This is a genomic window from Olleya sp. HaHaR_3_96, from assembly GCF_019278545.1.
In the GTDB taxonomy this organism is placed as follows: domain Bacteria; phylum Bacteroidota; class Bacteroidia; order Flavobacteriales; family Flavobacteriaceae; genus Olleya.
Map to the genome: position 1 here is coordinate 1742644 of NZ_CP058987.1, position 57671 is coordinate 1800314.

The 57671-nt window shown below is 32.5% G+C and carries 50 protein-coding genes (1 of these 50 running past the window's edge); 22 read left to right on the forward strand and 28 right to left on the reverse strand.

The features are described 5' to 3' along the window. Positions 1-21: 21 nt before the first annotated feature. From H0I26_RS07480 to H0I26_RS07495, 4 genes are all read right to left on the reverse strand, one after another. On the reverse strand, positions 22-1329 hold the full coding sequence (locus H0I26_RS07480; protein WP_218701663.1) for a DUF819 domain-containing protein: 1308 nt from the start codon (positions 1327-1329) through the stop codon (positions 22-24). 816 nt (positions 1330-2145) lie between these two features. Further along, a complete protein-coding gene (locus tag H0I26_RS07485) occupies positions 2146-3072 on the reverse strand; it encodes an alpha/beta hydrolase (RefSeq protein WP_218701664.1) in 927 nt (308 codons plus the stop codon). 389 nt (positions 3073-3461) lie between these two features. Continuing rightward, positions 3462-4055, reverse strand: a complete 594-nt coding sequence (locus H0I26_RS07490; RefSeq protein ID WP_218701665.1) for an alpha-ketoglutarate-dependent dioxygenase AlkB family protein — start codon at positions 4053-4055, stop codon at positions 3462-3464. Positions 4056-4058: 3 nt separating this feature from the next. Continuing rightward, entirely contained in the window at positions 4059-4418 is a 360-nt protein-coding gene (locus H0I26_RS07495) for a hypothetical protein (protein WP_218701666.1), read from the reverse strand. Positions 4419-4462: 44 nt separating this feature from the next. On the opposite strand from H0I26_RS07495, the gene H0I26_RS07500 reads away from it, so the two are divergent. Then, positions 4463-5128 carry a M15 family metallopeptidase gene (locus tag H0I26_RS07500; protein WP_218701667.1) on the forward strand — a complete coding sequence of 222 codons (666 nt, stop codon included), beginning with the start codon at positions 4463-4465 and terminating at the stop codon, positions 5126-5128. A 95-nt stretch (positions 5129-5223) separates the two neighbouring features. Here the strand turns inward: H0I26_RS07500 and H0I26_RS07505 are convergent, their stop codons facing one another. Beyond that, a complete protein-coding gene (locus H0I26_RS07505) occupies positions 5224-5736 on the reverse strand; it encodes a VOC family protein (RefSeq protein ID WP_218701668.1) in 513 nt (170 codons plus the stop codon). Positions 5737-5856: 120 nt separating this feature from the next. Here H0I26_RS07505 and H0I26_RS07510 point away from each other — a divergent pair, with 120 nt between their 5' ends. Further along, a complete protein-coding gene (locus H0I26_RS07510; RefSeq protein WP_218701669.1) occupies positions 5857-6168 on the forward strand; it encodes a winged helix-turn-helix transcriptional regulator in 312 nt (103 codons plus the stop codon). Between the two features lie 73 nt (positions 6169-6241). Here the strand turns inward: H0I26_RS07510 and H0I26_RS07515 are convergent, their stop codons facing one another. After that, positions 6242-6889, reverse strand: a complete 648-nt coding sequence (locus H0I26_RS07515; RefSeq protein WP_218701670.1) for a YceI family protein — start codon at positions 6887-6889, stop codon at positions 6242-6244. Positions 6890-7056: 167 nt separating this feature from the next. Here H0I26_RS07515 and H0I26_RS07520 point away from each other — a divergent pair, with 167 nt between their 5' ends. From H0I26_RS07520 to H0I26_RS07550, 7 genes are all read left to right on the forward strand, one after another. Beyond that, positions 7057-7614 carry a nucleotide exchange factor GrpE gene (locus tag H0I26_RS07520; protein ID WP_101017512.1) on the forward strand — a complete coding sequence of 186 codons (558 nt, stop codon included), beginning with the start codon at positions 7057-7059 and terminating at the stop codon, positions 7612-7614. Between the two features lie 7 nt (positions 7615-7621). Further along, a complete protein-coding gene (gene dnaJ, locus H0I26_RS07525) occupies positions 7622-8752 on the forward strand; it encodes a molecular chaperone DnaJ (protein WP_218701671.1) in 1131 nt (376 codons plus the stop codon). 524 nt (positions 8753-9276) lie between these two features. Beyond that, positions 9277-10200, forward strand: a complete 924-nt coding sequence (locus H0I26_RS07530) for an ABC transporter ATP-binding protein (protein WP_218701672.1) — start codon at positions 9277-9279, stop codon at positions 10198-10200. A gap of 2 nt (positions 10201-10202) precedes the next feature. Then, the gene (locus H0I26_RS07535) at positions 10203-11516 is read left to right on the forward strand and encodes an ABC transporter permease (protein WP_218701673.1); all 1314 of its coding nucleotides are present in this window, start codon (positions 10203-10205) and stop codon (positions 11514-11516) included. Positions 11517-11528: 12 nt separating this feature from the next. Next, positions 11529-12479, forward strand: a complete 951-nt coding sequence (locus H0I26_RS07540; RefSeq protein ID WP_218701674.1) for a mechanosensitive ion channel family protein — start codon at positions 11529-11531, stop codon at positions 12477-12479. Between the two features lie 12 nt (positions 12480-12491). Next, complete coding sequence (locus H0I26_RS07545; protein ID WP_218701675.1) at positions 12492-13376, forward strand: DUF6268 family outer membrane beta-barrel protein; 885 nt, start codon at positions 12492-12494, stop codon at positions 13374-13376. Continuing rightward, positions 13376-14539 (forward strand): sigma-54-dependent transcriptional regulator, encoded by a 1164-nt coding sequence (locus H0I26_RS07550; protein WP_218701676.1) that lies wholly within the window; start codon positions 13376-13378, stop codon positions 14537-14539. Before H0I26_RS07545 ends, H0I26_RS07550 begins: the two co-directional genes overlap by 1 nt. A gap of 74 nt (positions 14540-14613) precedes the next feature. Here H0I26_RS07550 and H0I26_RS07555 read toward each other — a convergent pair whose 3' ends face one another. Then, positions 14614-15369 carry a hypothetical protein gene (locus H0I26_RS07555; protein WP_218701677.1) on the reverse strand — a complete coding sequence of 252 codons (756 nt, stop codon included), beginning with the start codon at positions 15367-15369 and terminating at the stop codon, positions 14614-14616. Positions 15370-15556: 187 nt separating this feature from the next. On the opposite strand from H0I26_RS07555, the gene H0I26_RS07560 reads away from it, so the two are divergent. The 5 genes from H0I26_RS07560 (at position 15557) to H0I26_RS07580 (ending at position 19581) form a co-directional block, all read left to right on the forward strand. Beyond that, positions 15557-16435, forward strand: coding sequence for a PPK2 family polyphosphate kinase (locus H0I26_RS07560; protein ID WP_218701678.1), 879 nt, complete (start codon positions 15557-15559; stop codon positions 16433-16435). Between the two features lie 116 nt (positions 16436-16551). Beyond that, positions 16552-17949: a M20/M25/M40 family metallo-hydrolase gene (locus tag H0I26_RS07565; protein ID WP_218701679.1), complete on the forward strand. Its 1398-nt coding sequence runs from the start codon at positions 16552-16554 to the stop codon at positions 17947-17949. Positions 17950-17952: 3 nt separating this feature from the next. Continuing rightward, complete coding sequence (locus H0I26_RS07570; RefSeq protein ID WP_218701680.1) at positions 17953-18411, forward strand: type II secretion system protein GspG; 459 nt, start codon at positions 17953-17955, stop codon at positions 18409-18411. A gap of 25 nt (positions 18412-18436) precedes the next feature. After that, positions 18437-19009, forward strand: a complete 573-nt coding sequence (locus H0I26_RS07575; protein WP_256935293.1) for a murein hydrolase activator EnvC family protein — start codon at positions 18437-18439, stop codon at positions 19007-19009. Positions 19010-19011: 2 nt separating this feature from the next. Beyond that, positions 19012-19581 (forward strand): hypothetical protein, encoded by a 570-nt coding sequence (locus H0I26_RS07580; RefSeq protein ID WP_218701681.1) that lies wholly within the window; start codon positions 19012-19014, stop codon positions 19579-19581. Between the two features lie 102 nt (positions 19582-19683). On the opposite strand, the gene H0I26_RS07585 is transcribed toward H0I26_RS07580, so the two are convergent. The 3 genes from H0I26_RS07585 to lysA form a co-directional block, all read right to left on the reverse strand. Then, complete coding sequence (locus tag H0I26_RS07585; RefSeq protein ID WP_218701682.1) at positions 19684-20082, reverse strand: response regulator; 399 nt, start codon at positions 20080-20082, stop codon at positions 19684-19686. After that, a complete protein-coding gene (locus H0I26_RS07590) occupies positions 20075-21574 on the reverse strand; it encodes a sensor histidine kinase (protein ID WP_218701683.1) in 1500 nt (499 codons plus the stop codon). Before H0I26_RS07590 ends, H0I26_RS07585 begins: the two co-directional genes overlap by 8 nt. 277 nt (positions 21575-21851) lie before the next feature. Beyond that, a complete protein-coding gene (lysA, locus tag H0I26_RS07595) occupies positions 21852-23057 on the reverse strand; it encodes a diaminopimelate decarboxylase (RefSeq protein ID WP_218701684.1) in 1206 nt (401 codons plus the stop codon). A gap of 199 nt (positions 23058-23256) precedes the next feature. Between lysA and sucC the strand changes: the two genes are divergently transcribed. After that, the gene (gene sucC, locus H0I26_RS07600; protein WP_218701685.1) at positions 23257-24447 is read left to right on the forward strand and encodes an ADP-forming succinate--CoA ligase subunit beta; all 1191 of its coding nucleotides are present in this window, start codon (positions 23257-23259) and stop codon (positions 24445-24447) included. A 36-nt stretch (positions 24448-24483) separates the two neighbouring features. Here the strand turns inward: sucC and H0I26_RS07605 are convergent, their stop codons facing one another. The 8 genes from H0I26_RS07605 to H0I26_RS07640 form a co-directional block, all read right to left on the reverse strand. Then, entirely contained in the window at positions 24484-24804 is a 321-nt protein-coding gene (locus tag H0I26_RS07605; RefSeq protein WP_101017550.1) for a DUF1456 family protein, read from the reverse strand. Between the two features lie 146 nt (positions 24805-24950). Next, the gene (gene uvrB, locus H0I26_RS07610) at positions 24951-26954 is read right to left on the reverse strand and encodes an excinuclease ABC subunit UvrB (RefSeq protein ID WP_101017552.1); all 2004 of its coding nucleotides are present in this window, start codon (positions 26952-26954) and stop codon (positions 24951-24953) included. A gap of 105 nt (positions 26955-27059) precedes the next feature. Next, complete coding sequence (locus tag H0I26_RS07615; protein WP_256935294.1) at positions 27060-31877, reverse strand: T9SS type B sorting domain-containing protein; 4818 nt, start codon at positions 31875-31877, stop codon at positions 27060-27062. Positions 31878-32001: 124 nt separating this feature from the next. Then, positions 32002-33840 (reverse strand): gliding motility-associated C-terminal domain-containing protein, encoded by a 1839-nt coding sequence (locus tag H0I26_RS07620; RefSeq protein WP_218701686.1) that lies wholly within the window; start codon positions 33838-33840, stop codon positions 32002-32004. 32 nt (positions 33841-33872) lie between these two features. Continuing rightward, positions 33873-36326 carry a T9SS type B sorting domain-containing protein gene (locus H0I26_RS07625; protein ID WP_218701687.1) on the reverse strand — a complete coding sequence of 818 codons (2454 nt, stop codon included), beginning with the start codon at positions 36324-36326 and terminating at the stop codon, positions 33873-33875. A gap of 1 nt (position 36327) precedes the next feature. Beyond that, positions 36328-39672, reverse strand: a complete 3345-nt coding sequence (locus H0I26_RS07630) for a T9SS type B sorting domain-containing protein (RefSeq protein WP_218701688.1) — start codon at positions 39670-39672, stop codon at positions 36328-36330. 74 nt (positions 39673-39746) lie between these two features. Beyond that, a complete protein-coding gene (locus tag H0I26_RS07635) occupies positions 39747-40571 on the reverse strand; it encodes an ABC transporter permease (RefSeq protein ID WP_218701689.1) in 825 nt (274 codons plus the stop codon). Between the two features lie 24 nt (positions 40572-40595). After that, positions 40596-41504 carry an ABC transporter ATP-binding protein gene (locus H0I26_RS07640; protein WP_218701690.1) on the reverse strand — a complete coding sequence of 303 codons (909 nt, stop codon included), beginning with the start codon at positions 41502-41504 and terminating at the stop codon, positions 40596-40598. Between the two features lie 98 nt (positions 41505-41602). Here H0I26_RS07640 and H0I26_RS07645 point away from each other — a divergent pair, with 98 nt between their 5' ends. Beyond that, positions 41603-42661 (forward strand): hypothetical protein, encoded by a 1059-nt coding sequence (locus H0I26_RS07645; RefSeq protein WP_218702055.1) that lies wholly within the window; start codon positions 41603-41605, stop codon positions 42659-42661. Here H0I26_RS07645 and H0I26_RS07650 read toward each other — a convergent pair. Genes H0I26_RS07650 through H0I26_RS07675 form a run of 6 tightly spaced genes read right to left on the reverse strand, consistent with a single transcriptional unit; the run spans position 42658 to position 47528 of the window. Then, positions 42658-43176, reverse strand: coding sequence for a plasmid pRiA4b ORF-3 family protein (locus H0I26_RS07650; protein WP_136582112.1), 519 nt, complete (start codon positions 43174-43176; stop codon positions 42658-42660). The two genes, H0I26_RS07645 and H0I26_RS07650, sit on opposite strands and share 4 nt — an antisense overlap. A 39-nt stretch (positions 43177-43215) precedes the next feature. Then, positions 43216-44232, reverse strand: coding sequence for a COX15/CtaA family protein (locus tag H0I26_RS07655; protein ID WP_101017569.1), 1017 nt, complete (start codon positions 44230-44232; stop codon positions 43216-43218). A gap of 17 nt (positions 44233-44249) precedes the next feature. Then, the gene (locus H0I26_RS07660; RefSeq protein ID WP_218701691.1) at positions 44250-44699 is read right to left on the reverse strand and encodes a GNAT family N-acetyltransferase; all 450 of its coding nucleotides are present in this window, start codon (positions 44697-44699) and stop codon (positions 44250-44252) included. Positions 44700-44701: 2 nt separating this feature from the next. After that, a complete protein-coding gene (locus H0I26_RS07665; RefSeq protein WP_218701692.1) occupies positions 44702-46120 on the reverse strand; it encodes a CCA tRNA nucleotidyltransferase in 1419 nt (472 codons plus the stop codon). Between the two features lie 8 nt (positions 46121-46128). Beyond that, positions 46129-46689 carry an L-threonylcarbamoyladenylate synthase gene (locus H0I26_RS07670; protein WP_218701693.1) on the reverse strand — a complete coding sequence of 187 codons (561 nt, stop codon included), beginning with the start codon at positions 46687-46689 and terminating at the stop codon, positions 46129-46131. A gap of 17 nt (positions 46690-46706) precedes the next feature. Further along, positions 46707-47528 (reverse strand): DUF6492 family protein, encoded by an 822-nt coding sequence (locus tag H0I26_RS07675; RefSeq protein WP_218701694.1) that lies wholly within the window; start codon positions 47526-47528, stop codon positions 46707-46709. Between the two features lie 214 nt (positions 47529-47742). Here H0I26_RS07675 and H0I26_RS07680 point away from each other — a divergent pair, with 214 nt between their 5' ends. The 3 genes from H0I26_RS07680 to H0I26_RS07690 are packed head-to-tail and all read left to right on the forward strand — an operon-like array spanning position 47743 to position 51356. Beyond that, positions 47743-48987 carry a glycosyltransferase gene (locus H0I26_RS07680; protein ID WP_218701695.1) on the forward strand — a complete coding sequence of 415 codons (1245 nt, stop codon included), beginning with the start codon at positions 47743-47745 and terminating at the stop codon, positions 48985-48987. Beyond that, positions 48988-50136: a glycosyltransferase gene (locus H0I26_RS07685; protein ID WP_218701696.1), complete on the forward strand. Its 1149-nt coding sequence runs from the start codon at positions 48988-48990 to the stop codon at positions 50134-50136. It begins immediately after the preceding gene. After that, positions 50133-51356, forward strand: coding sequence for a glycosyltransferase (locus H0I26_RS07690; RefSeq protein WP_218701697.1), 1224 nt, complete (start codon positions 50133-50135; stop codon positions 51354-51356). Before H0I26_RS07685 ends, H0I26_RS07690 begins: the two co-directional genes overlap by 4 nt. On the opposite strand, the gene H0I26_RS07695 is transcribed toward H0I26_RS07690, so the two are convergent. After that, positions 51346-52236, reverse strand: a complete 891-nt coding sequence (locus H0I26_RS07695; protein WP_218701698.1) for a glycosyltransferase family 2 protein — start codon at positions 52234-52236, stop codon at positions 51346-51348. The genes H0I26_RS07690 and H0I26_RS07695 overlap by 11 nt on opposite strands. Before the next feature lie 92 nt (positions 52237-52328). Between H0I26_RS07695 and H0I26_RS07700 the strand changes: the two genes are divergently transcribed. From H0I26_RS07700 to H0I26_RS07710, 3 genes are read left to right on the forward strand one after another with little or no spacing between them, the layout of a single operon-like run. Beyond that, entirely contained in the window at positions 52329-53240 is a 912-nt protein-coding gene (locus tag H0I26_RS07700) for a hypothetical protein (protein WP_218701699.1), read from the forward strand. Next, entirely contained in the window at positions 53233-54030 is a 798-nt protein-coding gene (locus H0I26_RS07705) for a glycosyltransferase family 2 protein (protein ID WP_218701700.1), read from the forward strand. The genes H0I26_RS07700 and H0I26_RS07705 overlap by 8 nt, the downstream gene beginning before the upstream one ends. Then, the gene (locus H0I26_RS07710; RefSeq protein WP_218701701.1) at positions 54017-54781 is read left to right on the forward strand and encodes a lipopolysaccharide kinase InaA family protein; all 765 of its coding nucleotides are present in this window, start codon (positions 54017-54019) and stop codon (positions 54779-54781) included. Before H0I26_RS07705 ends, H0I26_RS07710 begins: the two co-directional genes overlap by 14 nt. On the opposite strand, the gene H0I26_RS07715 is transcribed toward H0I26_RS07710, so the two are convergent. The 3 genes in view from H0I26_RS07715 to H0I26_RS07725 are tightly spaced (at most 25 nt apart) and all read right to left on the reverse strand, a layout consistent with a single transcriptional unit that may run on beyond the window. Next, a complete protein-coding gene (locus tag H0I26_RS07715) occupies positions 54778-55527 on the reverse strand; it encodes a glycosyltransferase family 2 protein (protein ID WP_218701702.1) in 750 nt (249 codons plus the stop codon). The genes H0I26_RS07710 and H0I26_RS07715 overlap by 4 nt on opposite strands. A 25-nt stretch (positions 55528-55552) precedes the next feature. After that, positions 55553-56626 carry a CDP-glycerol glycerophosphotransferase family protein gene (locus tag H0I26_RS07720; protein WP_218701703.1) on the reverse strand — a complete coding sequence of 358 codons (1074 nt, stop codon included), beginning with the start codon at positions 56624-56626 and terminating at the stop codon, positions 55553-55555. 2 nt (positions 56627-56628) lie between these two features. Continuing rightward, positions 56629-57671: the 3' portion of a glycosyltransferase family 9 protein gene (locus tag H0I26_RS07725; RefSeq protein ID WP_218701704.1), read on the reverse strand. The gene runs 10 nt beyond the window's last position; only the last 1043 of its 1053 coding nucleotides appear in the window; its start codon lies beyond the right edge, outside the window — the gene reads right to left on this strand; its stop codon occupies positions 56629-56631.

Genomic DNA, 57671 nt, shown 5'->3' on the forward strand with positions numbered 1-57671 from the left:
CAATTAAAATAAACAATAATACTAACCACCAGCAGCTAATTGCATTAAAATAGTGCAACCAATGGCAGCTAAAGTACCTACAGCATATCCAAATACGGCTAATAATACACCTACTGTTGCTAAAGAAGGATGAAAAGCAGAAGCTACAATAGGGGCAGAGGCTGCACCACCAACATTAGCTTGACTACCTACCGCCAAGAAGAAATAGGGCGCTCTTATTAATTTAGCAACAATTATTAGTAGTATAGCATGAATGGTCATCCATATAAAGCCTATACCAATAAGACCAACGTTGTCAAATATTGAGGCAATATCAATTTTCATTCCTATCGTTGCGACCAGAATGTAAATAAAAACACTTCCAAATTTACTCGCGCCTGCACCTTCAAAGTTTTTTGCTTTTGTAAACGATAGTATAATTGCTATTATGGTGGCAATACTGATCATCCAGAAAAAGGTACTATCTAAAAATGTAAAGGTGTTTTTTAATGTTTGAGATTCTATACCTGACACAACTTTACCAAAGTAAGGTGCCAAATGGTCTGCTAGGTAATGCGCGGCACTTACAGATCCAAAGGCTATCGCAGCTAGTAACATTAAATCTGTCACCGTAGGATTGCGTTTAACACTTTCGGTAAAAGATGACACTTTCTCTTTTAAAGCTTCTATGGAAGATGTATCTGCTTTGAGCCATTTATTTATTTTAGCTCGTTTTCCAATACCAATTAATAAAATAGCCATCCATACATTTGCTACTACAATATCAACAAAGACCATTTTACCATACTCAGCTTGGTTATAGCCATAAATTTCTAACATTGCGGTTTGGTTGGCACCGCCACCAATCCAGCTTCCTGCAAGTGTAGATAAGCCTCTCCAAACAGCATCCGGTCCTGCTCCTCCAACAGTTTCTGGAGAAATTGCCGAGATTATTAAAATAGCAATGGGACCGCCAATAACAATACCTATGGTTCCAGTAAAAAACATAATTAATGCTTTCCAACCTAAATTAAATACTGCTTTTAGATCTATGCTTAATGTCATTAATACTAAAGCTGCTGGTAAAAGGTAGCGACTAGCGACAAAGTATAAATTAGTTTTATGGGTTATAACATCTCCAGTGTCATTTGCGGAAGTCCACTCTGGAGCTATTAATCCTATGGTAGTCAATATAGCAGGTAACATATAAGCCATAAATAGTCCTGGTACGATTTTATAAAATTTTTCCCAAAAACCGCCTTTTAAGGATTCTGTATAAAAAATTAATCCTAATGCAAGCATTAGTACACCAAAGACGACGGTGTCATTTGTAAATAGTGGTTCACTCATAGTATTCGTTTATAGATAATGCAAAATAATCAAATAATATGGTTATTTAATGGTTTGAAAATAAAGTTTGGCACAGCATTTGTAATATATGTTGTGTAATTAAATATGAAGACTTTCTAATACTAGGTGTGGTTACCTAAACAGAGACGAGTAATAATTACTTTGGTTGGTTAGTATGAAAAAGCACTCTTTTTAGAGTGCTTTTTCTATTTAATCATTTTAATAAACATTTAACAAGGCTTAGTGTTAGTAACTAGGATTTGGCACGACAATTGTTGTATTAGTACTGTAATTAAGTATGAAGACTTTCTAATACTAGGTGTGGTTACCTAAACAGAAACGAGTATTAATTACATTGGTTGGTTAGTATGAAAAAGCACCCTTTATAGGGTGCTTTTTCTATTTAACAGGTTTTAGTAAATTATTAACAATTGTTGATGAAAGTAAAATGATATTGGCACGACAATTGCTATCTATATAAAGTAATTAAATATGAAGACTTTCTAATACTAGGTGTGGTTACCTAAACAGAAACGAGTAATAATTACATTGGTTGGTTAGTATGAAAAAGCACTCTTTTAGAGTGCTTTTTCTATTTAATAGTTTTAATATATGATTAACAGTACTAATCGTTATAAAAATGAAACTGGCACGACAATTGTAAATATTTAGTTAGTAGTTATTTACATAGACTTTTGCTTTAGGTGTGGTTACCTAAACAAAACGAGTAGTGACTATCATATTTTTGGTTGGTTATTATGAAAAAGCATCCCTTTTAGGATGCTTTTTCTATTTATCACAAGTGATGTAACACTCTTATTTTTTTATAAAAGAAATGATGTTTTCTAATAGGCCTTTGGCTAGAGGTCTTCGGGACTCGTTATAAGACTTCGAGTTTTCCAAATCGTCACCTTCAATTGTGACTAGGACATGATTCATGTCCTTTATAATTTTTAATTCAGCTTGGGCTGATGCTTCTTTTAACAGTTTAGCTTCGGCTTCGCTAACTTGTAAATCTTTAGTCCCATTAATAATGAGAATAGGCATTTCCAGAGTGCCTAAAATAGCAGTTGGACTATATTGCATCCAATTTATTATAAATCGCTGTGTCTCAATGTTAAAAATAGATGATAACGCTACGGGATAATCAGTGGTTGTTTTTCCAGTTTTTAAAATTTTAAAAATACGTTTGGTGTCTGGAGAAAATTGAGGAGCCGTTTTTTCAACTTGTTCTAAAATAACATTGTCAATACTTAAAGCAGATCCAGCAAGCGATATAAAACCAGTAATTTTGTCTTTAGCTGCTAACATACCTATTAAGCTGCCTTGATCATGACCGATAACGTATATGTTTTTGTATTTGTTTTGTTTTTTAAAATAATCTATGACAGTACTGGCATCAGACACAAAGTCATCAAATATAATAGCATTGTTAACATTATTCTCTCGTATTTGCTTCACGATACGCTTATCAAATCTGAAGGTTGTAATATTACTATTAGTTAAGCCTACAGCTAATTTTTTGATATTATTGGTTTTTTGAAAATTTTGGTTACCATCCTTATCTGTAGGACCTGATCCTCCAATGATTATAGCTAAACTTGAGACGTCATCCACATTAGGGATTAACAATGTCCCATTAATATACCTGTTTATTACAAGGTCTTGACTAGAATAGTTTAGGTCCTGGCCTGTGACATTAGCAGATAGAAAAGCAAGTAAGAGTAAGGGATATAATTTCATAATTAGATGTTTTGACCATTGAGACAAATAAAATGCCAAAACGGAATTTAATTACTCAAATTTACATTTAATTTGTGATTTTTAGAACCGAATGGTATTCTATTTGTAAATGTTATTAATCGTTTTTATATCACCTTTATCGGTTAATGTTAAAATTTATAGTATTTCATCGATTTATTTTGTTTTTTAACCTGAATCATTGGAATAAGTTTTATGTTTGCAGCGTACTAGAAATTACATACTTTTTAGTTCAATGGATTAATTAATTAATATTTGCATTATTTAAGTTTTTAAAACCTAATGTAAAAATGACAAATAGCAAAAAGCCAAGGTTGAGGGACCTTGGCTTTTCTGTTTCAAAAAAGAAAATATAAATTTTCGATATAATATTATTTAATAATCCTGAAAGTCAAATTTATTCTTGGCTTGACCTCTTGTCTTGTTTTAGCAATTTGATGTAACCAATGATGCTGCGTCGTACCTTTCATTAATAGTAGACTACCGTGTTCCAACAATAGTTTGTGTTTTAAGTCTTTGTTATCTTTATGTTTTAAATTAAAGTATCGTGGACCTCCAAAGGTTATAGAGGCTATAATGGGATTGGTGCCTAACGTTTTTTCATTGTCTGCATGCCATCCATTACTATCTTGACCATCTCGATATAAGTTAGCGAGGCATGTTGTAAATATAGTCTCTGCTTGCTCGTCTATTTTCTTTTTTATGTCGCTTAAAGCGGAAGTAAAGCCGCGCGGATGCATGATAATATTTGAATAACTATAAGGTTTATCGCTATGTCCAAATAGTGCCGTAAGTCTTGGTTGTGCATAGGTTTTCCCGAATACTGTAATGTCATCTTGCTGCCAAGGAATGTCATTTAGAAGTAACTCGAAGTACGTATTAGCTTCTTCTAGATTGAAAAATTTAGGGAAATAACTAATCTCAGCATCTGGTAAGTTCAGTTTAATTTCTTCAGAGAATAACATGTCTTATAATTTTAAATAATAATATGCCCAATACACTAATATAAATTGTAATGGAATACGAAGTAGTAAAATCCACATTGGTAAGCCGAGGGAGGCTTTTTTGCTAGATAGCATGTGATAATGAACCAATAAAAACACGATAAGCATGACTATTATAGAATAAATGGCAACGTTTTTTAATATAGGGATACACAGCGAAATACCCAAGGTAACTTCCGTAATACCACTTAATAGCACTAAAAGTTTATGGTTGGGTAAATACAAAGGCATGACACGTAAATAAATCTTAGGTTGTATAAAATGAATCATTCCAGAAAACACGTATAGGGCTGACATAATATAAAGATGCCAAGGATAAGTCATAGTTCGTTTTTTATTTTATAAATTTAGCCCATAATTTAGATCTTATGAAGTTTAGCTTAGCGTTTTTACTAACATTTATTACCACCACTTGTCTTGCGCAATTACGTGATGGCTTTGTATATGCACAAGATATTATTGATGATTTAGCAGTCGAGCTAAGGTACTGTAATGATAATAATTTTGTTGGAGAGCAAATAGATGGCTATAATAAAGAGGTTGTTATTATGACTGATTTGGCAGCAAAAGCATTAAAGAAAATACAGGACACACTTAAAAAACAAGGCTTAGGTGTTAAAATTTACGATGCTTATAGACCGCAACGTGCTGTAAATCATTTTGTACGTTGGGCAAAGCAAATTAATGACACGTTACAGAAACAACAGTTTTATCCAAACGTTAAAAAACGGAATCTGTTTAAACAAGGGTATATCGCATCAAAATCTAGGCATAGTAGTGGGAGTACTTTAGATCTAACAATCATTAATTTAGAAACAGGAATAGCGCTGGATATGGGGAGTCCATACGACTTTTTTGGCCCAGAATCTTGGGTAGACAATAAAAAACTGACTAAAAAGCAGCAATCTAATAGACAATTATTACAACATGTCATGTTGGCTAATGGATTTAGAAACTATGCGCAAGAGTGGTGGCATTTTACTTTAAGAGGAGAGCCCTATAGAAATCAATATTTTGATTTTCCTATAGAGTAGTAAAGGCATCGTGTTTATTAGTTTTAGTCTGATAAAATTCAATACAAAAAAAAGCCATAGCTGATGCTGTGGCTTTTTTTTTATATATATAGTCTTTATTTTGTGTAGGCACCAGAGGAATAGGTTAACTCATAACTATGAGTGTATATTTCGAAAACAATTCCAAAGGGATCTTCTACATAGCACATTTTAAAAGGTTTGTCTTTTGGGTAATACTCCCTAATAGGCATTCTCTGTTTACCACCATAAGAGACAATTTTATCAATAAGGTCTTCAATATTGGGATCTTGCACGCAAAAGTGAAACAGTCCGGTATTAAAAGGATTAAATTCTGGGGCTGCTTTTACGCCATTTGGAAAAGAAAATAACTCAATACCTATTCCGTCGGAAGTTGCTAAGTGTGCTATTTCAAACGTGTTCCAATCTTCGCCAAAGACATCAATGCACATCTGGCCTATAGCAGTTTCTTTTTCTTTTTTAACTTTAGAAGGCTCCATAATAATATACCATCCCATTACTTCAGAATAGAATTGAACAGCTTTGTTTATATCAGGGACCGTAATCCCAATATGAGAAAAAGATTTTGGATAATTTTTTTTAGTGGTCATATTATTTTTTTTAGAGTACAAAGATATTTTATATTTGCAGTATTGGCAATAACTTACTAAAAAGTAATATACTATACTAAAAGAGTTAAATGCTTATTATCAAATGTTTATACACGTAAAATGATCAAAAATAATTACTGTCCGCTTAATTATACCATGAATTTGATTGGGACTAAATGGAAGCCTCTTATTTTATTTCACTTATTGAATGGTGCCTTGCGTTCAGGACTACTACAGAAGCATATTACAGGAATTTCAAATAAAATGTTTACACAATCGGTTAGAGAGCTAGAAAAAGATGGTCTTATTACTAGAAAAATTTATCCTGTAGTTCCGCCAAAAGTAGAGTACAAACTGAGTGCTAGAGGACGCTCTTTGGAGCCTATTTTAAGAAGTTTAGATCAATGGGGAGTTGATGATAATTTAAAGTAGTATTTCTAATTTTATAACAACAAAAAAAAGCCACAATATAAGTTGTGGCTTTTTTTTAATTAATAAGATTATTTTAAGCCTTTTTAGCTTTAACCATTATTTTTATTTCTACATTATCTTTTATTACCTTGTCTCCTAATGCAGCAGCATCAAAAGCTTTTCCAGAATTATACATAATATTCCATTCTGTTCTGTCAATAGAAAAAGTATCACTTGATAATGTTACGTCATCACCAGTAACAACAACAGTTGCAGGAAAAGTTATATTCTTTTTAATACCTTTCATTGTTAAGTTACCACTTACATTTTTACCATCTACCTTAGTTATTTCAAAAGCAGCAGTAGCAAATTGTTCTGCATCAAAAAAGTCAGCGCCTTTTAAATGTCCAATTAATTTTCCGTTAGCTTCATCGTCAGCAGGAATATCTGTACACTTGATAGTGTTGATATCAAACATAAAACTTCCACCGACTAGTTTGTCGCCTTCAAATTTAACAACACCATTAGATACGTTTATGGTTCCTTCATGTCCACCAACAATTTTGTTAGCTTTCCAGATAATCATAGAGTTTGCTGGGTCTGCTTTATATTTAGCAGCCTCATTGTTTTCAATAACAGTTTCAACAGCTCCAGTTTTTGCTTCTTTAACATCGCTTTTGCAACCAACAAGAGTTACTCCTACTATGGCTACAGCAAAAAGATTTAATACAATTTTTTTCATGATATACGTTTTTTAGTCTTTAGTGATTTATTGTGCAAATATATAAATAATCTTCCATGGAAACTAATTAAATAATTGTTAAAATAAATAATGACATTTTGGCACTATTTATAGTAATGGCAATACTTTTGCCATCTCTATTACAGTATTTTAAATTAAGTACAACAATGAGCAAGAAAAGTAAAAAAGAAACAGACATAGAAGAGGGAGTAAATGCAACTTCAACTCAAGTAGATACAGATACAACGCAAGAAGAAGTTGTAGAACAATTATCTCCAGAAGAGCAATTAAAATCAGACTTACAGCAAGAAAAGGATAAGTTTTTACGCCTTTTTGCAGAGTTTGAAAACTACAAAAAACGTACATCAAAAGAACGTGTTGAGTTGTTTCAGACAGCTAGTAAGGATGTAATGGTTTCAATGTTACCTATTTTAGATGATTTTGAACGCGCCTTATTGCATATCGATGATGACAAAGAAGCAGAGGAGTTACGTAAAGGAGTCTTGTTAATTTATAACAAACTATTAAATGCTTTACAACAAAAAGGATTGGCAACAATAGAGGTTAGAAAAGGAGATGTGTTTAATGCAGATCACCATGAGGCAATAACGCAAATCCCAGCACCTACTGATGATCTAAAAGGTAAAATTATTGACGTTATAGAAAAAGGATATAAACTAGGTGAGACAGTTATACGTTTTCCTAAAGTAATTATAGGACAATAATATAAGCATGGCTAAAAGAGATTTCTACGAAATATTAGGTATAAGTAAGTCGGCAACTCAAGTCGAAATTAAAAAAGGATACCGTAAAAAGGCAATCGAGTTTCATCCAGATAAAAATCCGGATGATAAGGATGCTGAATCTAAATTTAAGGAGGCAGCAGAAGCTTATGAGATATTAAGCGACGAAAATAAAAAAGCACGTTACGACCAATATGGACACCAAGCATTTGAAGGTGGCGGCGGTGGCGGTGGCTTCAATGGTGGCGGCATGAATATGGATGACATATTTAGTCAGTTTGGAGATATCTTTGGAGGCGGAGGCTTCGGAGGAGGAGGAGGATTCTCTGGCTTTGGAGGACAACAACAACGTCGTGTTAAAGGGAGTAACCTTCGTGTTCGTTTAAAGTTAACATTGGAGGAGATTGCTAATGGTGTTGAAAAGAAAATTAAAGTAAAACGTAAAGTTCAAGCGCCTGGTACAACTTACAAAACTTGTAGCACTTGTAATGGTGCTGGTCAAGTTACTAGAGTGACCAATACTATTTTGGGACGTATGCAAACAGCATCACCTTGTCCAACGTGTAGTGGTGCTGGACAAACTATAGATAAAAAACCAAGCGAAGCAGATGCGCAAGGGATGATTGCTAAGGAGGAAACGATTCCTGTAAATATTCCGGCAGGTGTAGTAGATGGTATGCAACTTAAAGTATCTGGAAAAGGTAATGAGGCACCAGGAAATGGTGTTTCTGGAGATTTATTAGTTGCAATAGAAGAAGAAGCACACGAGTCTTTACAACGTGAAGGTGATAATTTACATTACGATTTATACGTTAGCTTGCCAGATGCTATTTTAGGTAACTCTAAAGAAATAGATACGGTAACTGGAAAAGTGCGTATTAAAATTGAAGCAGGAATGCAGTCAGGAAAAATATTACGCTTACGCGGAAAAGGGATTCCTAGTATAAACGGTTACGGAAAAGGAGATTTATTAGTACATGTTAATGTTTGGACACCAAAAACGTTAAACAAAAAGCAAAAAGATTTCTTTGAAAGTATGCGAGAAGATGAACATTTTGTTCCTAAGCCAGAACGTAGTGATAAGTCCTTTTTCGAAAAAGTAAAAGACATGTTTTCTTAATTGAAACAAATCTATAAAGTGTTTATTTAGTAAGAAAATCCGTTATAATTAACGGATTTTCTTGTTTTTTGTTTAACTATTTAAATCATTTAACATCTTAGTTTAAGAAAAAATATTATATTTGGTTTATCGCTAGCTTAGCTAGTGGTAATTTTTCTTTTTCATAGCAATTTTTTCCCATCCTTTATTTATTTAAAGGGTGGGTTTTGTTTTTAATGAGATTTTTATTTATGTAGTGCATTGCGCCAACAAAAGAGAACTCGTCGAATTAATCCCAACGCAGGTTGCAGTGTAAGATGATAACGGATTGACCTTTAATTTTCTATTAAATATTTTCTCTAATTTTCGGATGCTAGTTATAGACAAGGTAATATCCCTGATATAGTCCTCTCAAAGCGTAAAGCGTAATAATAAAATTGATCACACCTAGTTAAAAATAAGTAAATCTATTACGTTACTCTTTTAACATTTTCTATATTTACAACGCGTGCTATAAGTAGCTATGCTAATCAATTATAAAATCTATGAGCAACCTTTTAGAGGTGCATCAAGTATCTAAAAATTTTGGAAACTTTACTGCACTTAATAATGTGTCTATAACTGTACCTAAAGGCAGTATTTTTGGTTTATTAGGACCAAATGGAGCAGGGAAAACAACCTTAATTAGAGTGATTAACCAAATAACAATGCCAGATACTGGTCATGTGCTATTGGACGGAGAGCCTCTTAAAAATCATCATATAAGAGATATTGGATACTTACCAGAAGAGCGTGGATTGTATAAATCTATGAAAGTGGGAGAGCAAGCACTATATTTGGCACAATTAAAAGGGATGGATAAAGCAGAGGCTAAAAAACGACTTAAAATGTGGTTTGAGCGTCTTGAAATTGGAGATTGGTGGAATAAAAAAATACAAGAACTATCTAAAGGGATGGCTCAGAAGATACAATTTGTAGTGACTGTCTTACATGAACCTAAATTGTTGATTTTTGATGAGCCTTTTTCGGGTTTTGACCCTATTAATGCTAACTTAATCAAAGATGAGATATTAAGATTACGTGACGAGGGAGCAACCGTTATATTTTCTACACATCGCATGGAGTCTGTGGAAGAATTGTGTGATCATATTGCCTTAATCCATAAATCTAATAAAGTCTTAGATGGTAATTTAATGGATATTAAACGCCAATATAAAACCAATACCTTTCAGATTGGTATTAATCCAAATAATAGTAATTTGGAACAGGAATTAACTAATAAATTTAGCGTAACACCTGCAGAGTTTAAAACACTTGGAGACGATTTAAAACTGAATGTAAAGTTGTCAGAAAATGAAACCGCTAACGATTTATTAAACTATCTTACTAGTCAAGGACAAGTCTCTCATTTTGTAGAAGTCATTCCTAGTGCAAACGATATTTTTATTCAAACAGTAAAGAATAACTAATTATGAATCATCTTTCACTTATCATACAACGCGAGTATTTAACAAAAGTTAGAAACAAATCATTTTTAATAATGACTATTCTTAGTCCATTAATAATGATTGCGCTAATTACAGTTGTGATGTATTTGTCACAAATGAATAATAATAAGAAACGTACTATTTCTGTTTTGGATGAGTCTGGTTATTTAACAGAAGCATTTACGGATACAGAAAATACAAAATATAATGTATTGACAGGGGGAACACTTGATAATGCAAAAATAATAGTTGAAGAGCAAGGCGATTATGGGCTGCTTCATGTTAATAAAATAGAACATTTTGATGATGTATCTAATAGCATCCAATTTTATTCTGAAGAATCACCATCAATATCTGTAATTTCTTCTTTAGAAGATAAAATTGAAAAAGAGTTGACCAATCGTAACATGGCTCAAAAGGGAATTGATATTGACATTATTGAAGCGTCTAAGATTACAATAGATATTGCTCAAGAAAATTTTTCAGGGGTAAAATCATCTAAGATTGATAGTGTTGTTAAATTGGCGTTTGGTGGTGCTGCCGGTTACTTGTTATTCATGTTTATTATTATTTATGGTAATATGATTATGCGTAGTGTTATTGAAGAAAAAACGAGCCGGATTATTGAGGTTATCATATCTTCAGTTAAACCAATACAATTAATGTTAGGTAAAATTATAGGAACATCTTTAGCGGGTATTACGCAATTTGTAATATGGATTATTCTTGGTGGCGTATTATTGACAGTGGTTTCTGCTGTTTTTGGTATCGACTTCGCACAAGCGCAAACACCACAACAGGAATTAATGATGCAAGCATTGGATAACCCGGACGCAGGTATGAAGATGCAAGGGTTATTTACAGCCTTTTATAATTTACCTTTAGCTAATTTGGTTATTGCTTTTTTACTATTTTTTATTAGTGGATACTTATTATACAGTTCATTATATGCTGCAATTGGAGCTGCTGTAGATAATGAAACGGATACGCAGCAATTTATGTTGCCAATATTAATGCCATTAATATTGGCAGTTTATGTAGGAATGTTTACTGTTATTGAAGATCCGCATGGGACAGTAAGTACTATATTTTCGTTTATACCGTTTACATCTCCTGTCGTTATGTTAATGAGGATTCCGTTTGGTGTGCCAATTTGGCAACAAGTTGTGTCATTATTGATTTTAGTTGCTACATTTATGGGAACCGTTTGGTTTGCAGCAAAAATATATAGAGTTGGTATTTTAATGTATGGTAAAAAACCGACTTATAAGGAGTTGTTAAAATGGATTAGATACTAATAATGAAATAAAATGCAAGACGGTAAGGTTTCTAGTAAAATAGGAGAGAGTGTTGAGAAAGTAAGTGATGCTATTGTTGATAGTTCCATGTGGGAAAAACTCGTGGAATTTTTAAATTTTAAGATCTATACGTTTACAAATGCTCAGGAAAATATTACGGGTGTTTTAAAAGTAAAAAATCTATTACTTGTCATTTTAGTTCTTATGTTAACAACATATATACTACGTTGGGTAAGAAATCTAGTCACTCATAAATTATCCGATGATGATAAAGCTAAGTTTGTAACCGTTTTTTCATTCGCACGTTGGATTATTTATGCCATCGTTTTTATGGTTGTAATAGATTCTTTAGGGATTGATATTACAGCTGTTTTTGCAGCTTCCGCAGCTTTATTAATTGGTGTTGGTTTAGCTTTGCAAACTTTATTTCAAGATATTATCTCAGGTGTTTTTATACTAATAGATCAATCAGTACATGTGGGGGATATTATTGAGATCGATGGTAAAGTTGGTCGTGTGGAAGAAATTAAACTACGAACGACAAGAGCAGTAACAATTGATAATAAAGTATTGGTGATACCTAATCATTTGTATTTAACTAATAGTTTATATAATTGGACTCAAAATGGTTCTACAACTAGAGAAAGTGTAGATGTAGGTGTAGCTTATGGTAGTGATGTTAACTTGGTTAAAAAGCTATTGCTTGAAGCTGCTAGGTCTTGTAAACTTGTATTTAAACAACCAGCACCCGCTGTTTTATTTACAGACTTTGGAGACAGTTCTTTAAACTTTAGAGTCGCTTTTACCATAGAAGATAGTTTTAATTCAAGAATACCTAAAAGTGAAATTAGGTTTGCAATAGACAAACTATTCAGAGAAAATAATATTTCAATCCCTTTTCCACAAAGAGATATACATATTATTCAAGACTCGACTCAAAAAGAAAAAATTACAATCAGATAATTAATAACGTTTATGCAGAAACATTTTAAATTAGTCCTACTTGTCATACTACTATTTAGTGGGGTGTATAGTGCTAACGCGCAGCTAACAGATTTAGCGCGTTTAGAATATTCTTACATACCAAAAAACAATTCGGAAGACAGTTTTGATCGTTTTCGTTTTGCATTAAATTATCCAATCAAAATTAAAGAAGATAGTTATTTGCTTATTGGGGGCGATTATAGTCGAATTACACTAAATTTAGAAGATCGTTACCCTTTTCCAACGTCTAATTTAAGACGTTTACATATTTTGGATTTTAATTTAGGCTATACTTTTAAAGTGTCTGAAAATTGGCGATTAGGAGCTAAAATAACGCCAAGATTAGCGTCTACATTAAGACATAAGATTAGCGGAGACGATTTGTTTTTAAACGGAGGGGTTTATGCTATACATGATAAAACGAAGGATAAGAGTATAAAAAAACCTTATCGTTTAATTTTAGGACTAACCTATAATAGTACGACGGGTATCCCACTGCCATTGCCGTTTGTGAGTTATTATCGTCGTGTAAATGAAAAGTGGTCCTATAATTTAGGTGTGCCTAAAACGAACTTGAAGTATTTTATAAACGAACAAAATATTATTCAAACCTTTGTTGGTATTGATGGGTATTTTGCTAACACACAGGAACGTTTTTCTATTGATGGAAAAGAGGCAGATAGCGTATCGTTATCTATAATATTGGCAGGTGTTGGGTATGAGTATTGTTTTACAGACCATTTAGTCTGGTATGCTTACACAGGCTATAGTTTAAGTATGAATAATAGATTGAGAGACGAGAATCGAGAAGACGTATTTAAGTTGGATAATGTCAATACGTTTTATTTAAGAACAGGAATTAAATTTAAAATATAATGCCAAAAATATTAGTAATAGAAGACGAAGCAGCGATTAGAAGAGTATTAATAAAAATTCTATCGGAAGAAAACGATACGTATCAAGTCGAAGAAGCAGAAGACGGACTAGTTGGTTTAAATAAAGTAAGAAAAGAAGATTACGATTTAATTTTGTGCGATATTAAAATGCCAAAAATGGATGGTGTTGAGGTTTTGGAAGCAGTCAAAAAAATAAAACCAGAAATACCAATGGTGATGATCTCTGGTCATGGGGATTTAGATACAGCTGTAAACACGATGCGTTTAGGGGCTTTTGATTATATCTCAAAGCCGCCAGATTTAAACCGTTTATTAAATACAGTACGTAATGCTTTAGATCGAAAAGAATTAGTTGTAGAAAATAAAATTCTTAAAAAGAAGGTTAGCAAAAAATACGAAATGATTGGAGATAGCGATGCTATTGCTCAAATTAAGGGTATTATAGATAAAGTGGCACCTACCGACGCTAGAGTTTTAATTACGGGACCAAATGGGACAGGAAAGGAATTAGTGGCGCATTGGTTGCACGAAAAAAGTACAAGATCAAAAGGACCGATGATAGAAGTTAATTGTGCGGCTATACCATCAGAGTTAATCGAAAGTGAATTGTTTGGGCACGTCAAAGGGGCTTTTACAAGTGCAGCTAAAGATAGAGCAGGTAAGTTTGAAGCAGCCAATGGAGGAACCATTTTCCTAGACGAAATTGGGGATATGAGTCTATCAGCACAAGCAAAAGTATTACGAGCGTTACAAGAAAGTCGTATACAACGTGTGGGTAGTGATAAGGATATAAAAGTAGACGTGCGTATTGTTGCAGCAACTAATAAAAACTTAAAAAAGGAAATTGCGGAAGGTAATTTCCGAGAGGATTTATACCACAGGTTAGCTGTTATATTGGTTAAAGTACCAGCATTAAATGATAGACGTGACGATATTCCGTTACTAATAAATCATTTTTCTGCAAAAATAGCAGAAGAGCAAGGGACAATACACAAAGTGTTTTCAGCTAAAGCCATAAAATTATTGCAAGATTATGACTGGACAGGTAATATTAGAGAGCTTCGTAATGTTGTAGAACGATTAATCATTTTAGGAGCAGCGGAAGTTAGCGAGCAAGACGTTAAATTATTTGCGAGTAAATAATTGTAAAACGTAAAATACATTTATAGTAATAAAAAAGCCTCAATATTTATTGAGGCTTTTTTATTTTGTTACTATTATTTACAACTGTGTAGTAGTTGAAGATAATTTTCTGTTGTGCGTATTATTTTATCTAAATAATAGGACTTTAATTCTTCTATGGATTTAGATGTTAATGTTGTTTTGTCTTCAGAAGTGGTACTGACGGTGGCGTTACAATTGCAGTTTTTCAATAAATCGTTATACCCTTTTATATTCGCAGCTATTGTTTTGTCTTGCTGTGTCATAAAAACCTCTTTTTCTAAAATCGATTCTTTGACCTTTTGCTCTTCAAGTTTTCTTTTTAAGTCATTAGCCTTTTGTTCTAATTCTGCTTGTTGTCTCTTTAAGTCTGCTTGTTGTTGTTCTAATTGCGATAATTCATTGTTACTCCCAGAAGAAGTTTCACTAACGTCGTCTTGTACAGTCGTGCAAACTTCATATTCATAAAAGGTTTTGTCTATTAATTCTTCAGCCATATATAAATAAGATCGTCCAGCCGCCAAATCATCACCTAATAGTGCAGTGTCTAGATAGGTAGAGATGCTTTGTGATAAGTCATAAGTAGCAGTGCAATCTGTAGATTCTAATAGACTCTTAGTTGTTTCAATAGATTTTTTTGCTAATCTAGCATGATACTTTAATCCTTCAAAATTATAAGACTTAATACCTTCTGTTATATTTTTACTAACTATTCTAAGGTTTGTATGTACATCACCTTCTTGATATACAGCAGCATGACTAGTGTTTAAAAAGATGATAGATAAAACAAGGAGTAAATGTTTTTTTTTCATAAGTAGAATATTTTTAATTTGGGTTTGCGAAAATAACATAATCTTGCAATTAAACGATATAAAACATCTTTTAATCGGTGATATGCATGTTTTGAACTCCTGTTCTCTATGTGATTTCAATATTTTGAAACTGATTAAAGCGAGGAGTAAAAATAATTGCATTATATTTATTAAATAAATTTGAACAATGAAAGACATCAATGCTATTGACCATAAAGTCACTTCAAAAATTAAATTAAGTGACTTGCCAAGTAAACATGATTTAGGAGCAGATAAGGATACTACGGAAGAAGAACTGAAACGAGTAAGACGTAAGTTGGGAGATCTTCAAGATACCATGTATGCACATGGTAAATATTCTGTTTTAGTATGTTTACAAGGTATGGACACGTCTGGAAAAGATAGTTTAATACGCGAGGTTTTTAAAGATTTTAATGCAAGAGGTGTTGAGGTTATGAGTTTTAAGGTGCCTACCGAGCTAGAGTTAAAGCATGATTACCTTTGGCGTCACTACATTAAGTTACCAGCAAGAGGTAAATTTGGAGTGCACAATCGTACACATTATGAGAACGTATTAGTGACGCGCGTACATCCTGAATATATTTTGGGAGAAAAGTTGTCTTTTGTGCATAGTATTGACGATGTCAACGAGAGCTTTTGGGATAAGCGTTTTGAGCAAATCAATAATTTTGAGAAGCACTTAACTGATAATGGGACTTTAGTTTTTAAATTTTTTATGAACTTATCAAAAGACGAACAACGTAACCGTTTACTACGTCGTTTGGATAAAAAAGAAAAAAATTGGAAATTTTCTGCAGGCGATCTAAAAGAGCGCAAGCTATGGGATCAATATATGGATTGTTATGAAGATGCTATAAATAGAACAAGCACAGAAAATGCACCTTGGTATAATATTCCAGCAGACGATAAGCACACAGCACGATTAATCGTAGCACAAATTTTATATGATACATTAAAAGAGTATAAAGACATAAAAGAGCCAGAGTTGGATGATAAAACTAAAGCCAATCTACATTTGTATAAAGACCAATTAAACAACGAGTAATATTAATTTGGACGTTACCTTTATCCTGAATGTAGTTCAGGATAAAGGTCGCGCTTTCACTACTCGCTCTCTGCGAGGAGCTCAGACAAACCGTTCAATCACTAACGCAACCTATCATGAAACAACTAGCATTATTTATAACCTTTTTGCTATCATTAAACGTCACAGCTCAATCAGATCAAGACGCATTAAAAACCATTTACAGTCAATCTTTAACTAATGGAAAAGCTTATCAATGGTTAGATCATTTGTCAAATCAAATAGGTGGTCGTTTATCAGGGTCTGTAAGTGCAGAAAAAGCAGTGCAATACACAAAATCAGAACTAGAAAAATTAGGCTTAGATAAGGTGTGGTTGCAAGAAGTGATGGTTCCAAAATGGGAGCGTGGCGATAAAGAGGTCGCACATTTTACAACTAATACTAGTCGGTTTGATGTCAATATTTGTGCTTTAGGAGGTTCTATTGCAACAGCAAATTCAGGATTAGAAGCAGCAGTTATAGAAGTTAAGAGCTTTGAGGAATTGGCAGAACTTGGAACAAAGGTTAAAGGTAAAATAGTGTTTTTTAATGGTGCAATGAATCCGGAGTTAATACACACTTTTGAAGCTTACGGTGGCTGTTCTAAACAGCGGTACGCAGGTGCCTATGAAGCTAGTAAATTGGGAGCTGTTGGAGTTATAGTAAGATCTTTAAACTTGCGTCAAGATGATTTGCCGCATACAGGAAGCATGGGGTATATGGATTTATCAAACGACCAACGCATACCATCCGCAGCAATTAGTACAAATGATGCTAATAAGCTGTCTGAAGCATTACAAAAAGACACGAATTTAAAATTCTATTTTAAACAAAACTGTCAGCAGTTTGAAGACGTATTGTCCTATAATGTTATTGGTGAAATTACAGGAAGCGAATTTCCAGATGAGTTTATGGTTGTTGGGGGACATTTAGATTCTTGGGATTTAGGAGATGGCTCTCATGATGACGGAGCAGGAGTAGTGCAATCTATGGATGTGATCAGATTATTAAAAGAAAGTGGAATCAAACCTAAACGTACCATCAGAGTTGTGCTATTTATGAATGAAGAAAACGGGTTACGTGGCGGAAAAAAATATGCTGAAGAGGCTAAACGTAAAAATGAAAATCATGTCTTTGCTTTAGAGAGTGATTCAGGAGGGTTTTCGCCGCGTGGATTTAGTTTTGATTGTAGTGAAGCTGTATTAAATAAAGTGTTAGGTTGGGAGTCTTTATTCAAACCATACCTCATTCATTATTTTGAAAAAGGATACAGTGGTGCGGATATTGGACCATTAAAAAATGAAACGATTGTAATGGCTGGTCTACGTCCAGATTCTCAGCGGTATTTTGATCATCATCATGCCGCAAACGATACGTTTGATGCGGTAAATAAACGTGAGTTGGAGCTTGGTACAGCAACAATGACAAGCTTAGTGTATTTGTTTGATAAGTACGGAACAAGTGATATGTCACAGGTTAAGGAATTTAAAGATTAAATTTTGGAGTTATTATCTGAATTTTTAATTGATATTTATTTCTTTTTTATAGATTTCAAATTCTGGAAAAAGAAAAAAGCACAACGTAAATACGAAAAGGAGCAGGGGTTGCCAAAACAGCTTATGGTTTATCCCTCAAGCAAAATTTATTTAAGAGTATTGTTTTTACTTGTTGTGCTTACTTTTCCAGTTTGTTTTCTACTTTTTATAAATAAAGACCAAAATGTTATGAATAAACAGATGACGCAAATTCATGAATTACTTAAAGCTGAAAAAAAACAATTCAGTACATATCCAAAACAGTTAAACACGATTATTAGAAATAACCCTTTGCACAGAAATTTGACTCTTGATGCTTGGGGGAATGCCTTTTCTTATAGTGTTACAAAAGATGGGACAGATTACAACTTAGTTTCAAAAGGTGCGGATGGGATTTTAAATACAGATGACGATGTGGAATAATTATAAAGTTATGTTTTTATGTTGTTTGCTTTTTTTTCAATGTAAAAAAGAAGGACAATTAGCTATCGATGCTACAAAACAAGATGCAAAGGAAGACGTGGTTAAACTTAAAAAGAAAGTGCTAGATACTTTTAAAGTCACTAATGGGTATGATTTTCCTGTTGGTAAACCAGATGCAAAGCTCTATTATAATGCACAAGGATTTCAAGAGAACTACCATTTAGGAGATGACTGGAATGGTGTTGGGGGGGGTAATACGGATTTAGGAGATCCAATTTATGCTATCGCAAATGGTTATGTGTCTTTTGCAGAGGATATAGAAGGAGGTTGGGGTAAGGTGATTAGAATGGTGCATCACAATCCTGATAAATCTAAAACAGAATCACTGTATGCGCATTGTAGTTCTATCCTAGTGTCTGAAGGGCAATACATAATAAAAGGGGCTATTATTGGAACCATTGGTACAGCTGATGGTGCTTATTTAGCGCATTTGCATTTGGAGATAAGGGATGTGTTAAACCTGCCAATTGGTCCTGGATATTCTGAGGAAACTGAAGGATACTTGAATCCAACTGATTATATTAATAACAATAGATGATAATGAAAACACAATTTTTTTTTCTTACTTTAATCATAACAACTACAATGCTTTCTCAAAATAAAGACTTACCATATTACGAATTACCGGAACCATCAGAAAAATTTACAGCAGGTACAGTTGCTGCAAGACAAATAGATGCTTTAGGGTTTCGGTTTTATCATGCAACAGATGGTTTAACGGAAGAAGATCTTCTTTACAAACCAAGTGATTCGGTGAGAACATCAGGTGAGACAGTGGATCATATTTATAGTTTGTCAAAAATAATTTTGAATTCAACAGTAAAAAAAGAGAATGTAAAAGAGCAAAACGATTTTACTTTTGAACAAAAGCGTGTTGCTACTTTGAATAATTTAAAACAAGCCTCCGATATTTTAAGTCAATCTGAAGATATCTCTCAATTTAAAATCATTTTTGGTGATAAACAAATTCCGTTTTGGAATAATATTAATGGACCAATATCAGATTCTGTTTGGCACTGCGGACAAATAGCATCGTTTAGACGTATTACAGGTAATCCGATGAATTCAAAAGTAAATCACTTTTCTGGGAAAATAGAAAAGGATAAATAAGTCATTTTGATAATCCTAGAAAACACAGCTTGACAAACTAAAAACTGTGCGCTTTTTACGTTGTATTCAAAATGAATTAACGTTTTATCAAGCGTGTTATAATTAAAGACACTTGCTTTTAATTAGAGTCAAGCTGTCTAAATTGAGTGGTTTATTGACGTAACCTCTAACTAGGTCATTCGTTTTTGCTTTACTAACATCTAAGTTGTCTACAGAGGAACTGGTGATAAAAATGGGGGTTTTTTTGTGTAGGTCTGTGTTTTTATAAGCCTCTAAAAATTGCCATCCATCCATTATTGGCATATTGATGTCTAATAAAATCAAGTCTGGTAAAGCGTCGTGTCTATTATGGATATTATTTAACCCATCTAAAGCCTCTTGTCCATTTTTAAAAACAACACATTTATTAGAAAAGTTATTCATCTTAAAAAGTTTTTGTACCGCAAAAGCATAGATCGGGTCATCGTCAATAATGCAAATTAAGTTTATGGGATCAGTCATGATTAAAATGTATTATAAATTTAGTGCCTTTTCCAACAACGCTTTCAACGTTTATTTTGCCACCAATAGCTTCTATTTGGTTTTTTACAATAAATAACCCAAGGCCTCTGGCATCTTTGTGTTTATGAAACACGTTATACATACCAAATAATTTGTTTCCATGTTTCTCTAAATCAATACCTTGACCATTATCCGTAATGGTTAGGAGTGTGCGATTGTCTTTTTTTAAGGCTTCTATTTTTATTATGGGATTAACAGTGGGTCTTTTGTACTTAATAGCGTTGGTTAAAAAATTTATAATAATACTATCTAAATAGGCTGGTATAGCTTTAATCGTAGTTTCTTGATCTATGGCGATATCAATTTGAACAGAATTAGCTATTGTCAACCCTTTAATTGTTTTTAAAGCATTTGAAGTATAGTGTAACAGGTTTAAAGATTCTAGTTTGTTGTTATCTAAAGTGTGATATAGCGCAACATCATTTAGGTTTTGAATAGTTTCATTTAAATTATCGACTGCTTTTTCGATAAGCGGAAAGTATTCGTTAGTAATAGATTCTGGATATTCTTCTTTTTTTAATTTTAAAAGCATGTCTAAATTGCCGCCATGAGATCTTAAATTGTGAGAGACGATGTGAGCAAAATTAATCAGCCTGTCATTCTGTTTAGAGGTTACCTTTAGTAGGTCTGTTATTTTTTTTTGCCCATTTTTTATTTCAGACACATCATTAATATTAGCTATAAAATGTTTAGGATCTCCATTAACATCTCTAACAATTATTAAGGATAAAATACAATGGATACTAGATCCGTTTTTATGTAAATATCTTTTTTCTATTTGATGATTATCTAATTGTCCCGAGAGCATAAGTTTTAGCTCTTTTTCACCTATTTCTTTATCTTCTAGATGGGTTTGTTTTAAAAAGTTAGATTCTAAGAACTCTTTTTCAGTATAGCCAAGAATTTTACAAATACCGTGATTTACTTTAAGCCAATTACCTTCTAGACTTAAAAGTGCCATGCCTGTTAGTGAGTAGTTAAAAAGAGATCTAAATTGTTTTTCTTTTAAAATCGTTTTTTTGTTTTCAATTGTTTTTGTTGTAATATCTTGAAAAACTCCTCGTACGGCTGTGCATTTACCGTTTACGCATTTGGGGTGACCAATAGATCGTATCCATTTTTCGTTGCCTTTAGCGGTAATAATTATAAATTCGTCATCAAAGTTTTTTCCGTTTTCTAAGGCATTGTTGAATAGTTTTGTAATCTTTTCTCTATGTATTCCTTCTTTATAAAAATTAATAGCATGTTCTACATCAGGAATATAATCTGTATTAACTTCATGTATTTTTTTAGTAAAAGAGCTCCATTTTAAGGTGTTAGTTATAACATCAAGTTCCCAAGAACCTATAGCGAGTGAATTTTCAATGGTTGTCAAAAAGTCTTTGTCATGAATTTCGTCAGACAATATGGTTTGGTTGGAATCAGTTAACATATTTAAGGGAATTTGTTAGAAAATATTATAAAAAGATAGAATTATTTGTTGTTATCCTTCTTTTTGAATCGAAAATAATATTTTTTTTAGATTAAATGCGTTTTTTGGGGTTAAAACGCAAAACTCAAATTGCTAGTGTATTATTTAGCTCCGTGAAAAGCGCTTTTTAACGTTAAGAGGTTTTTCTGGTAAGGGGTGTATTCTTTTAGTTTTTGGTATTAAAAAAGCCACCTCTATATTAGAAATGGCTTTTTAAAATAGTAACAAGAGTGCCTTGTTATATATCAATTTCAATTTGATTGTTTAAAATGTCATCAAATGTTTCTCTTTTTCTGATTAAATGAGCGTCTCCGTTATAAACTAGTACTTCTGCAGGTCTGTAACGCGAGTTATAGTTACTAGCCATAGAGTAGCAATACGCGCCGGCATTACTAAAAGCTAAAATGTCACCTTCATTAATTTCAGAAATACGTCTGTTGGTTGCAAAAGTATCCGTTTCGCAGATGTAACCAACAACACTATAAAAACGCTGGCGGCCTTCCGGGTTAGAAATATTTCTAATACTATGTTGTGAGCCGTACAGCATTGGTCTAATTAAGTGATTAAAACCACTATCTACTTGTGCAAAAACTGTTGAGGTTGTTTGTTTAACCACGTTTACATTCACCAAAAATTGTCCAGCTTCGCTAACTAAAAATTTCCCTGGTTCAAAAGCTAAAGTTAATGGTCTACCATATTCAGCACAAAATGCATTAAATCGGGTTGTTAGTTTTTCTCCAAACTCTTCGATATTGGTTTCTATATCTCCAGTGTTGTAAGGGACTTTAAAACCAGATCCAAAATCTATAAAATCTAAATGTCTAAAGTTTTTAGCAGTTTCAAATAAAATTTCACTAGCATATAAAAAGACATCAATATCTAAAATATCACTTCCAGTATGCATGTGGATTCCGTTGATATTCATTTTTGTGTTTTCAACAATTCTTAAGATATGCGGAATCTGATGTATGGAGATTCCAAATTTACTATCTATATGTCCAACAGATATATTAGTGTTTCCACCAGCCATGACATGTGGATTAATTCTTATACAAACAGGTGTTTTAGGGTGTTTAGTTCCAAATTGTTCTAATATAGAAAGGTTATCAATATTAATTTGACACCCTAATGCCGCAACAGTTTCTATTTCTTGTAGCGAGACGCCGTTTGGGGTGAAAATGATGTTTTCGGCAGCAAATCCAGCAGCTAATCCTAATTGTACTTCTTGCAAAGACACTGTGTCTAGTCCAGCACCGAGCTGTTTCATTAATTTTAAAACCGAGATATTGGATAACGCTTTAACAGCGTAATTTATTTTTAATTGATCTACAGTTTTAAAAGCAGAGGTTAAACGATTGTATTGCGCAGCTATAATATCTGCATCATAAATGTATACAGGACTCCCAAAGTCCTCTGCTATCTTAAGTAATTGACTGTTTTGCATCTTTTAATTTTTGATCAAAGATATTTTTTTAGTGGTATTAAAAAATTTAATTATAATAATATTACATATTTAAAACAAATTGTTAATTATTTAACAATTTATAAATTCTTCATTTTGTTAACTTTTTTCATAATTAAATATTAGGGTAAGTAAATGTGATTATTTACTTTTGTTATTCTAAAATTTTACTCTAAACAAGATGAATTTACACGAATATCAAGGAAAAGAATTATTAAGCAGCTTTGGCGTACGTATCCAACGTGGTATTGTAGCACAAAATGCTGAAGAAGCGGTTGCTGCAGCTAAAAAATTAACTGAAGATACTGGAACAGGATGGCACGTTGTTAAAGCGCAAGTTCATGCTGGTGGACGTGGTAAAGGTGGTGGAGTTAAGTTGGCTAAAAACTTAGACGCAGTTAAAACTATCGCTGGAGAAATTATAGGAATGGATTTGGTAACACCTCAAACTTCAGCAGAAGGTAAGCGTGTGCACCAAGTATTAATATGTGAAGACGTATACTATCCTGGAGATTCTGAGCCAGAAGAATATTATATGTCTGTATTATTAAATAGAGGTAATGGACGTAACATGATTATGTATTCTACAGAAGGTGGAATGGATATTGAAACTGTTGCTGAAGAAACACCACATTTAATCTTTACAGAAGAAATCGATCCTGCAACAGGAATCTTACCTTTTCAAGCACGTAAAATTGCTTTTAACTTAGGATTATCAGGAGCAGCTTTTAAAGACATGACTAAATTTGTAACAGCATTATATACTGCTTATGACAAGTCAGACTCTTCATTATTTGAAATCAACCCAGTTTTAAAAACTAGTGATGACAAAATAATGGCAGTTGATGCTAAAGTAACGATTGACGATAACGCCTTATTTAGACATAAAGATTTAGCAGCAATGCGCGATTTACGTGAAGAAAATGCTATTGAAGTAGAAGCAGGAGAGCAAGGACTTAACTATGTAGACCTTGACGGAAACGTGGGTTGTATGGTAAATGGTGCTGGTTTAGCGATGGCAACTATGGATTTAATTAAGCAAGCAGGTGGAGAGCCAGCTAACTTTTTAGATGTTGGTGGTACTGCAGATGCAGCAAGAGTAGAAATTGCTTTCGAACTTATTTTAAGAGATCCAGCTGTTAAAGCAATTTTAATTAACATTTTTGGTGGTATCGTTCGTTGTGATCGTGTTGCTCAAGGTGTAATTGATGCTTATAAAAACATGGGTAACATTACTGTACCAATTATTGTACGTTTACAAGGTACTAATGCAGATATCGCTAAAAAATTAATTGACGATTCTGGATTAGATGTAATGAGTGCTACAGAATTCCAAGAAGCAGCAGATAAAGTACAAGCAGTATTAGCTTAATACTTTAATGTATATAATAAAAAAAAGAGCAACTATTTAGTTGCTCTTTTTTTGTGACTTATTGTACGTTTTGTTTAAGTCTATTTTTTTAGGTTTCGCTTTCGCGGAATCGTCGCCAGATGGTTTCTCTCCTTTTTTAGGCATTGGTCCTCTTAAGTGGATTACTAAACCATTTAAAAAGTTACGTAAAATCTGATCACCACACTCTACATAGTTAGGATGGTCTTCACGTCTAAAAAGAGCATTTAGTTCTGATTTAGTAACTCTAAAGTCTACCAAAGCTAAGATATCCACAATATCTGTATCACGCAATTGATGCGCTACTCTCAGCTTTTTTAAAATATCGTTGTTTGTCATCATAGTCTTATTATTTATAAGTGCAAAAGTACAAACTTGTAAAGTTGATACGTTATTGTTTACACGTTATTTTACTAACAGGCTTTTATTAGATGGTTTAAGGTGCGCATCTTATTTTTTTGAATCACTATTATTTAAATAGTGTACTAAACTTTTAGTTCTTCTAATTTCCCTTGATACATTTTAATTTCATCACGTAATTTGGCCGCAATAATAAAGTCTAAAGCTTTAGCTGCACCTTCCATCATTTTACGTTTTTCTCTAATTTTCTTTTCTAATTCCCCTTTAGATAAATACTCACTTTCAGGCTCTGCAGCACGAGCAGCTTCTAATTCGTAACTATAAGTACTTACAGAATTTTTTCCTAAAGCACTATCTAAACTTTTGTTTAAAGCTTTTGGAACTTGGTTATTGGAGGTGTTGTACGCAATCTGTTTTTCTCGCCTGTATTCTGTTTCGTCCATTGTTTTTTGCATGCTTTTAGTGATCTTATCTGCATACATAATTGCTTTTCCGTTAAGGTTACGTGCAGCACGACCAACCGTTTGGGTTAAAGATCTAGCAGAACGTAAAAAACCTTCTTTATCGGCATCTAAAATAGCAACTAAAGAGACTTCGGGTAAATCTAAGCCTTCACGCAGTAAGTTAACACCAACCAATACATCGTAGATACCTTTACGTAAATCTTGCATGATTTGAACACGCTCTAAAGTATCCACATCACTGTGTATGTAATTTACACGTACATTAATTCTGCTTAAGTATTTCGTTAATTCTTCAGCCATACGTTTGGTTAAAGTCGTTACCAAAGTACGTTCGTCCTTTTCAACACGAAGTTGAATCTCTTCAATTAAATCATCTATTTGGTTAAGACTAGGTCTAACCTCAATAATAGGATCCAATAAACCTGTGGGACGTATGATTTGCTCTACGTAGAGACCATCTGTTTTTTGTAGTTCGTAATCGGCAGGCGTTGCACTAACATAAATGACTTGGTTTTGAAGGGCTTCAAACTCTTCAAATTTTAAAGGCCTGTTGTCCATGGCAGCAGGTAATCTAAAACCATAATCTACTAAGTTTTCTTTTCGGCTTCGGTCACCACCATACATGGCGTGTACTTGGGATATGGTGACATGACTCTCGTCCACTACCATTAAATAATCGTCCGGAAAATAATCTAGTAAACAGAAAGGACGTGTGCCTGGATCACGACCATCAAGGTAACGCGAGTAATTCTCGATACCAGAACAATATCCTAATTCTCTTATCATTTCTAAGTCAAACTCGGTGCGTTCTTTTAGACGTTTTGCTTCTAGGTGTTTCCCTATTTCTTTAAAATAATCGTATTGTTTTACTAAATCGTCTTGTATCGATTTTATGGCATTTTGTAATACATCGGGTGATGTTACAAACATGTTTGCTGGGTAAATGGTAAGTTGTTCATATTTTTCCACTACTTCATTCGTTTGAATATTGAAGGATTCAATGTCTTCAATTTCATCTCCAAAAAAGTGAATACGAAAGGCATCATCTGCATAACTAGGGAAAATATCTACAGTATCTCCTTTTATTCTGAAATTTCCATGCTTAAAATCGGCTTCTGTACGTGAATACAAACTTTGTACTAATTGATGTAATAATTTTGTACGCGATATTTGTTGATCAATTTCAATCGTAATTACGTTTTTTTGAAATTCGACAGGGTTACCTATACCATATAAACAAGACACTGATGCGATAACTATAACATCACGACGCCCAGATAATAGGGAAGAGGTGGTGCTTAGTCGCATTTTTTCTATTTCCTCGTTAATAGATAAATCTTTTTCTATGTAGACACCAGATGTTGGAATATAAGCTTCCGGTTGGTAGTAATCGTAGTAGGATACAAAATACTCGACAGCATTATCAGGAAAAAACTGTTTAAACTCAGAGTATAACTGCGCTGCTAAAGTCTTGTTATGGGCTAAAACTAAGGTTGGTCGTTGCGTTTCTTCTATGACGTTAGCAACCGTAAAAGTTTTACCAGAACCAGTAACACCTAATAAAGTTTGATACTTGTCTTGGCTATCCAAACCAGCTACTAATTGCTTAATAGCACTAGGTTGGTCTCCTGTTGGTTTAAACTCTGATTGTATTTTGAATTTCATAAAACAAAATTACAGAATATAACGGAGTTATTTATTTAAAGTAAGGTTAAAGGTTTATTAGATTGATGAATAGCCGAATGTAAAATGTTTGTATGTAACCCTATTTTAAAGCCTAAGTGCAAAATGACCTTTTACTTGAAATTCAATAGCTCCTTTTTTAACGTCTGCAACAAACCAATAGTCATTGGCGGGCATTAAATTACCATTATATTGTCCATTCCAGCCTTGAGAGTTGTGAGTTAATGTTTTTAGTAATTTACCGTAGCGATCGTAAATAGTTACAATAGTACCTTCAAGTTGATTAACGCCAGTAATATGCCACGTATCAAAGTACCCATCTCCATTTGGTGTTACAAATTTTGGAACGTCAATAATAACAATGTCTTTGGATGTAGAATTACACCCGTTTAGATCGATAACCGTTATGGTGTGAGGACCAATGGGTGTATTACTAAAAACGTTAGATTCTTGTGGTTCGTTATCATCAAACTGATAAAGGTAATTTCCGATTCCTGAAATTTCTACAGTGACATTATTAGGGTCTGAAAAATCGACGGTTTCAGTAAATTCTATGGTTGCTGCTTCAGATTCTGAGACTGTAAAATTTGTTGAGGTTGTACATCCAAATTGTGTGGTTACAGTTACGGAGTAAGTGCCTATTTCAGTAACTTCTATATAGCTATTGGTATTATTTGTAGACCAAGAATAAGTGTCTGTTGGGACATTAGTTTCTGCAGAAACCAGTAGTGGTAAGTCATCTACACAAAGGACTTGATCTGGAATATCTAATTCCGGTTTTCTATTTACTATTGTTTTAAAGCTAGAGGTATTAAAACAACCAGTCATGTTATTTTCTATTCTTACAAAATAGCTTGTGTTATTTTCAGAATCGACACTCAAATCACTTATAACATTGGTGTTGTTTATAGCGTCATTTTGAGAGGTAAAGTAAGAAACACTAAAATTATTTGGGTTTTGGTTATCTAATACTGAAGCATTTTGTTGATTTAAATCAAATATGGCAAAGGTGTCATAGTCATCATCACAAGTTTGTAAGTCTTGTAAATTACTGAAAGTTGGCGTTGTATTTACATTTAAAACAAAAGTATCAATAGCATAACAGGTACTTCCTGTAAAATTAGCTCTAATAAATAGGGTTTGATTACCAATAGTGTAATTGTAATTTGTGTTTATTGCGTTTTGTTGTGTGTTAGCTTCTGTTTGCGACGTGTAAAAAGACGTTTCAATAGATTGTGTCGTGTCTATTAAGTCTGGCAACGCTTCATTTAAATCATAAACAAAGGAGGTGTCTTCGCATAAGCTTATGATTGTATTGGGAGTGATTGTTGGTGGTACGTCGACAATTAATTCTAACGGAATTTCAGCATAACAATTAGAGACTGTGTTTAAAACTTTGATAAATACTATTTGTGGATTAGAAGTATTAGTAAAGTTTTCAGGAGCTGTAATTAGGTTGATGCTTTGTTGTAAATCTTCTGATGTCGTGTAATATTCTACTACGGTATTATCTTGTCTTATGGAAAGCACTTCAACTTCAGAAAGCGTTAAATCAAAAGTTGAAACTCCATCAGTATCATCATCACAAACATGTAAAGCGCTAGCTGTATTTGTTGCGGGTACAGCAATGACGTTAAACTCAAAACTAGTAATACCTTTACAAAAAGTACCATTGTCTATAGTCACAAATATTTCTTGTGGATTTACAGTTGTTGTAAAACTATCAGGTAATGGGTTTGCTTGTGCTTCTGCATCTTCTAGTGTTAGATGATAAGTAATGCTCAAGGTTTCAGAGGTACCTTGATTTATTTCTGTTGAGACTTCTGTTAAATCGAAAGTGTCAAAACCGTCATTACTAACATCATCACAAACATAGACATCGGAAGGTGGTGTGTAAATTGGGTTAGAACCAACTTCTATTTGAAAAGAAGCGGTGCCGTAACAGTCTACATCAGTTACATTTTGAACACGGACATAAATGGTTTGCGGATCTGTTGTATTTTCAAAAATAACGGTTTTATCTATAGGGTTACTTCCTGAATCAGCATCGGCTTGAGAGGTGAAGTAAAGTACTTCTTTTCCTGTCTGACCATTTAATATTTCAGCATCTTTATCAGAAAATAGAAATTCGCCAATTTGATTGCCATCTGTTTCGCAACTAATTAAAGTGGTTATGGTCTCAAAAACGGGTAATGTATTGACAAAAATTATAAAATTTTCAATAGAAAAGCACCCCGTAGTTGTATTCTCTATTCGACAGAAAACTAGTTGTGTATTTGCATTATAACTGGTATTATCAATAATAGGATTTGTGTTTGTATCTGCGTCTGATTGAGAGATATGAAATGTAAAAGTTCTATTGGTTGTGTCTGCAACCATTTGAGATATTGTAGTCGTTAAATCTACAATAGAAAAGCCATCTTGATCATCATCACAAATGGTAATATTATCTGGGTTAGAACTTTCTGGTGCAGGTAATATCTGGATAGTTAATGCTGAGGTTGCAGTACAATTATTTTGGTTTTGTACACGCACAAATACAGTTAAGGGGTTATTGGTATTGTCGTAAAAGGGAGGCAATGGATTTGTATTTGAATCGGCGTCTGCTTGAGTTTCAAAGTAAGAGACGGATCCATTAGGGATTCCGGTGGCAACGTAGTCGTTAAAACTGAATAAATCAATGCTTGTAAAACCATCACTATCTATATCACAATAATCTTGAGTCGTTAGGGTTTGAATTTCAAATCCATCATTTATAATTAATTGTATTGATGAATTGTGAGAACACGAATCGCTATTTAATACAATAAACAATGTTTTAGGAGTGGTGTCTACGACATAAAGTACATTTTGATCGATGGGATTAAAGGTAGCGAGTTGTTCTGCTTCTGTTTCGTAAAAATCAATAGTGACATCTTCTACACCATTAATAATTGCTATTGCTATTTGCAGTAAATCAAAGTCTACGATACCGTCATTTGGTATGTCCTCACACTGATAGTAATCTGTAATTTCTGTTGCGGATTCCAATAAAAAAGTATGGAGTTCTAAGGGAATGACAGAAGCACAGCCTGTTGTGTTATCTTCCACTCTTATAAAAACAATTTGAATAAATTCTTGCGAGTTAGGGTAGTTGGTAGCATCGCTAATAGCATTTTCTCCACTAAAGGCGTCGTCTGATGTTTCGTGATAGGTTACAGTAACATCACTTAGACCTTGTAAAACATCATCTATGTTTTCTGTTAGATTAAACGTGTCGTAACCGTCCCCATCTTGATCGCAAGCGTCTAGTAGTTGACGGTCTGGATTTATAGCAGGATTAGAACTAATTTGAAGATCTAGGGTTGTTGTCGTACGACACCCAGTTGTAATATCTACAATACTAACATATAATGTTTCTGTACTATTGGAAGTAACGTAAGGAGAATCTATAGGGTTGTCTCCATTTAGAGCGTCAGTTGCGTTAAAATGATAATTGACATTATAATTGGGATTTGTATTTGTTATTTCATCATCTTTTTCTGTTAAGTTAATGCTTGCCGTTCCTGTGGTGCAAATATTTAAGGGTGATGGTGCAGTTATGGTCGGAAAAGGATTGATTATAAGATTAAATGTACCGATGTAAATACATCCGGTCGCATCATTTTCGGCGCTGTAGTATATCGTTTGAGTAGGTGTTGTATTTAAAAATGAAGTGATTCCGTTTGTGTTACTTTGTGCTTGTGATTCCGTTGAATGAAAACTAATCGTATAATTCGCAGTTGGTAACAAGGCTTCGACTTCAGTAATTTTTATAGTTAAATCAAAATTTTCTTCTCCGTCATTAGAAATATCATCACAAATTTCGATAGCTGTGAGTGTAGGCCCATCTTGTATTGTATTAAGTGTAATATTTACCGAGTCTTCAAAAGTACATGAATCCATATTTAGTGGTACTGTGATACTAACGGTATAGTTTCCATCAGTATCGACAACTAAAGTGCTATTGGTTTCATTGGGAATTACTGTATTATTTAAAGACCATACGTAAGATGCTTGTGGATTGCTCGTGTCAGCATTTAAAATTACTGTGGCGTCACATGTATTGATATCTTCGCCGAGATCTGCGCTGTCTGTAAAACTATTACCTTCGATAAAAACAGCCGAGTCAAAATTTCGATCCGTTTGATCGGCAATTATTAATTTAATGTGGTATTGTACATTTGGAGTGATGGAAGCAGAAGCACTTAATGATGTTGTTCGACCATTAAAATTAGTGTCACCAAGATTGTAACCTTCAAAGTATTGACTGTTTTCCTCTGGGCAAAAGCCAACTATTTCATCATGAATTGTAGTTGTGTTTACAGGTGTATTAGTTCCTGGTATTATGGCTATGTTTTGATATGGAGCTCCGCTACCAGATTCTCTAATTAAAAAAGCGAAACCATCAGAATATAGACAGGGATATTCAGCAAAATATTCTTCTGAGGCTAAGATGTAATTAAATTGGACCACACTTGAACTTGAAATAAAATCAAAATCGATAGAGGTTGCATTTAAGGTATTAGTAATGCCTAGTGCAGTTTCTAAATCTGGATCTGTTATCCAGTCAGTGTTACCCTGGTTAAGTGGATTTGTGTTTTGTGTGTTACCAGCAGCCCTAGCTTGTCCTGTCGATAATACTATTCCGTTCTGAAAAGGGAAGTTTGAGTCGGCTTTTTCAAAATAACCAAAGCTTGAAAACCCATTAATGCTTCCATTTACGGTCGTGTTTATATTGGTTACTTCTACGCAACCTTGCACTAAATTATTTTCTACTAATTGTTGTGCAGAAAAGGAGTCGTCTATGGCTACTTGTTGTGAAAAACTAACAGAAGTTAGTGTACCAATTATAGCCATAATTGGAAGTTTTAGGTTAAGTTTCATGTGTTTTTAGGTTTTGGGAACCACGATAAAAAACATATTTCACCGTTTAAAAACACAATATTAGATAAATAATCTATTAAACACAAGTAATATCGATTAAAAACCGTTTTTAAAATGTTGTAAATTAATAGTTTACGTACACCCAGCCTGTTTGGACGCTATAATTAGAGTCTTTTAAATTTAAAACATAAAAGTAAGTGCCTACCGGAACTATTTTTCCATGGTTATTTAAACCTTGGTTAATTAGACCATACCATTTAGTAGTATTATCTCCTTTAAAAATTAAGGTACCATAACGATTGTAGATTAATAACTCGTGGTTTTCAAATATGGAGTACAAGCCTTGAATATTAAAATAGTCATTAATACTATCGTTGTTAGGAGAAAAACCTTGTGGCACATGAGGTGGGCAGTTTTCGGTAACTAGGTCCAAAACATATAGGTCAAAGCATAGTTCTGTATAGGCTGTTATATAAATGCTTTGCGGTGTAGTGCTAGATCCATAAGAAGCCAGGTTTGTTATCGTATTATCAGACACTATGTCTTCTATGGTTTCATAGAAAGAAAAACTTAAATACTGATTTTGATTAATTTGAGATAATGCTTCCGTTAAATCAAAAGTGGCTTGGTTATAACCCTTATTACATTTCAAAATTGGTTGAAGGTGTATTGTTTCTGGAAATGGGAGCAATTGTATTTCTTGGAAATTGTTATTATTTACTTCGTTAGTTTCTGTTATGATGCCATTATTTAATCCATCATTATCTACAACAAGTTGGATTGTAAATGTGTCAGAAATAGAATTAGGGATTTGTATTGTAATTTGATTGTTTTCTTCACCTCCAATAGGGATATCATTAATAGTTTGACTTTGATCAACTAAAACGGCATCAATAAAAAAGGCTATTGGCGTGTTTGCAGGGAGCGTGTCTGTACTATTGCTATTAAAAACAGAATAATCAAGGGTTACAGCTCTACTAGCACAGCTAACCTCATGATTATTTGTAATTATAGTGGCATCTGGTAATTGGCTATTAAGTACTGTTATAATATTATTAATAATAATTAAGTCAGCTCTAAATATTCCGTTACTATCTGGAGCGCCTGTTGTGAGGTTAATGGTGACTTGATTGTCTCCAATTTGAATATTGTTTTCAATATTATAAACATCCAGATCTGCATTGTAAAAGTTATTAGCATTGGTGAAGCTATTAGTCCCGTTAAAAGCGTTGTCAGCTGAGTTTAAGGGCGGATTGGATAGAATATTTCCGTTTATAGACAGGGATTCTCCAAAGTTTAGCGCATTGTCTCCTTCCCAAGCTAAAAAACCAATTTTAGCATTGTCATTATCTAATACATTTACGTTTTCTAGAATAATGGTTTTGTCTTGTACTTCTTCATTTATAATTTCTAAGCCTAGAAATAGATTAACTTGATTTAGTGGTAGTGTATTGTCTTCATAGATAACATATAAACTCCATCCGGCATAATTGGTTCTATTATTACAATAGCCAGGTGTGTTTGCTAAAGCATCAGAAATATCTAATCCCGAAAATTGATAATTGCCATTACCTTCCGCAATAATTTGATCAGTGACGTTTGCATAACTAGCAAAATAGGTTAGTATCCCATTAAATCCTGCATTGTAGTCCACAGTATAGGTGTCCTCGGCAATTACTGTGGAGGTATTTAGCATTACTTCGGTATCTCCAGAACCGGAGCCAGACCAAAATAAGTAAGCAGCTATTATCGATGTATTTGTGGCGAGGTTTAAACTCGCTTGAGAGGATGGGAGGATTTCGCAAAAAGCCTGTGATAAATTGTTTTCTGCTTGATTTAGAGTGTTCCCGATTGCTGTGTAGTCATATCTTCCATTGTATTGCTGAAAGAGCATAATGTCTTGAGCATTTACATTTTGAAAGCAAAAGCTTATTAGAAAAAAAGCATAACATAGGTATTTCATTACTCAGTATTCTTGATTAAAAATACAAATTACTATCGTTTTAAAGTGAAATGATCTTTGTAAATACGACCATCCTGTAGTTTTACTGTAAACCAGTAGTCATTAGTGGGCATTGGTAAACCGTTAAAAGTACCATCCCAACCTTGACTAGAAGGGGCGAATTGTTTTATTAATTTACCATACCTATCAAAAATTTGTATGACAGAATTAGGTTGGAATTGACTAGATACACCATAAACTTGCCAATAATCATTCTGACTGTCGTTATTTGGTGTAAAGTATAGAGGGAAACCTACTACAGAAAATAATTGATCAATAGTGCCACAATCATTTTTTATATCTTTTACAGTAGCAGTATAAAATCCAGGTGAAATATTGTTAAAAATATTGCTAGATTGAAAGCCTGTGCTTTCTCCTGAAAAATTAATAAGCTCAAATTGGTACTCGCCTTCTCCTGAAGTTAATATAGTAACTTGGTTGTTGTCAATTGTGCTGTCAACGACTATAATGTCATTGATTGTTGCAATATTCGAAGGTTCTACTGTTATCGTTCTGCTTTTTGAACATCCTAAAGTATTAGTTACAGTAACTACGTATGTGCCTATTGCATTAACTTCTACGTTAATCGTTGTGTCTCCTGTATTCCAATTATAATAATAATTGTTACTGTTTCCAATAACACCTCCAGTTATACTTAGTGCTTCAGGGAAATTATTAAGGCAATATAATAGTGTTTCGTCAGCTTCAAGTTGAGGTAATTCTAATATGGATAATGCGACTTCATTAATACCATAACAGGTATTGTTATCTTCTACTCGTACGTAGATGATTTGATTGTAAGGCGTTGTATTGTTGTAATTATTCGGTAAAGCGTTTTGCTCTAGTAAGGCATCATTATAATTATCGTAATAATTAATATCTAAATTAGGGGGGAGTCCGCTTAAAATAGCTGTTGAAAATTCGCTTAAATCAAACGTGTTTAACCCATCTTCGGAGTCAACTTCATCACAAACAGGAGGTGCAATGTAATTGTTAATTGAAGTTGTACTGACTTCCAGGATTAGTTGTGCTGTTTCAAAGCAGCCAGTAATAGGATTGGTTACAACTGCAATTACTGTTTGAGGATTGCTAATATTACTGTAGGCTAAACTATTCAATTCATTTGTTTGTGACGTAGCATCAGTATAATTTTCGTAAAAATCAACTTGATTATTACTAGAGAAAGCATCAGTAATATCAGTGATAGCTTCATCTAAATTAAAAATAGTAAACCCATCTATAAGATCATCGTCATCACATTGAAATAATATACTGTCAAATGTGGTAATTATTGGATTAACCACTAAGTTAAGTGGTGTAATACTTATACAACCTACATCTAATGCATTTTCTACTCTAACATAAATAGTTTGCTGATTTGGTGTAGTGTTGTAAAAATTATCACTCAGCACATCAGTATTATTTAGTGCATTTAGGAAAGTAGAATGATATGAAAAAATATAATTTGATGCATTGCGACCACCAATTTCATTGTTTTTGCTTGATAAAATGAAGAAAGATTGTCCATTAGTATCATTCCCATCTGTGGTATCATCGCAAACTTGATAATCTGTTGGTATTGTTATTGTTGGGCCATTTTTTATGGTTAAATTAAATGGTACTATCGTGTAACAGTCTGTAATCGTGTTGGTGACTTTAGCATATAAGGTTTGAGGGTTGCTAATATTTGTGTAAGGACTGCTTATCGCGTCGCTATTTATATTAGCATCACTTTCACTTTCATGGTATGTAATGGTTACATTGTTTTGATTCCCTCTGATTATAGGAGTGTTTAATTCTAAATTAAAAGTTGTAATCTCGTCATCATAAGGTAGTGTCAAATCGCAATTTTCAAGTGTAATTTCATTTTGATTTATGGCGCTGTTAGCCGGGGGCTCTGCAAATTGTGCTGTTCCTGTCCATTCTAAACTAAAAGGGCTATTTCCTATAGGTCTATCTATAACTATATAATAAGAATCTCCAGCTGTGGCATTAATAGCGCTAACAAAACTGTTTCCGGCACCACCAGGACCTTCAGCCGTATCATTTGCATTTACACTTAAACCTGTTAAGTTATTACCTTGATTTGACTCTTGTGGATTTGTTGTAGAGCATCGGATGGCTTGTCCAATATTTCCACACGTTACATTTGGACCAAAAACAAAAAAATCATAATCTTCAGTAATATTGTTACTTTCAGGAGTTAATGTGAAGGCTAAAGTACCATCATTTACGGTAGTTACTTTTAACCAGATACTGTTGCTCTCTTGACTAGAGCAGGTGTTACTTCCTGTTAATTCTTGTGTTCCAATACCGCTAACGTCTAAGCTAACATTGGAATTTCCACAAATTGTAATGGCTTGAATACAATCTGTTGGTTGCTGGCAAAAGGCAAGATTAGAATTAATAAAGCAAATGATCAGTAAGGTGTAATTTAGTATTTTCAAATTATCGTTTTAAGGTGAAATGATCTTTGTAAACACGGCCATCTTGCAGTTTTACTGTAAACCAGTAGTCATTAGTGGGCATTGGTAAACCATTAAAAGTACCATCCCAACCTTGGCTAGAAGGAGTAAATTGGTTTAACAATTTACCATACCTATCAAAAATTTGGATGACAGAATTTGGTTGGAATTGATTAGATACGCCATATACTTGCCAAAAATCATTCTGACCGTCGTTATTTGGTGTAAAATACAAAGGAAACCCTACTACAGAAAATAATTGAGTAACTATCCCGCAATTATTTTTTATGTCTTTTACGTTTACTGTATAAATCCCTGGTTTGACATTAGTAAATATATTGCTAGACTGAAAGCCTGTAGACATATTTTCTGAATTTAGTAATTCAAAAAGATAGTCACCTTCACCGGATGCAATTACTGCTACGACGTTACTATTTAGGCTTCCGTCAATGACTTCTATATTTTCAATGGTTGCTGTATTTGAAGCTTCTACAATAATAGTTTTTGTTTTTTGGCAACCGTCTAGTGTTGTTGCTGTAACGGTGTAAGTTCCTGTTGTATTTATATCAATTGTAGCTGTCGTTTCATTTGTAGACCAATTATAATAATAGTTATTATTTACCGGTGTTGATGCTGTTAATTGTATAGTAGAAGGAAATTCATTTAAACAATAAAAAAGAGTTTCGTTTTCTGATAATTGAGGTAATGGATTTATGGTTAATAAGACTTCATTTATACCATAGCAGGCATTATCATTTTCTGCTCTAGCATAAATTATTTGACTATATGCTGTGGTGTTATTATATAATGTAGGTAGTGCATTGGCTTCTATTAATGCATCATTATAAGTTTGGTAATAATTAATAGTAATTCCCGTCGGAAGACCACTTAAAATTTCTGTAGAAAAATCGTCTAAATTAAAAGTGTTTATACCATCTTCGGATCCCAACTCATCACAAACGGGGGGCGCTATATAGTTATTAGTTTGAGTTGCACTTACCTCTAATATTAATTCGCTAATTGATTTACAGCTTGTAATGGTATTAGTAACTACAGAATAAATGGTTTGCGGGTTTGTTACGTTGCTATAAGCGTTGCCATCTATTGGAGTAGTTTCTGAGACGGCATTCGCCATAGTCGTATAAAAGGCGGTAGCTACATTTGGTGCGTTGTTGGTAATGTTTGTCGTGATTTGGTTTAAATTAAAGATGGTTAAGCCATCAGGAATACCATCTTGGTCGCATTGAAGGAGTATTTCATCAAAAGACAAAGGGGCTGGATTTATGTTGATGTTAAAACTTTGGGTATTAAAACAAGCTGTGTTATTTACATTCTCTAGGCGAACAAAAATAGTTTCATTAAATGGAGTGGTATTATAATAATTATTAGGTAATGGATTGTCTCCTAAATTCGCATCAGCTTGCAAATGATGATAAGAAATAGCATAGGTCATTGCGCTTTGACTCCCGTAAACTTCGCTGTTATAATATGATAAATCTATTGTCGTTTGACCATTAGTATCATCTCCATCAGAGGTGTCATCGCAAGTACTATAATCCGTTAATAGACCAATAGTAGGTGTGTTAAAAACTGCAATATTAAAAGAAGTAGTATCATAACAATTTGAGTTTAAACTATTAAAAACCCTTGCAAATATTGTTTCTTGAGGATTACTATTACTATATAGGTTAGCTAATTGATTTTGATCTAAATTGGCATCTGCTTGGGTTAAATAATATTGAACAGAGTAAGTCGCTGAATTTTGCCCATTTAATATTGTTGCGTCTTGAATGGAAAGGGTAAATGTTGTTATTAAGTCATTATTATCATCACAAATACTAAGGTCATTTGGTTGTGTTGCTACGGGGATATCAAAATACGTTACGATAGCTTGACCTTCTTTTGTGTCGCAATCACCGGTATTTAACTCTATTAATACTTCGTAATTACCATTTTCTGTAATTAACAATTCATTTGGAATTGTGGGTGTTGGTATTGCGATGTCATCTTTAGTCCATGTGTAAGTGGCGCCAGAAATAGCCTCTGCAATTAAAGTGTAATCATCACCAGTACACAGGGGTAGATTAATAGTATTTGTTGTGTCTGTTGGTATTATGTCTATTTTTTCTGAGAAAAAGGAGGCTATAAAAGGAGGTAGTCCTTGTCTGGACGATCGTCCATTTAAGTTTATGATGGCGTGTTGATAATCTGATGACACTCCTAAGTTATTTGGGGTATTTATAACACTTAAAAAAGGGGTTCCTTGATCATAAGTGGCGCTTAATGACCTGTAAATTTTACCATCAGGGCCTAGTTGTAAGGCGCTTCTATACATTATTCTTTGATCCAAAACCTGCTCTGTGGCGCTAATATTTGTATTTGTTAAATCATATTGAATTAAAGTCCCGTATTGTGCACTAGGGTTAGTGAAATCTGCAGAAGGAGTTTCATAATAAGTAGTGACATATAGGACTTGGTTGTCCGGAGAAAACTCTATACCGTAGGGCGATTGTGGTTGTCCAGGGGGGGCAATTGTAGTATTAATTTGCTGAGAATTACTGACTATTCCTGTAGTTGTATCAAAATCAAAAAGATAAAGGCCTTCTGCGACGTTAGCACAGGCTAGTTTAGTTCCGTCAGGAGAAAATTTAAGATAACCTCTTCTTTCTGAGATAGAAAAAGGTAAGGTAGATACTATTGGAGTTGGGTTGACACCTGAAGCAGCGCTAACTTCAAAGGCATAAAAAGTGTTATTATTGTTGTCTACCGCGTTAATGTTTGTAAGGGCATCCGAATCGGCATAAGTAACCACCCATATATTTTGAGATTGACAATCTTTTAAAACTGCAGTTACTTTTTCTGAGGCTTTATTTAGTAAAAATTGATTTTTAGTAGTAACCGCACCAAAACCACCATTTAATGTCATGTCTACGATTGAGTAGTTAAAACCATTGTCTGGGTTCAATTGAAAATTAGTGTCTTGAGTAAAAATATAATAGAGGTTAGGATCTTCTGGCTTGGGGATAATTATCGCAGATTGTGTACTAGATTGATTTCCAAATAGTCCGGTGCCGTTGGGCATAATGTTATGCTCTCTGTCATAAACGTTTTCTCCGTTAGTGTAAAACAATAAATTACCAGTACTATCAGAAATACTGGTACAACCTTCTTCTGTAGATAATAATCCATCTGTTAATGCGGTAACAGCGTTTGTATTGGTGTTAAAATTAATACCTGCATTGTTTCCAAAATACCAATTGGCCGCTTCGTTTTGTGCTATGGAGATGTAATTACAAAGTAGTATAGTGATTAGTAATATTCTTTTCATATTTTTTTTAGCGATAGCTAGTAAAGGTATGAAAAGAATATTTTTAAATATAAATGAAGGGTGTTAAAAGAATATTATAAATCTCTTTTTTGTAATAATTTGTAAGACCAGTATACAAATAAAGCGGTCCAGGCTAAAACAATAAGTATTTCATTCCAATGCACCGCATAGTCATAAAGTAGTTCTGTTTTTTCAGGAGATTTCATTAATACAATACGTCTAAAAGGTTCGTCAATTAGTTTCCACATCGATTTTAAGGGAAAGTAATTTTGAATATTAGTGGCTATTTCGTCGTCGTAATTTTTTGCAATTACGGCATATAAAATCCATTCTACTATAAATATGATAAACATAAAACCAAGCGCAAAGGCAGAGCGCTTTATTAATACCGCTAGAAATAAACATAAACTGAAAAAGCCAACTAGTTTTACAAAATAGGCTAGTAAGAATATAATTTCACTATGCATATAATAAGCTTCTGTATCGCCAGAATAATATAACCCAATACATAATGTGATTAGTCCAATTAAAAGAGTGGATACTAACGCAAAGAAAACGATGGTAATAAATTTGGATAAAATAAATTCCTTTTTGCTTAAACCATCAATCAGGTTTTGTTTAATGGTTTTATTACTATACTCATTACCAATCATGCTAACGACAACAATGGCGAAAAACAGTTTAAATTGAGCGGTAAAAAAGGTGGTGATGTGCCATATATAAGGGAAGTCAAATATACCAACACTACCTAGGTCTATGGTAAATAAACCAAAGAAGTTGATTTTAAAGGACGATAATAAGATTATAAAAAAGGGCAGTATAAAAGAAAAAAAGATAAGTATTTTACTACTTCTGTTTTCTAGTAATTTTTGTAATTCTATGGATAATAGTCGAAACATGATTGCGGTTTGTTAGGGTAGTGGTTAGTTAGCGTCGTTTAGATCGTCTGTAAGTTGAAGGAATTGCTCTTCTAAGCTTTCTTTTCTCAATACTAAATGAGATAATAGAATGCCTTTTTCTAATAGCTCTTTGTTAAAAGCAGCAGCAGACATTGGTTGCTCTATAAAAGCGGTTACTAATCCATCCACAATTTTTATGTTTTTAATATTTGGATGTGCTTCTAAATAATTAATTAACAGCGCTGTATTTTCGCATTTTAATTCAAAAAAGCCATTGCTAGAAATCATTTGGTCTACAGGGCCTTCATATAATTTTTCTCCTTTTCTAAGAACAACGACGTGAGTACAAACTTTTTCTACTTCGTCTAATAAATGCGAGGCTAATAAAATAGTTGTCCCTTGGCTCGCAATATCTTGTATTATAGCTCTAATTTGATGTATTCCTTGAGGGTCTAAGCCATTGGTGGGCTCGTCTAAAATTAATATTTCAGGATCGTTAAGTAATGCAGATGCTATGGCTAAACGTTGTTTCATCCCTAAAGAAAACGTTTTAAACTGGCTGTCTTTTCGATCTAAAAGACCAACTAACTCAAGTTTTTCATTAATTTTATCCTCACTAATTTCTTTAATCTTACAAACTAATTTTAAATTTTTGTAAGCCGACATGTAAGGATAAAAATTAGGGCGCTCGATGATGGCACCCACTCTTTTTAGCGCATCGTGGGTGGAGGTATTACCGCCAAACCAACTAAAGTTTCCGCTAGTGGCATTGACTACATTTAATGTAATACCTAGAGTCGTTGATTTTCCGCTTCCGTTAGGGCCTAAAATGCCATATACATTACCTTTTTCAATAGTAAAAGATAGATTATTGACAGCTGTTAAATTGCCATACTTTTTAGTAAGATTACTAATGCTAAGAATAGTTTCCAAGATGTGTGGTTTTTTGATTGATTTAATAGTAAGACGATAGAGTGTTAAATATGTTACAATTTAAAAATTAGTTTTTAAATTTGGAGACAGATATATTTATGAAGGATTTAAAGATTTCGAAGAAAAAACCGTCTTACCCAATCAGCGATAGATTGAATAGCTATTTATCAGAGTACAATAGAAACTCTAAAATAACGATTCTATATGATGACTTGTTACGTTTTCAAGGCGCGATTACGGTTTATGATAAAGACGATAATGATACGCTTTGGGTACGTGTGTATTTTAGCGAATTTGATAGAGAAGAAATTGACTTAAGTTTAAAAAAAGTATATAGTAGACTCCATTCTGATGGTAATGTCACCGCTAACGCCTATTTAAATATCGATGCTATTGATTATTGTACTTTTGGGAATTCTAAGCCTTTTAGAGTAAAAATCAGGAATATTATTAATGATAATTACACTTATTTTTATGTCAAAAAAGCGGATGCTTCTCGTATTTATGGTTTAGAGTTAGAGCAAATGCTATCTCCATATCAGTTAAATTTTATGGTGCATGGTAATACTTTAATAGAAGAACATATTGCAGGAATACCTGGTGATGAATTTATAAAAAATAATTTACCAGATTGTTCGGAGCGTGAAAAATCCCAGATAGCAAAAGAGTTTGTTAAATTTAACGAACGTTGTATGATTAGATTACTGGGTGATATGCGTTCTTATAATTACGTAATTGTACCTACTCATGATTTTGATCACGTAGTGTTTAAAATTAGAGCTATAGATTTTGATCAACAATGCTACGAAGGAAAGTTTAATGTGTATAGACCACAATTTTTTAAAGAAAATTTAAAATTAGTACAACTAGTAGCTAAAAAATTTAAACAGGGCTCTATTGATCAATATAAAGTGGAAGAGCGCTCCATTGTTGCAAAGCGCATGATTAGTTATAACGATCGTATTGCGCAACTGCTAGATTGTATGGTGCATGATAAAATATCTAATAAAGCCAATATAGAACTTCTAAAATCCAAAATATACGATCATACGTTAGATTTAGAATTTAAGAAAAGTAAAAATATGGGTGAAATTTTGAAAAATGCTTTAAACTTTGTCAAGCGTAATTATGAAGATATGAATACTCAGGATTTTTAGTTCCAGTTTTCTTCAAAGTCTAAATTATCGTAATCGTCAATATTAAAGTCATCATCTTCTAAATCGTCTTCAAATTCATCTTTTTCTGCTTCAAACACTTTTTCAGGTGCTTCAGTAGGCACTTGACCTTGAACGTACATCAGATTAGGGTAATCTACACCTTCCGCAACTTCAACGATTTCAGCCAATTCTACAAAAAAGGTCCACATACTCATGAAGTCGTAAACATAAATTAGTTTTGTTTGGTCTTCGTGTACAGTGTCAGAAAGTGATGTTTCATTCATCAATCTAACTTCGTTTAAGCCATCACTCATATCAAAAAGACTAATTTCTGCGCCTTGATTCCACTCGTCATCACTTAAATAAAAAGAAGCCATTTCATTACCTTCAAAGCCAAAACATTGTGTGATAACGTTATGTAGATCTTCCATGGTGTCGCTTTCACGCATTTCAAAATCTCTAAAGATATCTTCTTTAGTATCGTTGTCTAGTATAACTCTGAATCTGTAAATCATAATAAAAAAATAAGGGTGTAAAGATAATGCTTTTAGCTGTTATTTACTAAAGCGATGTAACGTAAATGTCATTGCTGTTAGTAATAAAAAGGCACCAACTTGATGTGCAACACCTAACCATACAGGAACTTGTAATATCAAGGTGAAAACGCCTAAAATAAATTGTAAAAAAACGAGTGATATTAGAGCATTAAGTGCTCTACGTTGATAGTTGGTTTCGACATATTTTTGCCCTTTGAAGACAATTAAAAGAATAAAAGCGACTACAATATAAGCTAACGTTCTGTGCACAAATTGCACGCCACTTTTTCCTTCAGTAAGATTAGCAAAAAGGGTCTCTCTTTCGATATATACACTTTCGTGAATAAATTTACCTTCACTCATCATTGGCCAATGGTTATGTACCCAACCGGCATCTAAACCTGCAACAAATGCACCATAAACAATCTGGATAATTAGAACTAACATACCAATACGAAGGAGTCTTTTAAACCCAGTGCTCACAATTTTATCAAATGGAAACATTAAATCTAAAGCGACCCAAAATGTCGCTGCAAAGGTTATAAATGCTGTTGTTAAATGCATTGCTAGCCTATAGTGACTGACATCTGGACGGTCTACTAATCCACTTTTAACCATGTACCAACCTAGAAATCCTTGTAAGGCACCTAAACACATTAGGCCAATTGATTTTTTAATAGTTGGTCCTGTTAGTTGTTTTGTAATTAAAAAATATAAAAAGGGTAAGAAAAATACTAATCCTATAAAACGACCGATGACACGATGAATCCATTCCCAGAAATAGATGTCTTTAAATTCTTCAATATTAAAATGGTTGTTTAATTTTTTGTATTCTGGATATTGCTTGTATAAATCAAAGGCTTCCTGCCATTCGACGTCATTCATAGGCGGAATAGTTCCAGAAATAAGTTTGTAGTTAGAAATGGCTAATCCAGAATGGGTTAATCGGGTAATACCACCTACAATGACCATTATAAAAATTAATAAACAACCCGTTAATAGCCAATAGATAACTTTGTTATTGTCCTTTTTCATATTGCTTTTTCTTTAACTTACAATGCTTTTTTAAAGCATATACTTTCTTTTACACCTTTATATTGGCCGTAATTATCTGTGATGTGATAGTTGCATTTTTTATAAAATTGAATGGCTTCTATTTGTCTAATTCCGGTTTCTAAAATACTGTCTTTGTAGTCGAGTTGTTTTGCCCAAGATTCTAATTCTTGTAAAATATTTGAAGCCACCCCTTGTCCTCGAGTAGTTTTAGAGGTAAACATGCGTTTAATCTCTACGGTATTTTCCTTAAAGGGTTTAAAGGCTCCGCAACCCACAGGAGTTTTGTCTAAATAAGCAAGGACGACGTGTTTAATAGTATCTAACCCATTATATTGATTGTAAAACTCATGATCATCACCGTCTGTTGTTTTTAGGTAACTATCTAACTGCTTGATTAGAGTAATAAAGTCGGGATTATTAGAATCTGTTTTAATTAACTCTAACATGCTTATTCATTTTTAATGAGTCCTAAAGCTTCCCCTTTTTTAATCATTAAATTAAAAGCGGCATCATGCTCGTTCGGGATTTCTCCTTCAAGAATAGCTTCTTTTATGGCTTCTTTAATAATGCCTATTTCTTTTGAAGGTTTTAAATTAAAGGTTTCCATAATTTCTTCTCCAGAAACAGGAGGTTGAAAATTACGAACGTGATCTTTTTCTTCTACTTCAATAATTTTATCTCTTACAATCTTGAAATTGTTATGATATTTATCAAAACGTTTTGGGTTTTTTGTAGTAATGTCAGCCTCACAAAGTGTCATTAAATCTTCAACATAATCTCCAGCATCAAAGACTAAACGTCTTACAGCCGAATCGGTGACTAAATCCTCAGCTAAAACAATAGGTCTAGAGCTCATGAATACCATTTTTTGGACAAATTTCATTTTGTCATTTAAAGGCATTTTTAAGCGTTTAAATAAGTGGTATACCATTTTAGACCCTTCAAACTCATGTCCGTGAAACGTCCAACCTACTTTTTTACTAAATCGTTTTGTTGGTGCTTTACCAATATCATGTAACAATGCTGCCCAACGTAACCAAACATCGTTCGTGTTTTTAGAAATATTATCAACCACTTCAAGCGTATGGTAAAAGTTGTCTTTATGGGTTTGCCCTTCCACTTCATCAATACCTTTTAAGTTGGTTAACTCAGGTAAAAAATGTTTTAAAAGCCTTGTTTTTTCTAGCAATAAAAAACCTTTTGATGGTTTTGAACTTTCTAAAATTTTGTTTAGCTCAACAATGATTCGTTCTTTTGTTATAATCTTGATACGAGCGCTATTTCTAGTAATAGCGTTAAGTGATTGCTCTTCAATTATAAAATCTAATTGTGTTGCAAATCTTATAGCACGCATCATGCGTAAAGGATCGTCACTATAAGTTATATCTGGATTTAAGGGCGTTTTTATAATCTTGTTACCTAAATCTTCAACGCCATTAAAAGGGTCTAATAAATCACCAAAATTAGATTCAGATAAGTTTATTGCTAAGGCATTAATAGTAAAATCGCGCCTATTTTGATCATCTTGTAAAGTCCCGTTTTCGACTATTGGGTTTCTACTATCTTCATTGTAAGATTCTTTACGTGCACCAACAAATTCTATTTCTACGTCATTGTAACGCAACATTGCTGTTCCATACGTTTTAAAAACTTGAACTTTAGGTTTGTTAGGTAGTCGTTTTGAGACTTCTCTTGCTAATTCAATTCCGCTACCTATGGCAACAACATCAATGTCTTTAGCATCTCCTCTTTCTAAGATATAATCACGAACAAAACCTCCAATAACATAGCTGTCCAAATTAAGGTTTTTAGACGCTTGAGAAATAACTTTAAATACTGGGTTTTGTAGTGCTGCTTTGTAATTCATATTATAATTTACTCACGAATAACTTTAACTTGTCCACTATTACTTAGTTTTATAATAGTAGAAGGATTTCCTCCATTTTTTTGTTGGTGCAAATTTACGACATAATCCACACCTTTTAAAACAGCTTCGCTAATTTCTTTAAAGGATTTAGGTGTCGGTTGGCCACTTATATTTGCAGAGGTGGATACAATTGGTTTTCCAAAATATTTTATCAATTTTTCGCAAAAATCATGATTCACTATTCTAATCGCCAATGTATTGTCTTTTGCGACCAAATTTTCTGCAATACCAGCTGGAGCATCATAGATTACAGTGGTTGGTTTGTCCGCAATATCTAAAATTGTATATGCTATTTTTGGTACATTGTCTACATGTCTTTCAAGCATGCTGTAGTTATTAACTAAGCATATTAATGCCTTGTCATCCTGGCGTTGCTTTAGTTTGTAAATTTTATTGACAGCGTTAGCATTTGTTGCATCACAACCAATTCCCCAAACGGTATCTGTTGGGTATAAAATTAAACCACCTTGTTTAAGGGTTTCAATTGCTTTTTCTATTTCTTCTCTCATGGTTTGCTTTTATAAGTTTAAAATAATTTAAACCTTTTCTTTTTTTGTTTCCAATTACTTTGAAATATAACACCTAGATAAACTTTTTTTAATTTTTCTATATTGTGGAATTTTTTTTCAATGTCAAATTGCTTTTTATAATGGTATACTTTAAAAAAGCATTCGCATGGTATAATTTCTATAATTTTAGTTTTTCTTAAATACTCACCATAAATTAAAGCTTCAGCAGGATGTGTTGTTTTATCAAGCTCGCTAAAAAAACTTTCGATTGTAAAATTATTTGCAGGTAAATAGTCTTCGTAAAAACTTTCCCAAACTTTACAAGACCATAAATATGGTGATGGTCCGTAATCCCAATATTTAACTTCTGGAAGATTAAAAATAACCCTAATAGCTTTGACAGGTGTTCTAAAGCTATGTTTAACAGTGTCAACATCTATACGTTCAAAAATTTCTAATTGTGGTTTAGATTCTTGCATTATTGTATAAGGTACGTCGTCATTATATATAAAGTCTTTAATATAAAAATCGGATATAAATAGGCTGTCAGAATCTATACATAAATAGTTTCTAGCAACTTTAAGTCTATAAAACTGAGATTTAATTATTTGTTGGTATCTCCAACCATCTGTAACACTTGTTGTACAAATTTGACTATCTTTTAATAGGGTATGCTTAGTGTTGGTTAGGTTAGATTTAAAAAAATCATAATCTGCATCGTTTATACTTATATAAATAGGGATATTATCCGAGTTATGTTTGTCTATTGACTCAATAAGTAGTTTGACTCTGTCGTAATCTGGTTTATATGTCTTTATAACTAAAGCTAAATTATGCATAGTGTCCAATTATTGGTTTGTAGATTATAAATTGGGATTTAGACCAACCTGCTATATTTTGTTATGGATATGCAAAAGTACTAATCAATAGCTTTTTTAGGTTACGTATTTAGGTTTTTTTGAAGTATCAACCATCTCAATTATAATTTATATAAGTAGATTTCAAAGTATACCGCTTAAATATATCTATTTTTGTTTTAGTAAAAAGATAAATATGAGTAGCGATTTTGGAGTAAATGTATATGGTTATCTTAATGAGTTATCAGGTTTAAGCGAAGCAGCTAGAACCAATATTGATGCTTTAAATAAAGTAGGTGTAGGGACTAATATTACCTGTTTTAATTATAGTAACCAGATTGTAGATTATGATTTCAATCATAAAAATACAGGTGTAAATTATAAGGTAAACTTAATACATATTAACTTAAATTTTATTGAAGATTTTATACAGAATACGAATAAGCAGTTTTTAGAAAATCACTATAACATCGTTTTTTGGGCTTGGGAGTTTATTGAGCCTCCAGTTGAGGTTATGAAATACTTGTCATTTTTTGATGAGGTTTGGGTGCCAAGTGATTTTTGTGTAGAGGCCTTATCCATAACATCTCCAATTCCAGTTGTAAAAATTCCGCACTCTATTCAATCGATTGCAGGTCATTTAAAACGAGACCATTTTTCGTTAAACAAAGATGTTTTTGTTTTTTTAACTATATTCGACTCTATTAGTTCTTTAGAACGTAAAAATCCGTTAGCTACAATTAAAGCTTTTAAACAAGCTTTCTTTAATAATCCAAAAGTATGTTTGGTCATAAAAACACATCATTTAGATATGTTTCCTGAGCAAGCAGCATTACTTAATAACGCAATAGCAGGAATCGAAAATATTAAATTGATTAACGCTTCTTTTAAAAAAGAAGAATTACACAGTTTAATAAATGTTTCTGATGCATACGTGTCACTACAAAGATCAGAAGGATTTGGGCTGACTATGGCAGAGGCTATGGCTTATGGTAAACCAACCATATCCACTGGTTATTCTGGTAATTTGGAGTACATGAATGTCAATAATAGTCTTTTAGTGAAATATAAATTAATACCTGTAAGTGTGGATTATGGTTTAACTAAAAAAGGCTATTTGTTTGCAGATCCTGATGTTGATCATGCGTCATTTTTAATGAAAAATTTAGTAGAAGATAACACGTTATTTAACAACTTGTCAGAAAAAAGTAAAGCAGATATACACACCTATTTATCCAAAAAGACTATTGGTAACAAGATTAAAAATAGATTACAAACTATAACTGATAACTTTTTAGATAAAGAAGGTAAGACTTTAAAACTATTAAATAATTTAGAACAAAAGGATAAAGAAATTAAGACACAGCTCAAAAAGATAAGAAAATTAGAGAAAAATGTTTTCATTAAAATGAAATATCAATTCAAGAAAATATTTAAATAAATGAAAAAAATACTTTTCTTCTATCCAGAAAACCCGTTACTAAAACATCAAGGTAACAATGCTAGAGCTTTTTGCTTGTTGGAATATTTTAAAGCACAAAACTATCAAGTAGATTTAGTGTCTTTAGAGCAACCGCACAAAGAAAATTTTACAAATGCGCATTTAGCGACTTTAAAAAATAAACATTTAATTACAAATGGTTGGCTTTTAAAAAGAAGTAAACGAAGTGGAATTAAGTATTCAATATTTAGTTTAAAACAAAAAATCAGCAATCTATTTAAAAATAAAGTTTCGGCCTTTAACAGAATTAGATTTGGTCAAGGTGAAGAATTAGCTTCAATTACAAAAGATAAAACCTATGATATTATCATTATATCCTACGCATACTATCATGGTTTTTTAAAATATTTAAATACAACTAATTCAAAAACAATAGTTGATACACATGATTTTTTGACGTCACAGTTTCAAAATCATAAGCAGTTTAATTTAGGAGTGTATTTTAATAATGAAATTCAGTTGTTAAATGATTTTGATAATGTTTGGGCAATTTCATCAGAAGAACATTATTTGTATTCACAATTTTTAGGAGATAAAGTTAAATTAGCACCTCATGTTCTAGAAGATAAATCTTCGGATAACACTCAAGAGAAGAGCATAGATTTAATTTACGTAGCAAGTGATAATAACCATAATGTTAAAGCAGCAGATTGGTTTTTTAACAACGTATACCCTTTGTTAAATAAGGATATAACTATTACAGTCGTTGGGAAAATTAGTCAAGTTATTCCGGATTTTACTAATGTTACAAAACATACTTACGTTGAGGATTTATCAGATTTATACCAAGCGTCAAAAGTATCCATATGTCCAATGATAACAGGTACTGGATTAAAAATTAAGGTGGTGGAAGCATTATCTTATGCTTTACCCGTAGTTTGTAACGAGAGAGGTTTAGATGGGCTTTTAAATAAGACTAATAATGGTTGTATGGTAACAAACTCTGAAACTGAATTTGCTAGATTTATAGACCAATTATTAACTGACAAAAAAATGTATGACAAGCAAAGTCAACTAGCAGCAGATTTTTTTAAACAGTCCTTCTCAAAACAATCGGTATACACTAAATTAAATGCAAGTCTAAAATGAGTTTAAAATCGTTAAAAAATCAATTTAAAATCTATTTGTTAACCAAAAAACTGAAGAAAAATAAGATCCTGTTTAACGAAACTGATTTTACGTTTTCCTCTAAAAACGTATTAATTGTCGACGAGATTATTCCAGAATTTAATAAAGATTCTGGTTCAAGACGACTAACAGAAATTATTAAATTACTTCTTAAAAATAAGGTGTCTGTATTTTTAGTAGCAGATTTAAAACAGTACAAATATAAAAGCGATTACCTTCAAATATTTATAGATTTGGGTGTGAACGTTTATCAACCTAGTATTGATAATAAAGGTAAGTTAGTTACTAAAGAGGTTTTTATACAGCGTATCTCTCCAAAAATGAATGTCGCATGGTTGCATAGGCCTATGGTTTTTAATAAGTTTCAATCATTAATTAAAAGGGCTAATCCTAGTATTAAATTGGTATTTGATATGGTGGATTTTCATTATATCAGATTATTGAGAGAATACGAATTAGGTAAGGATGAGGCATTGAAAATCCAAGCTGAAAAATTTCTTAAAATTGAATTAGAAAATTGCAAACAGGCAGATTCTGTTATTGCTATTTCTAAATCAGATAAGGAATTATTGAAACAACATTTTAACGAGGATGACAAAGTTTTTTTGATTAGTAATATCCATCAACACCTTGATAAGGGGACGGGCTTTTTTAAATTTGAAGATAGAAAAAACATCTTATTTGTTGGTAGTTTTAGACATGATCCAAACAATGATGCCGTCAAGTATTTAAAGGAAGATATTATGCCCCTTGTTTGGCAGTCGTTGCCGGAAGTAGAGGTTAATATAGTTGGTAGTTATATTACGGAGGATATTAAATCATTGGCATCTCATAGGTTTAATCTTTTAGGTTTTGTGGATGATATAAATGTCGCGTTAAGTTCGGCAAAGTTGTTTGTTGCTCCATTACGTTTTGGAGCAGGTATTAAAGGTAAAATAGGGCAAAGTTTAGAGCATAGTTTACCGCTAGTAACGACAGATGTTGGAGCTGAAGGTTTTGATTTTAAAAATCAAAAAGTAATTATGGTTGCAAATTCAGCAGAGGAAATAGCGCAAAAAATTATTGCTTTATACACAAATAAACAGCTTTGGGAGGCTGCAAGTGACAGTTGTGAAAATATTTTAAAACCATTTTCGTTAGCAACAACAGAAACACAGATATTACAAATAATTAACAATTAGGCTTCATAGAAAAACGTAGAGGGTTACCGCCTTTTAAAACAATCTTAAAAGAAGTTAAGTGTTTTTTAGGTTTAAAAATACTTTTGATACCATATTTTAAAATTAAAACAAATCTTAAAAACTGATAGTATAATGTGCTATAATTTTTCTTTATTACGTAAAGATAGGATACTGTAAATTCTGTTTTTAAAGCAACATTGCCACAACTTTTCCCCATATAATGTATAAAAGAAGATTTAGGGTAAAATTGTGTAGAATAGCCTTGTTTTTTTAGACGTAAACAAATATCCATTTCTTCATAAAATAAAAAGATTTTCGGGTCAAAACCACCTGACTTCTCATAAGCTTCTCTTTTAAAAAACATAAAAGCACCAGAGACTAAATCAACATTAAATGGTTCTGATAAGTCTGAGTTGTATAATTTACTATAATAGTTGATTGGTTTTTTTGAATTGAACAAATGGTGTTTTAAACCTATAAATTGCCTATAACTATACTTAAAAGTCTGGCCTTCTCCATTTATTTGTTTTAAACCAATACAACCTACTTTTAATTGTGATTGGCTATACTGTAACAGTTGTAATAATGAGTTTTCAGTTAACTCTGCATCATTATTAATAAATGCGAGGAAGTTTCCTTTAGCTTGCTGAACGCCTAAGTGATTTCCGCCGCCAAAGCCTAGGTTTTCTGAACTTTTAATTAGAGTGAATTTGGCAGTATTTAAATGGTTTTCTAATGAGTTTAAATCTTCCGTTTGAGAGTGGTTATCGATAACAATAATTTCAAAAACTAAGTCTTTAGTATATTTATATATGGAGTCTATACAATTTATGGTATAACCAGAAGAGTTGTAGTTTACAATAATAATAGAAACGTCCATGTCGTTGTTTTTGGGTAAAAATAAATAAAACCAATAGATTGACTCACTTAAGTTTTTATTATTTATTAGATTTGTTTGACTAATTAATTAAAATGAAAAACATTGTTGTTGGCTTTTTGATGTCTTATGACTACGAAAAATTAAAACTTTCCATTCCTCCAATTTATGACCAAGCAGATAAAATTTACCTAGCATTAGATTATAAATATCGTACTTGGAACGGTGAGTTTTTTGAAATAGATCCTGATTTTTTCTCGTGGTTAGAGCAGTTTGATATAGCTGGTAAAATTGAAATTTATAAGGATGATTTTTATGTACCTAAATTAAATGCAATCCAGAATGATACTAGAGAGCGTCATTTATTAGCTTTAAAAATGGGGATTGGTAATTGGTTAGTGCAAGTGGATTCTGATGAAATTTTTATTGATTTTGATCAATTTGTAAAAACATTAAGACAGCATGATAAGTATTTAGTTAACCCAGAGGAAAATCCAGTACAGATTGCAGGATTTTTGATTAATATCTATAAATATTTGGAAGATGGTTTGTTGTATGTTGAGCAGCCTACTAAAGTGTTTTTAGCAACTAACTATCCCAATTACAAGACAGCAAGGAAAACTAAAGAACGCATTATTTATACTAATAACGTGCTTTTGCATGAGTGCTTATCTAGAACAGAAGAGGAATTGCTATTTAAATTTAAAAATTGGGGACATAGTCATCAAATTAATAATCAGTTTTTTGATAAGTGGAAAAAAGCAGATAAGAATAACTATAAAACTATAAAAAATATATTTTATTTAAATCCAGAGCTTTGGAAATCTTTAGGATATTTTGATACAAAAGATTTAAAAAAAATAAAAGAAATTATTAAAGTAAATTCTAAGATGTCTCCCTCTAAATTTTATTTGTTCAAAAAAAATATTGGACAATATTTTAAGCACTTAAGGCTTTTTAAAACTAAAAAAGATATTAATTTTGAAGGCTATTTTAAAAATGACTAATACTTTAATTATATCAACTTACAATTGGCCAGAAGCGTTAGGTTTAGTTTTAAAAAGCGTTTTAAATCAGTCAAAACTTCCGGATCAGATTATTATTGCAGATGATGGATCTACTAAAGATACTAAGGTGGTTATAGATGCTTTTAAGTCTGAAGTAGAAACCCCTGTTATTCATATATGGCAAGAAGACACAGGATTTAGGAAAGCTAAAATTTTAAACAAAGCTTTATTAGCGTCCACTGGAGATTATATTTTGCAGGTCGACGGAGATTGTATTTTGCATAAACATTTTGTAAAGGACCATCTGTCTTTAGTAAAACCAAATCAGTTTTTATTCGGTAGTCGTGTAACGATAAAAAAATCATATTTAGATTCATTGTTTAAGAGTAAAGAAATTAATTTTTCATTTTTGTCTAAGGGTATTAAGAAACGGACGCGAGCAATGCATGTGCCTATTCTTAGTCATTTATATATGGCTAGTCGAGAATTTTCTAAAAAATATAGAGGTTGTAATACATCTTATTTTAAAACAGATGCTTTAGCTATTAATGGTTATAACGAAGAATTTGAAGGTTGGGGGCGTGAGGATTCTGATTTCGCATTGCGGTTATTGAATAATGGAGTTATTTCAAGACGAATAAGATATAAAGCTATTGTTTTTCATATTTATCACTTTGAAAAACCTAAAAGTAATTTAGAGAAAAATAATAGTATTGAGTTACAGACTATAAAAAATAATGTAACATGGTGTGACAATGGAATTAACAAAGATATAAGTGAAAACAAATAGACAAGTACATCGAGACTTTAAAAAAAACGAATCAGCTTTAGCTGACATTTTTGTTAATTTTGAAACTAAAGGAACGCCTTTTGGAGATCAAGAACGGAATACTCTAAAAACGTTTGATTTGGATGGTTATACTGTAAACGTAAAATCTTTCAGAATTCCTAATCTTATTAACCAAGTGGCTTATCGTTTTTTTAGAAAAAGTAAAGCACAGCGGTCATTTATTTATGCTACTAAACTTAAAGAATTGAATATTGGAACGCCGCAACCGGTTGCTTTTTATGAAGAAATGAGTGCTTTTTTATTTAAAAAAAGTTACTATGTTAGTCAGCAATTAGATTGTGATTATACCTACCGAGATTTAACCAACGATTTTAGTATACCAGATTATGAGACTATTTTAAGAGCCTTTACTAGGTTTACGTTTACTCTTCACGAAAACAATATTTTGTTTTTGGACCATTCTCCTGGAAATACGTTAATCAAAAAAATAGGTGATAACTATCAGTTTTATCTAGTAGATTTAAATAGAATGCAGTTCAAGGATTTAAGTCTTGATGTACGTATTAAAAACTTTTCAAGATTAACCATTCATAAAAGCATGGTTGAAATTATGAGCGATGAGTACGCAAAATGTTCTGGTGCTGATTATGACCAGGTTTTTAATTTAATGTGGAAAGAGACTGAAGCTTTTCAAGAAAAGTTTTATCGTAAGAAACGTTTAAAAAAGAAACTTAAATTTTGGACACGTTAATGATTTAATGTTTTTAATGTTTTGTATCTAAAGTAAACACCATAGGCGCTTAAGTAACATAGCGTAAAGCCTTCTTTTCCGTCTAAGAAACCTAGTCTAAAAATATAATTGACAATAAACTTGTATAGTGGTCTAAAGTGTAAATTAAAGATATTGGTTGTCTTTCCTTTTTCGCTTAGTTCTAACGCTTTAAGTTTAGCATAATGCTCCATTTTTGACTTGTAATGGGCTGCGCTAGCAAAGCTATAATGTAGCATATTGTTTTTTAAAAGACCAGTTTCTCCTTCAATTTTCGGCATTTCATGTACTATTTTATCTTGGATATAAGATACTTTATTGGTCTGGAATAAGCGGTAGGTCGTATCTGTTTGAAAACCACTAAACCTAATGCGTTTATTTTTAAAGTAGAACAAACGTTTTACCATGTAACCAGAAATAGAAGTGTCGCTATTGATAGTTGTAAGTATTTCTTTTTGTAATGGTTTGGTTATCCTTTCGTCTGCATCAATAAATAGTACCCAATCTTGAGTTACCTGCTTTAAAGCAAAATTACGCTGTTCTGCAAAATTTTTAAATTTATGTTGTATTACTGTTACATTGCTAAATTTTGCTGTTTTATCTAAGGTAGCATCGGTACTAAAAGAATCTACTACAATAATTTGGTCTACAAATGAGATGTTATTAATCAATTTCTCAATATGTTTCTCTTCATTAAATGTTATAATTAGCCCGGCTATTGTTTTCATTGTGTTTAGTTAAATGTGCTAATGATTACTTAGATATTGTAAAAGGTTTATTGTAACTTTTTAGAGTAAAAAGGTTTAGTCGTTTACGTATTTTGTATTTGCGTATTAGATTTAAAGGTTTGTTTTTCAACTCGCTTTTATCTTTATGTAATTGCATTATACTGGCATCAATAATACGTTGGCTTGATTTTCCGTCAAAATAAGGATGCAGGTCTTTTATAAATATTTCGATGTTTTTAAGTAATTTTTCTGGAAAACTTAAAGCTTCAATAAATCCTTTTTCGATATTATTTGATTGATTGATATCAATTAAATAATTGTGTTTAAACGTATGGTTAAATGTAACTACAGGTTTTTTTTGTAGTAAAAATTCCTGAATAGCAGAGGTTGTATCAGCAAACATGATATCTGCTTGCTTGTATAGTGGTACTAAGTCTGTTGTATTACAGTATGTGAAATTTCTGTTGTTTATTGTTTGCCACTTTTGTTTAATAATGTTAGGTAATTTTGGGTGTAATACCATTATAAAATTGTAATTCCCATTATTAGATAATCGCTTTATTTCTTGAAATACGTCGTCATTGTAAGCTAAGCTTAGACGCTCTGTAAAAGTAGAGGCAATCATAATAGTATTAGAGCTTTTTTTCTTCTCTATAGGAAATAAAGGGTCTACTTTACTCCAGCCTGTTTCTATAACTTCAAAATAAGGATGTTTTATTTGCTGTGCAATAAACCCTTTAGTTGATGATGGACCTTGTGTGCAGTATAAATCAAAAAGACCGCGAAGTCTAAAGTGAGCTTCTCCATAGCTTTTTTTTGGTCTCTTATAAGTTAAAAACCCATGAAACACTTGCACTTTCAAGCCTGAAATAAAATCAGGAACATCATCAGTGGCTGTTAAAACAACATTCGGATTATAATCTATAACATCCTGTATCGTATTTAAAGCATTATCTTTTTGTTGTATCGCTTTTTTACCGTCTTCAATATCTGCAAACCATTTTACGGTATAGCCTCGTTTTAAAATTTCTTCTTCCAATGGATTGCCAATTGGTAGTGCATAACTGTACGATATGTAGATTAAAAAATTATAATTCATGATTATAAGTTGCTTAAAAACTTTTTAAGTTCGGGTTCTATAAATTCTGGTTTAAGCTTTAGATAATATTTTTCAGGATCCTTTTTGGCGTTATTAATATCTTCTTCTCCGTAAGGGATATAGTCCGACAAATGAATGGCAATATTATGACCAGGTTCGTTTTTGCTATACCAATTAGCTTTATTTAAATACGGCGAAAAAATAGTAAAAGTAGGAATATTTAGTGCTTTTGCCATGTTGTTTGCACCACCTTCATTACCTATTAAGGCGTCACATTGTTTTGTAATGGCTAAAAATTCTCTTAAACTTTTTCCGAAGACATTAAAAAAGATATGCTTTTGTGTCACCGCTAAACAGTAATCAAAAATTGCTTTTGCTTCTGTTTTCTGCTTTGGTATATAATTAAAAAGTATCTGAGCGTCTTTAGTGTTAGCTACAAGACTATCTAACAATTCAGCCATATATTTAGCAGGATAGGTTTTAATAGCACTACTACCTACAACACTAATCATAAATAGAGGTTTATTGTCTTGTATGTTTGAACTCTCTAAATATTTTTTAGCATTACTTATTTCTTGAGGTTTCAAATAAATTTGAGGGACTCTGTTTTTAAAAGTAATATCTAAAGGTTCTAGAAGTTTTAATCTGTTTTCAATTGCTAAACTAGCATTGTGATGCGGTTTTTTTAAACGCTGTACAGTATGCGAAAAAACAAATGCAGTATATTTTTTATGATACGCTATTTTAGTTTTGGCTGCAGTAAAAGCACTAATAAGTGCAGTTCCAATTTTACCGTAAACATCAATAACAATATCGTATTTTTCTTTTTTTATAGTTTTTAAAAAGCGATAAAATTTTAGTTTACTCTTTTCAATTTCTGGAGTAATAAAAACAAAGTTATCAATATACGGGTTGTGCTTTACAACTGCATATGTGTGAGCATTAATAACATAATCTAGTTGTGCCTCTGGATATTTTTCGCGCAGAGCCTCAAACAGAATACTACTTGTCAGTACGTCTCCAATCATTTTCTGTTGTACAACTA

What these genes read in the sequence shown, in the direction of transcription:
- H0I26_RS07480 (WP_218701663.1), bottom strand. Translation starts at nt 1,329, where the DNA reads ATGAGTGAACCACTATTTACAAATGACACCGTCGTCTTTGGTGTACTA.
- H0I26_RS07485 (WP_218701664.1), bottom strand. Translation starts at nt 3,072, where the DNA reads ATGAAATTATATCCCTTACTCTTACTTGCTTTTCTATCTGCTAATGTC.
- H0I26_RS07490 (WP_218701665.1), bottom strand. Translation starts at nt 4,055, where the DNA reads ATGTTATTCTCTGAAGAAATTAAACTGAACTTACCAGATGCTGAGATT.
- H0I26_RS07495 (WP_218701666.1), bottom strand. Translation starts at nt 4,418, where the DNA reads ATGACTTATCCTTGGCATCTTTATATTATGTCAGCCCTATACGTGTTT.
- H0I26_RS07500 (WP_218701667.1), top strand. Translation starts at nt 4,463, where the DNA reads ATGAAGTTTAGCTTAGCGTTTTTACTAACATTTATTACCACCACTTGT.
- H0I26_RS07505 (WP_218701668.1), bottom strand. Translation starts at nt 5,736, where the DNA reads ATGACCACTAAAAAAAATTATCCAAAATCTTTTTCTCATATTGGGATT.
- H0I26_RS07510 (WP_218701669.1), top strand. Translation starts at nt 5,857, where the DNA reads ATGATCAAAAATAATTACTGTCCGCTTAATTATACCATGAATTTGATT.
- H0I26_RS07515 (WP_218701670.1), bottom strand. Translation starts at nt 6,889, where the DNA reads ATGAAAAAAATTGTATTAAATCTTTTTGCTGTAGCCATAGTAGGAGTA.
- H0I26_RS07520 (WP_101017512.1), top strand. Translation starts at nt 7,057, where the DNA reads ATGAGCAAGAAAAGTAAAAAAGAAACAGACATAGAAGAGGGAGTAAAT.
- dnaJ (WP_218701671.1), top strand. Translation starts at nt 7,622, where the DNA reads ATGGCTAAAAGAGATTTCTACGAAATATTAGGTATAAGTAAGTCGGCA.
- H0I26_RS07530 (WP_218701672.1), top strand. Translation starts at nt 9,277, where the DNA reads ATGAGCAACCTTTTAGAGGTGCATCAAGTATCTAAAAATTTTGGAAAC.
- H0I26_RS07535 (WP_218701673.1), top strand. Translation starts at nt 10,203, where the DNA reads ATGAATCATCTTTCACTTATCATACAACGCGAGTATTTAACAAAAGTT.
- H0I26_RS07540 (WP_218701674.1), top strand. Translation starts at nt 11,529, where the DNA reads ATGCAAGACGGTAAGGTTTCTAGTAAAATAGGAGAGAGTGTTGAGAAA.
- H0I26_RS07545 (WP_218701675.1), top strand. Translation starts at nt 12,492, where the DNA reads ATGCAGAAACATTTTAAATTAGTCCTACTTGTCATACTACTATTTAGT.
- H0I26_RS07550 (WP_218701676.1), top strand. Translation starts at nt 13,376, where the DNA reads ATGCCAAAAATATTAGTAATAGAAGACGAAGCAGCGATTAGAAGAGTA.
- H0I26_RS07555 (WP_218701677.1), bottom strand. Translation starts at nt 15,369, where the DNA reads ATGAAAAAAAAACATTTACTCCTTGTTTTATCTATCATCTTTTTAAAC.
- H0I26_RS07560 (WP_218701678.1), top strand. Translation starts at nt 15,557, where the DNA reads ATGAAAGACATCAATGCTATTGACCATAAAGTCACTTCAAAAATTAAA.
- H0I26_RS07565 (WP_218701679.1), top strand. Translation starts at nt 16,552, where the DNA reads ATGAAACAACTAGCATTATTTATAACCTTTTTGCTATCATTAAACGTC.
- H0I26_RS07580 (WP_218701681.1), top strand. Translation starts at nt 19,012, where the DNA reads ATGAAAACACAATTTTTTTTTCTTACTTTAATCATAACAACTACAATG.
- H0I26_RS07585 (WP_218701682.1), bottom strand. Translation starts at nt 20,082, where the DNA reads ATGACTGATCCCATAAACTTAATTTGCATTATTGACGATGACCCGATC.
- H0I26_RS07590 (WP_218701683.1), bottom strand. Translation starts at nt 21,574, where the DNA reads ATGTTAACTGATTCCAACCAAACCATATTGTCTGACGAAATTCATGAC.
- lysA (WP_218701684.1), bottom strand. Translation starts at nt 23,057, where the DNA reads ATGCAAAACAGTCAATTACTTAAGATAGCAGAGGACTTTGGGAGTCCT.
- sucC (WP_218701685.1), top strand. Translation starts at nt 23,257, where the DNA reads ATGAATTTACACGAATATCAAGGAAAAGAATTATTAAGCAGCTTTGGC.
- H0I26_RS07605 (WP_101017550.1), bottom strand. Translation starts at nt 24,804, where the DNA reads ATGACAAACAACGATATTTTAAAAAAGCTGAGAGTAGCGCATCAATTG.
- uvrB (WP_101017552.1), bottom strand. Translation starts at nt 26,954, where the DNA reads ATGAAATTCAAAATACAATCAGAGTTTAAACCAACAGGAGACCAACCT.
- H0I26_RS07615 (WP_256935294.1), bottom strand. Translation starts at nt 31,877, where the DNA reads ATGAAACTTAACCTAAAACTTCCAATTATGGCTATAATTGGTACACTA.
- H0I26_RS07620 (WP_218701686.1), bottom strand. Translation starts at nt 33,840, where the DNA reads ATGAAATACCTATGTTATGCTTTTTTTCTAATAAGCTTTTGCTTTCAA.
- H0I26_RS07630 (WP_218701688.1), bottom strand. Translation starts at nt 39,672, where the DNA reads ATGAAAAGAATATTACTAATCACTATACTACTTTGTAATTACATCTCC.
- H0I26_RS07635 (WP_218701689.1), bottom strand. Translation starts at nt 40,571, where the DNA reads ATGTTTCGACTATTATCCATAGAATTACAAAAATTACTAGAAAACAGA.
- H0I26_RS07645 (WP_218702055.1), top strand. Translation starts at nt 41,603, where the DNA reads ATGAAGGATTTAAAGATTTCGAAGAAAAAACCGTCTTACCCAATCAGC.
- H0I26_RS07650 (WP_136582112.1), bottom strand. Translation starts at nt 43,176, where the DNA reads ATGATTTACAGATTCAGAGTTATACTAGACAACGATACTAAAGAAGAT.
- H0I26_RS07655 (WP_101017569.1), bottom strand. Translation starts at nt 44,232, where the DNA reads ATGAAAAAGGACAATAACAAAGTTATCTATTGGCTATTAACGGGTTGT.
- H0I26_RS07660 (WP_218701691.1), bottom strand. Translation starts at nt 44,699, where the DNA reads ATGTTAGAGTTAATTAAAACAGATTCTAATAATCCCGACTTTATTACT.
- H0I26_RS07665 (WP_218701692.1), bottom strand. Translation starts at nt 46,120, where the DNA reads ATGAATTACAAAGCAGCACTACAAAACCCAGTATTTAAAGTTATTTCT.
- H0I26_RS07670 (WP_218701693.1), bottom strand. Translation starts at nt 46,689, where the DNA reads ATGAGAGAAGAAATAGAAAAAGCAATTGAAACCCTTAAACAAGGTGGT.
- H0I26_RS07675 (WP_218701694.1), bottom strand. Translation starts at nt 47,528, where the DNA reads ATGCATAATTTAGCTTTAGTTATAAAGACATATAAACCAGATTACGAC.
- H0I26_RS07680 (WP_218701695.1), top strand. Translation starts at nt 47,743, where the DNA reads ATGAGTAGCGATTTTGGAGTAAATGTATATGGTTATCTTAATGAGTTA.
- H0I26_RS07685 (WP_218701696.1), top strand. Translation starts at nt 48,988, where the DNA reads ATGAAAAAAATACTTTTCTTCTATCCAGAAAACCCGTTACTAAAACAT.
- H0I26_RS07690 (WP_218701697.1), top strand. Translation starts at nt 50,133, where the DNA reads ATGAGTTTAAAATCGTTAAAAAATCAATTTAAAATCTATTTGTTAACC.
- H0I26_RS07695 (WP_218701698.1), bottom strand. Translation starts at nt 52,236, where the DNA reads ATGGACGTTTCTATTATTATTGTAAACTACAACTCTTCTGGTTATACC.
- H0I26_RS07700 (WP_218701699.1), top strand. Translation starts at nt 52,329, where the DNA reads ATGAAAAACATTGTTGTTGGCTTTTTGATGTCTTATGACTACGAAAAA.
- H0I26_RS07705 (WP_218701700.1), top strand. Translation starts at nt 53,233, where the DNA reads ATGACTAATACTTTAATTATATCAACTTACAATTGGCCAGAAGCGTTA.
- H0I26_RS07715 (WP_218701702.1), bottom strand. Translation starts at nt 55,527, where the DNA reads ATGAAAACAATAGCCGGGCTAATTATAACATTTAATGAAGAGAAACAT.
- H0I26_RS07720 (WP_218701703.1), bottom strand. Translation starts at nt 56,626, where the DNA reads ATGAATTATAATTTTTTAATCTACATATCGTACAGTTATGCACTACCA.